This is a genomic window from Pseudomonas sp. GW821-FHT07F05 (assembly GCF_059418765.1).
The window spans coordinates 1-55,521 of record NZ_JBWKQL010000008.1 but is presented as its reverse complement, the minus strand read 5'-3'; the positions used below and the strand labels follow the sequence as shown (position 1 = coordinate 55,521).

The following is a 55,521-nucleotide window of genomic DNA, read 5'->3' as shown; positions in this document are numbered from 1 at the left end:
TGAACCGCCGTTCGCCGTCCGCCAGTTTCGCGCGCACCACTTCATCCATGTCCAGCCCGAGTTCGCTGCACAACAGCAGCAGGTAAAGCACGATATCCCCGACTTCCTGCCCGGCGTGGGCCAGCTCATCAGCGGGCAGCTGACGGGATTGATCCTCGGTCTTCCACTGAAAGATCTCCACCAGCTCGGCCATTTCGACGCTGGCGGCCATGGCCAGGTTTTTCGGGCTGTGAAATTGCCGCCAGTCGTTGTTATCGCGGATGCGATGCAGGCGTTGGGTGAGTTCGTCGAGGTTCATGGGGGTCTCCTGAAGGTGCGTAGCTTCAGGGGGATAGGCGATTGACGCAAGGGGGGCGCGATGCTCCGGGACGCAGGTTTTATACCCGCTACGGCGGTGCGCCGATTCCCGGCTGAAGCCGGTCCTACAGTCTGCGTACTTAGTGGGACCGGCTTTAGCCGGGAAGGCGTCAGATGTCACACCGCAAAACCACTGGCGCACGATAGGCGCAGCCATCACTCCGACGCCGGTCGCCAGCTCCCCAGCATATGCACGATCCCTTCCGCCCCTTCCAGCTTGAACTGCCCATGGGACCCGGCCGCGCTGGCCGACAACGTCACCCCGCTGGGCAGCCGCACCGGTTTGTGAAACTCCACCGATATCTCCACGTTCGACGCCGGCAGGTGATCCTCAAGCGCCGCCAGCGCACGGCTTTTTATCCACAGCCCGTGGGCGATTGCCTTGGGGAAACCAAACAGCTTTGCGCTGCTGTCGCTGAGGTGAATCGGGTTGTAATCACCACTGACCTTCGCGTACTGACGACCAATGTCCGACGGCGCCGACCACGTCGCCAGCTCCGTCATCGGCAGCGGTGCCGGCTCGTAATCGCCGTCGATTTCGCCGTCCACCTGAACACCTCGGCACAGCATCGTGCTCTCTTCCTCCCACAGCAAGCCCAGCGCGTCCTCGATTTGGGTGATCAGACTGAACGTCGCACCTTTGGCGTGGGGCTTGAGGTGGCCGACACGCACGCTGACCTGAACCTTGATCACGCTGCCAAGGGGCCGACGAATGCTGATCCGGTTATGCAGGTGGACCAATCCGAGGAGCGGGAAGGGAAAGTCCTTGTCGGTGAGCAGCTTCATCTGCAGCGGGAAAGCCAGCACATGGGGATAGGTTGGCGGCAGCAGACTGCCGGGCACGAATCCGCAGACGTGGGCAAACGCTTTCACCCTGTCCGGGTCCACCGACATCCAGCACCGCAGCCCCTGATCCGGCAATTGCGTGCCGCTGACCTTGCGCCGCAGCGCCGCTTGCATGAACAGGCCGGGAAGGGCCGGGGGCGTGTCCAGATACCGCCAGTGCACACTCATCGAGCTACTCCTGTGGTCATGCTACAGATCAGGCAGGCCTCGGATCGACGGGGCGCCTATTCAGACACTTTTTTTCTTAATGCCAGCTCAGGCGCCGAGCACGCTTTGGCCGCACACCCGCAGCACCTGGCCGCTCATTGCGCCGGAACCCGGTTGACCCAGCCACGCCACCGCTTCCGCCACGTCTTGCGGCTGGCCGCCCTGGCCCAGCGAACTCATGCGTCTGCCCGCTTCGCGCAGGGCAAAAGGCATGTGCGCCGTCATGCTGGTTTCGATAAAGCCCGGGGCCACGGCGTTGATGCTGATGCCGCGGGCTTTGAGGGTCGGCGCCATCGCCCGGGCATAACCGATCAGGCCGGCCTTGCTGGTGGTGTAATTGGTTTGCCCACGATTGCCCGCCAGCCCGCTGATCGACGCCAGCAGAATCACGCTGCCGTTCTCGTGCAGCGCGCCGCTGTCGATCAGCGCCTGGGTCAGGATCTGAGGCGCGTTGAGATTGACGTCGAGCACCGAGTCCCAGAAGTCCGCCGGCATATTGGCCAGCGTTTTGTCCCGGGTGATGCCGGCGTTGTGCACGACGATATCGAGCCCGCCGGGGAGGTGGTCGATCAACTGAGCGGCAGCGTCCGGTGCGCAGATGTCCAGGACTAGCGCCTGCCCACCCAGACGCGCCGCCAAGGCATCCAGATCCGATTTGGCCTGGGGCACGTCCAACAGAATTACTTCGGCGCCATCACGGGCGAGGGTTTCCGCGATGGCCGCGCCGATGCCTCGGGCGGCGCCGGTCACCAGCGCTTTGCGTCCGGCCAGTGGGCGGGTCCAGTCCTGAACCTGCTGATCGCAAGCACTCAGGCGAATGACTTGACCGGAAATAAACGCGCTCTTCGGCGACAGGAAAAACCGCAGCGCGCCTTCCAGTTGACCTTCGGCGCCGTCCTCTACTTGCAGCAGCTGAACCGTGCCGCCGTTACGCATTTCCTTGGCCAGTGAGCGGCTGAAACCTTCGATGGCTTGCTGCGCGCTGGTGGCCAACGGATCGGATTGAGCATCCGGCGCGCGCGCAAGCATCACGATGTGAGCGCTGTTGTCCAGATGACGCAGGATCGGCTGGAAGAACTCGCGCAACTGACTCAGCTGAGAGGTGTGCAGCAGCGTGCTGGCGTCGAACACCACGGCCTTGATCTTCGCGCTCTGCTCGGCATTCCAGGGGTGGGCGCCGGTGACTTCGCCGCCATGACTGAACAGCACATCAGTCAGACGCTGCGCAAAGGCGCTCACCCGCTCGGCCAATGGACCTGTGCTCAGCAACAGCGCGCCCTCGACCGGACGCAGACGCCCCGCCTGCCAGCGCTCCAGACGTGCGGGGGCTGGCAAACCGACGGCGCCGACCAGCTTGCGGCCGAGGTCGGAGTTGACGAAGTCAATGTAGCGATCGGATGCCATGGAACACTCTCCTTGAGTCTGGGTTCAAATCAGTTGACCGCACCGGTGGGTAATAGGTCCTACGCTGTCAGTTGCCGAACTCTGTAGGAGTGAGCGTGCTTGCGATCGCTTTTCGTCAGGCGGCACAAGAACGCCTGGCCTGCTGCGGTCGTGCTTCCGCAACCGATGCCCGCATCCAAAAAAGAGAAAGGAGATTTCGATGACTCAGACACGACGCGTGGCCATTGTCGGCGGCAATCGCATTCCGTTCGCACGCTCGAACGGCGCGTATGCCACCGCCAGCAATCAGGACATGCTGACCGCTGCGCTGGAGGGTCTGATCGAGCGCTTCAACCTGCATGGCCTGCGCATGGGCGAAGTCGCTGCCGGCGCGGTCCTCAAGCATTCCCGTGATTTCAACCTCACCCGCGAATGCGTGCTCGGCTCAAGGCTGTCGCCACAAACGCCGGCCTACGACATTCAACAGGCTTGCGGCACCGGGCTCGAAGCGGCGCTGCTGGTGGCAAACAAAATCGCCCTCGGCCAGATCGAGTGCGGCATTGCCGGCGGCGTCGACACCACCTCAGACGCGCCCATCGGCGTCAACGAAGACCTGCGGCAGATCCTGTTGCAGGTCAATCGCAGCAAAACCACGGCTGACAAACTCAAGGCGCTGACGCAATTGCGCCTGCACAACCTCAAGCCGGAGCTGCCGCGCAACGGCGAACCCCGCACCGGTTTGTCGATGGGCCAGCACTGCGAACTGATGGCGCAGACCTGGAACATCCCCCGCGACGCGCAGGACCAACTGACGCTGGAAAGTCACCAGAAAATGGCCGCTGCTTACGCGGAGGGCTGGCAGGACGACCTGCTCACGCCGTTCCTCGGCCTGACCCGCGACAACAACCTGCGCACCGACGCGAGCCTGGAAAAACTCGCCTCGCTCAAGCCCGCGTACGAGCGCAGCGCCAAAGGCACACTGACGGCGGGCAACTCGACGCCATTGACTGACGGCGCCTCGCTGGTGCTGCTCGCCAGCGAAGAGTGGGCGCATGAGCGGGGCTTGCCGATTCTGGCCTATTGGCGCGATGGCGAGGCTGCCGCCGTGGATTTTGTGCGTGGCAACGAAGGCCTGCTGATGGCCCCGGTCTACGCCGTCCCCCGCCTGCTGGCGCGCAACGGCTTGACGCTGCAAGACTTCGATTACTACGAAATCCACGAAGCGTTTGCCGCGCAGGTGTTGTGTACGTTGAAGGCGTGGGAAGACCCGGAATACTGCAAAACGCGGTTGGGTTTGGATGCGCCGCTGGGGTCGATTGATCGCAGCAAGCTGAATGTGAAAGGCAGCTCGTTGGCGGCGGGGCATCCGTTTGCTGCGACGGGTGGGCGGATTGTGGCGAACTTGGCGAAGTTATTGAGCAAGAAAGGGGGAGGGCGCGGATTGATATCGATCTGCGCCGCAGGGGGGCAGGGCGTGACGGCCATTATCGAAGGCTGATGATGATTAATATTTAAAGAATGTTTTTTTGAAGGGGGCTGATTTATTTGCAACGCTTCTCCGTAGATTAATCTGTCCGTGGTAGTGAATAAATCAGATCCCTTTATCTAATCATTTTTTATATAGGCGGATGCTATCGATATTAATCCACCCGATACCAGTCTCTCGCTTAGCCGTAAAGCTTATAATTTTATCGTGTTTGAATTTGTATGTCCCCCATGGGCCAACCCCTATCAGCTTGTTGTCAGTTTGACCCTCTCCATATCTGCAGGTTAATCGCACCTGATTTCCAGATACCCCGTTTGCATATGCAACGAACCAGACTTCTGAACAATCAGATTTTAGCTGCATATTTATGTTTGCCCCGGATGATTCGTTGTTTAGAACGCTGGTTTTCCCCGCTGAATGGTCAATACTCATTCCTGAACCTGTGAAGATGATATGTGTAGTGTCCAAAGGTGAATCGACAGGGCCGGGTCCGTAATCTGAAAAGGTTTCAACAACATATTGTGGTGCCTTCTTGATTTGATAATTTTGCGCTGGGAATTCCTTACGTGTCAGCCCGCCATCAAAAGACACTTCGAGTACCAGTCTTAATGTTGAGGCGTCGTCTAACCCCTCTAGATCGGTGCGAGGAACTTTAGTGCTTTGGGTTCCCGGGCTGGTAATTTCATACTCTTGCCAAGCAGGTAGATCCGGGTTTTTTAATCCCTCCAGCCGCATCCATATTTTTTGCCCGACAGCTATAAACGGCCATGGCTGCACCGTGAGATCGGCATCGCCTGCAAATGTGTTCAAATCCAGAACGTCCCCCGACGCCTGGGGGATTTGCGGTTTGGGCAACGATTCTTGCGGTATCGGCCCAACCGTCAAGTTGAAAGTGTCTGAGAAGTACGTCCGGCCATCACGTTCAACTTGGTAGCTGATGTCAATCGTTTTGCCAATAACCGCTCCAATCATCGTCGCCGGAACAGGGGATTCAATCGTTCCACCGGCTTCTCCATCTCGCCACTGGATGATGCTTGCGATGTTGTTCCAGATGGGCTTGATGATGTCGGAGGTTTGCATGTCGGGGTAGGTCACCCGAAACTTAGCGCCTTCCAGCGCCTTGAGCGGGTCCAGCGTGTTGTCTGAAGCTTCCACGATCACCGGCGCCGGAAATATCAATGCGACAGCGGTCACGCTATACGAAGTCACCGGCGAATTCTGGATACCCCCACCCACCTTGATTATCTGATAACTCAACTGCAGCGTCCCACCGCCCAGCGACTCCAGATTGGCGCGAGGAACCTCGAAGCGCACCTCGCCGGCCTCGCCACCCGCCAGCACGGTGTATTCGCGGCTATAGGTGAGCGGCGTGCCGTCGGCAGCGACTCCCGCCCAGGACAGCAAAAGCCGGTCTCCGGCCGTTTGCCCTACGTACGCGTGGGTGTGGACGGTCACCGGATCGCCGCTGACAACGCCCAGGTCAATGACATCTCCGGTGGCGCCAACCAGTTCCAGAGCCCCGAGAGCGTATTCCGGCGCGGTCTTGATCTGGTAAGTCCGCATTGGAAACGGCTGACGCGGCAGCCCGTCATCGAACAACACTTCCAGCACCAGGTTTAGTTGTGAACCGTCGGTAAGGTTTTGCAGGTCTTTCCGCTGAATCGTGGCGACTTGCGCGCCAGTACTGCCAATTTCATACCCTTGCCAAACGGGCAGTTTCAGATTGCCGGAGCCTTCAAGCCGCATCCACATCTTCTGTTTAAGCGCGATAAGTGGCCAGGCGTTTACGAGGATAACAGCTTCAGTTTGCAGCCCCCCGAGGTCCAGAACGCCCCCTGCCGCCTGAACGATCTGCGGCGCGGTTAATTGACCGACGGGAATCAGGAGCACGACCAGATTGAGCGTTTGTGAGCGAACCGCGCCAGTATTCCCTGCTACTGAATAGGAAACCTGCACGGTTTTGCCCACAGTCTTCGCAACATATTCTTTAGGCACGAGGAAGGTTACTTTCAGCTCGACGTTGCCCTTCTGCGGCACAAGAGTGTCCTCGCCGTTGAAGATCAGGGCAATCGTGTCTTCAGCCGACATGGAGGGGTACGTCACTTCCACAAGGAGGCCGTCGGGGTCTGTACGATTGGGTTCGAGCAGCACGCCGTCTGGCGCTAGAGGGACGTTGGGTGCAGGAAGGTTCGGGTCTTCTAGGGCGGTCGCATTCAACGCCGAGTTGCTAGAACTCGCTGAAGCCAGTTCATTGGCGGGTAGTTTGTCTTGCTCGTCGTTTGTCTGGGTCATTTCAGCGGTCCTTGGCTAGTTGGCGTGAAGGCGCGTCATCCATGGAGACAGAGTGCCGCTCGATACGCCGTGTTGGCTACTGTCAGAAATGACAGTACGGCGGCTTTCTATTAATCAGTCAACCGGTAAAGCAACGGCTGGGCGGCGTATATCGCGGGTGGAAATTAGCGCTATGAGGAAATGGTCTGAGGCTCAAGGTGAGGGGGCTGATGTATTTGAGGATTTAAATAAATCAGACCCCTTTATCACTTTATTAGACCCCCTTTATCAGGTGTAGGGATGATCAAGTTTCCGAATTTCCTAGAGATAATTTTAAGTTGTCGATCATGAAAGTTCTTGGGGTTGTTATCATGAAGGCAACCACTTCGAATGAACTGATGTCGTCGTGGATGAATTCAAAGTTAGTCCATCCCGTTTCGGAGACTACCCGCTCGTCAACCAGGTCGCCTTTATACAAGCATCGAAGATATGCCCTGCCACCCGTAGATATCGCAACGTCAACCGTGGCACGCTTGTAACGTCCTTCGAGCGTCAAAGTCAGGTTTGTAGTTTGTGTTTGAATCTCTGCAGTGAAATGTCTGCTGCCGCCCGCGGTTCCACTGACCTGCATATTTTTTCCTACGTACGTAATGTTCGGCGTATCCCAAGGCGATGGCTTTACCCCGGTTTCGTAAGTTTCAAAGTCCTCAATTATATCTTTGGCGCCGTTTTGCAGCAGTAGTGTTAAAAGGGGGAAGGGGTGTGCGCCATCGGCAGATCCATGGTCTTTAAGCTGAACTTTTGCAGCGAACTCCAGAAGGGTGCCTTCTGGCTTGGTCACTAATATATTCTCTAATACAGTTCTACTAATCGACCCAGTTACACCTGCCGTCACATCATCCGATGTCACTGAGTACTCCTTTAAAAGATGTTGCGTACTGCTCTCGCTATCCATGTCCATCCAAACCAGTTGTTTTTCAGCAATTAGTGGCCACGGGGGGATAATGAACTCAGCATCGCCAGTAAATGTCGACAGATCGAGTTTGCCTGGCGTGCTCTCTGTCGCTTGTGGGATCTTAATCATTGTCATATCTTCCTCCATGAGGGGTAGTATTGTAAGCGCTAGCGATTCCGAGATTATCCCGCTATCCACACCGTTAATCACATACTTCACCAGAATGTCTTCACCAAGCGCTTTTGCCACATGGGAAGAGCCAACGGTGAAGATTACGGCTTTCGTGTCGTTGCCGTATTGCGGCACGAATGTGTCGTCACCGTTGAAAATCAGAGCAATCACGTCATTGGGTGACATCGATTCATAAGTCACCTTCACGTGAATGCCTCCGGGGGGTACATCCAGAGGGGAAAGAACGTTGTTCGAGGCCTCCGACACTGTTGGGGCGGGGTATTCCGGATCTTGCGGGGCTGCTGCGCGTGGAGGCGAGGTGTCGGAGCTCGCTGAAGCCAGTTCATTTGCAGGTAGTTTGTCTTGCTCTTCGTTTTTCCGGGTCATTTTTGCGGTCCTTTGCTAGCTGGCGTGAAGGTGCGTCATCCTTGGAGACAGAGTGCTCCGCGATATGCCGTGGTGACTACTGTCAGAAATGACAGTGATCGCTTGTAACTCCTCAAATTCTGCTCAGTGAAACAAGGCGTTATCAGGCGTTATCGCGTTGGGTTGTTAATGTTATGAGGAATGCGTTTATAACTACCGCTTCCTCAACACAGGCCAGCCCATGCCCACCACCGGACACATCTCCCCGCGAAACCCCGAGACCGAGCGACAAGTCCCTTCGCTCGAAGGCCTTTCGCGCCCGCTCTACGCCCGCGCCGAAAGCCTTGGCGCAGGTTCCTGGACACCGACTCACCACCACGACTGGGTGCAGTTTTCCTACGCCATCAGCGGCGTCCTCGGCGTGCACACACCCCACGGCAGTTTCTTCGCGCCGCCGCAGTGGGGCGTGTGGATTCCGGCCGGGCTCGATCATGAAGTTGTCACGTCGACCCGGGCCGAGATGCGCAGCCTGTACGTGCGCAAAGAGGATTGCGAGTGGGCGCCAGATCGTTGCCGGGTGCTCGAAGTCACGCCACTCGCCAGGGAGTTGATAAAGACGTTTTGTCAGTTGTCAGCGGATTATCCGGAGGTTAATTGCGCCGAGTCTCGTCTCGTTCAGGTACTGCTCGACCAATTGGCGAATTTGCCCGAGGTGGGTTTTTCGCTCCCGCTGCCTCGCCATTCACGCTTGTTGGGACTGTGTGGTGAACTGATCGAAACGCCGGATCAAGCGGTCACCCTGAATGACTGGGCGGCGCGTTTGAACATGTCGGAAAAGACGCTCACACGATTGTTTCAGCGCGAAACGGGCTTGAGCTTTCGGGGCTGGCGGCAGAGGGCACGCTTGCTGTCGTCACTCAATGCGTTGGAGGAAGGGGTGAGCGTTACGGGCACGGCGCTCAACTGCGGTTACGATTCGACGTCGGCTTTCATTGCTGCTTTCAAAGGGCTGTTCGGGAGGACACCTGGCGAACTGTTTCGCGGATGATGAGCGAAGCTTGCGTGGTTGCGCTGTGGCGCTCGTCGACAAGCGCAGTGGTAGAGGCTATCGAGCGGTGTAGATATGCGTCGGCACGAATGCTGCTTGGCGAAGTGTCAGGGATGTCGTGAGACAGCTGGCATACAGTCAATCGACCTGACCCCCTACTCGCTGGCAGAGGATTGCCGTATAACGAGCAACAATCGCGTGTTTGGCAACGAAGGACCCCCAATAAAAGCTGATGAAGACTCCTAAACGCATTGAACCCCTGATCGAAGACGGTCTTGTGGACGAGGTGCTGCGCCCGCTTATGAGCGGTAAAGAGGCAGCTGTTTATGTGGTGCGCTGTGGCAATGAGCTGCGGTGTGCCAAGGTTTACAAGGAGGCCAACAAACGTAGTTTCCGTCAGGCAGCGGAATATCAGGAAGGCCGTAAGGTCCGCAACAGCCGCCAGGCCCGCGCCATGGCCAAGGGTTCGAAGTTCGGCCGCAAGGAAACCGAAGACGCGTGGCAGAACGCCGAAGTCGCGGCTCTGTTCCGTCTGGCAGGCGCCGGCGTGCGAGTGCCCAAGCCGTACGACTTCCTTGAGGGCGTACTGCTCATGGAGCTGATCGCCGATGAATACGGTGATGCCGCGCCGCGTCTGAATGACGTGACGCTTGAGCCGGATCAGGCGCGCGAATACCACGCGTTCCTGATTCAGCAGATCGTGCTGATGTTGTGTACCGGTCTGGTGCATGGTGACCTGTCCGAGTTCAATGTGCTGCTCACGCCCACCGGCCCGGTCATTATTGACTTGCCGCAAGCGGTAGATGCGGCGGGCAACAACCATGCGTTTACCATGCTGGAGCGCGATGTCGGCAACATGGCGTCCTACTTCGGCCGCTTCGCGCCGGAGCTGAAGCAGACGCGCTACGCACGGGAGATGTGGTCCCACTTCGAAGCGGGCACGTTGTCCCCAGCGACCGTGCTGACGGGCGAGTTCGCTGATCCGGACGAGATTGCCGACGTCGGCAGTGTGTTGCGCGAGATTGAAGCGGCGCGACTGGACGATGCAAGGCGTCAGGCTGCGAGAACGGCGGACGATGCGCCGCCGAACAAAACCGAAGAACCGCCTCCGCCCTGGATGCAGTGATCGACCCAGAAAAAGCCCGGCTCAGGCCGGGTTTTTGCGTTCACACCGATGCTACTCTGAGCAGTTGCGAGAACAGGTAGTGAGGGTCTCCCGGATTGACCCTTACGCTGCAATTGAAAACTGCCGGCTTTCCCCTGTTTCGAGCTAGCCAAGATTGATCAATCTTGAAGTTTAGATGAGGGTCGCTACCAAACGCAGGCGTTATGTCTGCGGACCATTGATCACCATCAGCGCCGATGGCGCGAACGCCAGCGGTACTGTCTTTATTGAACTCGGGCTGCTTTTTTACCCGCAGATTATCGTGTCCATCGTTGATGGTCGGGGCATCCACCTGGAATGAATGCCCTTCTACGGTGAGGAGGAGTGTCAACGAGGTAAAAGTCTCTGTGTCGGGGGGGCGTTTTACGGTGTAGTAGAGAGATGCGTTGTGGCCTATGACATCAATGACTTCATATTTCGATATCGGAAACGGTTGCAGCGACGGTGGGCTTCCCACCGTTTGGATGGGTGAACCAATAGTGATGTTCCGACCCACCCAATACGCTTTCACGGTATCGCCAGACTTCATATTGTAGTTAGGAACGATACAGTGAATAACATCGTTTACCTGGTAATAATCCAGGCGCTCCCTGTTATCCGCAACCAAGGTTGCCTCCCTCACATGAGGTGCCACCAGATTCATCGCTGCCTCGGTCACCGTAATACGCCACTCATTGGAGCGACCTGTGATGGTGCGCGCGGTAAAAGTGTGCAAGCCCGGTGGAAGATTCCGGGCGTTGAATGACCAAGTTGCACCGTTACTTGTAGCTGTGCCCAGCAGGGCTTCGCCATCGTAAATATTAATCAGGTCCACGTTTTGTGACGATTGGTCATTAGAAGGTGTGGGCAAATTCATGAACAGCTCCTTGCCGGTTTGCAAACTATAAGGTGAGAAGTGAAGGCTAGTAAGAGGGGTTTAAATCGTCAAGTTTACGCATTGTTTTTATTTTTTTCTTGAGTGGTTGGTCGCCTGTCTCTCATAGGTTAATAATTTTGTCTTGCCCATGTGCGGTTGCCAAGTGGCTAGAGCTATTTGCGATAAGCGCTGCATGGATTATTTCGAAGCGGTATCGATCACTGTCATATGTGTCAGTTGGCAAAGCCCGTCCAGTGAATGATGCTTGAACGGCCGAATATCATTTTTTGACATGGATTGCCATTGATTATCATCAGGAGATCAGCATGAATAGATTCGGATCTGTCGCGCTTGCACTTATCTATATCGGACTTGTTGCATGTGTAGGCGAGCAGCCTTCATTAAACGGGCCCCACGGTAATGATCCTCGATTTACGCAGAGTCCTGCTATTCAGCAAGATACCGGCGATGATGTTGCGCGACATCTAGAAGACCGGTACAGCAAGACAGCTGCAGATTGCGGAACGCCTTCACAGCCGTCCTTTCTGTGCAATGGAGTGATGATTAGGGGCACCAGCAGTGAACCGACTTACCACGTATGGGAGAACAGTGCTGCTTCTATTGAAAAGGGTGGCGTCTCTATTTCCTACTTAAGGTCGGATGTTAATTACAATAAGCTCGCCTACGGGTACAACAACGGCTATATCTTGACCGCTTATTTTTATGCGGCTGAGAAACTGCACCCCGAGGTGCTGTGCCTCTTTCCGATCGATGCGGGTACCTCGGCCCGTACAAACAAGGGATGTGGTGATTACCCTGGTTATGCAGGTAGCGGCCCCTGCCATCTACAGGGCATTACCACCGCAACGGAGTGGTGGACGCATTACAACTCACACGCCAGCAGTCGCCATAGCTACCAATGCGGATTTGATGTTACCGATGCCAGAAACTCGGCGGCAGGACCTGCCTTCGCTGCGGGATTGGCGGCAATGGGTTTGATGGGGTCTGAGTCGTTTAGAGAGCAGAACGAGCTCATCCTTGCAGTCTGGGGAAATGGATTGGGCAAGACCCTCCCGCTGGAAGCTTTTTTCTACCTGGCTGGCCTGCCTGGATTGACTGTCGCACAACGTAATCAGCTGGATCTCAATAGTACTGATGGGGTATGGATACCTGTGATAAAGCTCACACTTCCGGCGAGTGAGGGGGGCAAGGCGACGTTTACTTACAGTGCAGGAGATCAGGCTATTACGAAGTCATAGTTATCATCCATTACTCCTGATGTTAACTCACAGATTTTTGGATGAATATTTGACGGAGTGTCCAGTTTTAAGTTGTTTCATAGCAGCTTGTGGTGTAACGAAGCCGAGAAGGTGCAATGGTCTTTTTGGATTATTCTAGAAGTGTTCGTGTTTTGGCTTCGGAGGCCATTATGAGAAAGATTAATAAGGTGGTGTTTTTACTTGTATATGTCGTCCTTGTTGCTTGTGTCAGTGAGCAAAGATCGGGCTTCGATACAACTCAGCGTCCCATTCCGCATGTCGCGCACCGCGCTACGATACAGCAAGACTCTGGGGAGGACGTGGTCAGGCATCTCACCAACCGTTACGCCGACACAGCTGCAAATTGCGGAACGCCGTCGCAACCAGCGTTTTTGTGTAATGGGGTAATGATCCGCGGTACGAGCAATAGTCCCGGTGCGTATCACGTCTGGGACAACAGTCCAGCAAGTATTACACGAGGCGGCGTGTCCGCGTCTTACTTAAGGTCTGACGCTAACTTCAGAAAGTTGGCCTGGGGGTATAACAACGGATACATCTTGACAGCTTATTTCTTTGCGGAGGGGAAGCTGCATCCTGAGGTGCTTTGCTTATTTCCGGTTGACGCGGGCACGGGGAGCAGGACTGACAGGGGGTGTGGTGAGCATCCAGGAACAGTAGGCAGTCGTCCCTGCCATTTACAGGACGTTACAACTGCAGCGCAATGGTGGACTCATTACACATCGCAGCCTGGCAATTTACACTATGCGCAGTGCGGATTCGACGTCAGCAACGATCGAAACAATAATGCAGGTCCCGCGTTTGTTGCTGGATTAGAAGCGATGTCCTTAATGGGATCTCAGGCTTTTGTAGAGAACAATGAGCTTGTCCTCGCCGTCTGGGATAGCGGCTTGGGAACAACGTTACCGCTCGAAGCTTTTTTCTACTTGGCAGGCTCAGCCGGATTGCCTGTCGCTCAGCACAACCAAAGCGATCTCATAAATACTGATGGAGTCTGGATACCCGTTATCAAAATTACCCTCCCCACTACCGCGGCCGGCAAAGTGACGTTTAGTTATAGCGCCGATGAGCAGACGCCTGTCCGTCCCCCTGTCCAGGGATGAAGGCTACATAACGTAGTTTTCAGACCATGTCCCCGCTGACCCATTCGCTTTGCGTGAGCTTACGCGTTGGGTCAGTTGTTATTGGGACATTGATGTCACCAGGAGGCGATTCAATAATTCAAATCCGCCTTCTTCAAGTACATCCCGTTCGGACCCGAAGCAATGCGGTATTTCAAAACGTCACCCGCATTGATGTGCAGACGCGTGTTGTTCTGCGCTTCGATGCCTGGCGAGCAGCCCGGCGTCTGACCCGGGAGCACACGCAAGCGCACCGACACATCGCCTGCAGGCAGATTAAATGAGCGCGACTCCTCCTGGTACAGACGGCCGACCAGTTGGTCCTGCATGAAAATTCCGATTTCGCAGGAAGTGGAAACCTCCAGGCGCTCGCGGGAAATGATCAGCACGCCGTAGTCCTGATCGGCATGAGCCCAGGATGCGCACGCCAACAGGCCGGCGAAACCTGCAATACGAAAGGCTGACCAGCGCATGGCTGATTCTCCTGATATGACGGTTGTAGGCGCACTCTGGCGCAGAGTGCAGATGAATGCCAGCCCGGCAGATCCCCCGGAAACTTGACCTTGCCCCGACGGGAAGGTCTTAGATGGCGCCATCACGTGTTTTCGATGAGAAGAGGAGTCAGCACATGCAGGTATTCAACGTTCAAGGCATGACCTGCGCGCATTGCGTGCGTGCCGTTACTGGCGCCATTCAGGGGCGAGACCCCACGGCGCACGTGCAGGTTGATCTGGCGAAAGGCGAGGTGAAAGTCCAGAGCCAGCTTGGCGCCGAGCAGATTGTGGAATTGATCGAAGAAGAGGGTTACGCCACGACGCGCACATAGCAGGGCTGGCCTCTTCCCGGCTAAAGCCAGTCCTACAGAACCGTCGCGCGCATCGTAGGACCGGCTTCAGCCGGGAAGGCGTCAGGCATCACAGTGAATAATTCAGGCGCCTGCCACTCAATAGTGATACCACTTCAGCTCCAGCATCACTTCATTCACCGGCGAGGTCAGCTGGCTAAAATCCCGCTGCGCACTCAGCCGTAGGCCAAGGTTGCGCGACAGCTCCCACTGCTGGTTCAGGCTGATGTTGCGCCGCACTTCGCCGTTGGTGAAGTAATCGCCTTTGGTTTCCAGGCTGAAGTTACCCAGCGGATTACGCCACAGCACGCCGGTGTTGAAGCCCGCCGCCGGCGAAATCAGCGCGGAGAAATCGTTGTTGTGCTCGACTCGCACCGTTCCCATGGCGAAGCCCAGCACGTCATCTCCCAGCTTCCAGGTACCACCCGCGCCGCCGTTGACGTGACTGACCAGGTTTTCGTCGCCATGCTTGCCCAACACCCGCTCAAGGCCGCCCGCCACTTGCCACGACCATGGCTGCAGCAGCTCGTTGCGCGGTGTCAGCGAGCGGATGGTGGCCAGATCGAGCCGCTGCACCTGCCAGTGGCTGTCTTCGTACTGGCGCAGCTTGAGCTGCAGAATCTCGATCTGCGCGCCCAGCGGGAAGCCGTACGCGTTGTCGTTCAAATCGTGATACGCCATGCGCAGGCCGTATTCGGCAAATGCCTTGTCATCCCGCGTGCCCGCACCCAGTTGCCACGTGCGCGACTCATGCCCGTCTTCCGGCAGACCCGGGCGCTCAATCTCCAGCGCAGGCGGTGGATTGGTGCTGATTGCGCGCAGCAAGTCATAGCTGCGTTGCGCGCTGGTAGGGTCACGCTCCTGGCCGTTGGCGCGATACCGCTCCAGCCTGTAGGCCGCGTCCTGAATCAACGCGCGACGTTCCTTCGGCAGCGCGATGTATTCGGGGCTCTGCATTTGCTTCTGGTCCGCGCTGACTTTCAACACCCATTGTTGCTCGTCGTGGTTCAACGGCTCGGCGCGGCTCAGCAGTTCGCGCTCCCTGGACGGGCGATAGTCGATCTTCTCGACCAGACCCGCTTCCTTAACCGCGCGCACGGTGTCCGTGGGAATCGCCGTCAGACGAAACTGCGGCGTCAGGTCCAGGCTCGGGCGAGCCACCTGAAGCAGCTCAAGCAGGCGATACGAGCAGTTCTCGTCGAAGAAGAAATACCCGAAGCGGATCTGTTTGAGTTCCCACACGTGCTCGACCATGCGCCGGGTTTCTTCCGGCGTCAGATTGAGGCGGTATTCCCACAGATCTCGGTTCTCCAAGCTACGGTACTCGGAGAGTTTTTCCTGGTACGGAACCAACGCGAACAGCCCGGGGTAGCCGCCCGCCAAACCTTTCCATGCGTACAAAATGCTGTTGTCGGAGCCCTCGATGTAGGCGCCGAAATTGATCGCATAGCTGAGCAAAGCGGTCTTGTTCGCCTGCACGTCGGCCTGATCGATGCGCAGCAGGGTATGCCCGAACATGGAGGACGGGCTGTTCAGGTACGCCGCCGGGAAAATCAGCACAGTGCTGTCCGGGGCCACATCGGAAAACCACTTGTTGAATTCTTTGCAGTCGACCGCAGGCAAATCGGTCAGCTTCAATTCGTCACGCAAAAAGCGCGTGCGGGAGGGGTAGACGCATTGCGGGTGGGCGTTTTCCTGGCCTTGAGTGACAGGACGGTAGATCGCCTCAAGCGTCGCGGCCAGCTCGGCTTTAGGATCATGGGCGCCGTTCTGGGCGAGGAAAAACTTCGGGTCATCGACATAACTGCGCCAGCCACCCAGTTTGCCGGCTTCGTAGTGACCGATGGAGATCCAGAACCTGGAATTGGCCAGTTGCTGCAAACGATCATTGTCGACGTGAGGCGCGGCGTACAGCGGGGCGCAGACACAGAGCACCAGCCAGGCAAGGCGTTTGAGCATAGATTGGCAACTAGTCAGAAGTGGGCAGGGCGGAGAACCTGCCTTCCGGGGAGGAAGGCAGGCGGCACGACTTTAAGCTTGGGTCGCGTATTTAGCCAGAGTCGGATCGTTCTTCAGGACGTCGATGGTGTTGGTGTGAACATCCTCAGCAGTGGCGTCGGCCTTGGTGAAGATCTGCTGATAGTGCTCGTGGGTGACTGCGGCGAAATGCGCACGGTCTTCCGGTGCAACGCCCAACACGACCGCGTACGTGGTCAGTGCTTCGCCTTGGCCCATGGCCATATCTTTGGAGAGCTCGTCCATCATGCCGTTCATGGCAATCCAGGATTTGCCGCCGTAGGTCAGCGCGCTGTTGGTGGAGCAACCGTTGGTGCCCGAGGTCATGCCGAAGGTGGCGTTGCCCGAAGTACCGTTGGTGGTGGAAGCGAGGAAGTGAGCGGGAGTGCCGCGTTGACCTTCGAACAGCATGTTGCCCCAGCCGCAGTCCGGACCGCCAGGAGCTTGAGCCATGGCGTTGATGGACACAGCGGCGAAGAGAGTACCAAGAAGAATCCGTTTCATAGCTTTAGTCTCTGTTGTTTCAACCAAGGGTCGGATTCCTGGCCGGTAGGGCGCCAGGGCGGACCGGTTATTTAAATTGTTACCGGTCGCGCAAGTTGGAGTTTAGGCACGATATGAACGTTCCGTGAGTAATTGCAGATTGTTGTGCGTAATCCGCCTCCGCCGGGTGTGTAGGCCGGTTCCTCATACGGAAAAGCGATCACGCGGTTCTTGCCTTGCCAGTGCGGTGCGGCGAGCGCCAGAATGCGCCCATCTGCCCCGCCTGATGTAAGGATGTCCGATGCCCGATTCTGTTGCTGCCAGCTTGCGACTTGCGCCCGAAGCGCTGACCCGTCCCTTTTCCGCTGAACAGTTCAGCTTCACGACAACCAACGATCTGGAACCCTTTCGCGGCGTACTCGGCCAGGAGCGCGCTGTCGAAGCCCTGCAATTCGGCGTCGCCATGCCGCGCCCTGGTTACAACGTGTTCGTCATGGGCGAGCCCGGCACCGGCCGCTTTTCCTTCGTCAAGCGCTACCTCAAGGCCGAAGCCAAGCGCATGCAGACGCCGTCGGACTGGGTGTACGTCAACAATTTCGATGACGCCCGCGAGCCGCGCGCCCTTGAACTGCCGCCCGGCAGCGCCAGTGCGTTCATTGCCGACATCAACGGACTGATCGACAACCTGCTGTCGACATTTCCTGCGGTGTTCGAACATCCGTCCTACCAGCAGAAGAAGAGTGCGATTGACCGCGCCTTCAATCAGCGCTACGACCGCGCCCTCGATGTCATCGAACGTCTTGCGCTGGAAAAAGACATCGCGCTGTACCGCGACAACACCAACATTGCGTTCACCCCGATGCTCGAAGGCAAGGCGCTGGACGAGGCCGAGTTTTCGCAATTGCCGGAAGCCGAGCGCGAGCGTTTTCACACCGATATTTCGACGCTGGAAGAGCGGTTGAATGAAGAACTCGCCAGCCTGCCGCAGTGGAAGCGCGAGTCCAACAACCAGATGCGTGAGCTCAATGAAGAGACCATCATCCTTGCGCTTCAGCCGCTGCTGGCACCGTTGTCCGAGCAGTACGCCGAGAACGCCGCGGTGTGCGCCTACCTTCAGGCAGTGCAGGTCAACCTGCTCAGGACCGTGGTCGAGCAACTCGTCGACGACAGCAAAACCGATGCCCAGGCGCGCAAGCTGCTCGAAGAGCAATACTGCCCGAGCCTGATGGTCGGGCATTCCGTCAGCGGCGGCGCGCCGGTGGTATTCGAGCCGCACCCGACCTACGACAACCTTTTCGGTCGCATCGAATACAGCACCGACCAGGGCGCGCTTTACACCACCTATCGTCAGCTGCGCCCCGGAGCATTTCACCGGGCCAACGGCGGTTTTCTGGTGCTGGAAGCCGAGAAAATGCTCAGCGAGCCGTTCGTGTGGGACGCCCTCAAGCGCTCCCTGCAATCGCGCAAACTGAAGATGGAAGCGCCGCTGGGTGAACTGGGTCGTCTGGCCACCGTTACGCTGACCCCGCAGACCATCCCGCTGCAGGTCAAAGTCATCATCATTGGCGCGCGGTCGCTGTATTACACGCTGCAGGACCTCGATCCGGACTTCCAGGAAATGTTCCGGGTGCTGGTGGATTTCGACGAAGACATCCCGATGGTCGACGAGAGCCTGGAGCAGTTCGCCCAGTTGCTCAAAACCCGGACCTCGGAGGAGGGCATGGCGCCGCTGACGGCGGATGCAGTCGCGCGCCTTGCCACGTACAGCGCGCGCCTCGCCGAGCACCAGGGGCGCTTGTCGGCGCGCATCGGCGATCTGTTCCAACTGGTCAGCGAAGCGGACTTCATTCGCAGTGTGGCCGGTGACGAGCGCACTGACGCCGGGCACATCGAGCGCGCGTTGAAGGCCAAGGCCACCCGCACCGGTCGTGTGTCGGCCCGAATTCTCGATGACATGCTCGCTGGCATCATCCTGATCGACACTCAGGGCGCGGCGGTCGGCAAGTGCAACGGCCTGACGGTGCTGGAAGTGGGGGATTCCGCGTTCGGTGTGCCGGCGCGCATCTCGGCGACGGTTTACCCGGGCGGTAGCGGCATCGTCGACATCGAGCGTGAAGTCAACCTGGGCCAGCCGATTCACTCCAAAGGGGTAATGATCCTCACCGGTTATCTGGGCAGCCGTTACGCCCAGGAATTCCCGCTGGCCATTTCCGCGAGCATCGCGCTGGAACAGTCCTACGGCTACGTCGATGGCGACAGCGCTTCCCTCGGCGAGGTCTGCACGCTGATTTCCGCCTTGTCGAAAACCCCGCTCAAACAGTGTTTCGCTATCACCGGATCGATCAACCAGTTCGGCGAAGTCCAGGCGGTCGGCGGCGTCAACGAGAAGATCGAAGGCTTCTTCCGACTCTGCGAAGCCCGAGGTCTTACGGGCGATCAAGGCGCGATCATTCCCCACGCCAACGTCGCCACGCTGATGCTGGACGAGCGCGTGCTGCAAGCCGTGCGCGCGGGGCAGTTCCACGTGTACGCCGTGCGTCAGGTGGATGAGGCGCTGAGTCTGTTGGTCGGCATGCCGGTGGGTGAAGCGGACGAGGACGGTCAATTCCCCGATGATTCGGTGAACGGCAGGGTGGTGGACCGCCTGCGCGACATCGCTGAAATGCTCAGCGACGACGACCTCAAAGAGCTCGAAAAGGAGGCGCCACAATTACAGCCCGAGCTGAAAAGCTAGGCCTTTGACGTCAATGAAACGGGGCGTTTGATGGCCAAATGACCATTCGGCGCCCTTTTCGTTTTCGCGCTTTTCCAACGGGGTAGTTGTTCGATATTGTCGGGTTGCAGCAGTTGTCAAAGGGACTGACGCGTTTCCTTCGTTATGCGAAGGATATGAATACTGCAATCAATAAGGAGCTCGCCATGCCGCGCAGCCTCTGTCTCACTCGCCAATGCCTGGGTCTGGTGACCCGAATCGAATGTGTTGTTCGCCCGCTGTCAGGCGATAAAGGAATGTGGACCTTGCTGTTCGCCGCCGGGATGTCTGGCGAACAGCCCTCCGCACTCAAGGCTCAGGGACCTTTTCATGGACCGGTTGCTGCCGAATCGGTCCTTGATGCCATTGCCGAAAGCCTCCTGCTGCATGGCTATCAAACGGCGGAGGAGATCCCGATCTGGGGCCTTCACCTTCAGGGGGAGCTGCGAAGAATCAACAGCGACGCCGCCGTGGGTCAGCGGACGTCTCCCGCCAACTGACCCCTTCGTTTCGAGGCGTTCCGCGTCTGCCTTCTACGGTCTGCAGACGCGGATTTGCCGAGCTTCCCCCCATGCCCGATCGGGCGTTATTGTTTCAACTCTTTTCGCAGTGGGTTGTGCTAATCGGCCCTCGCCCTATACTCGCGAGCTTTTAAATTATCAGTGAGCTTCAATGGAACGTTTTATCGAAAATGCCATGTACGCATCCCGCTGGCTGCTGGCGCCGATCTACTTTGGTTTGTCTCTGGGGCTTCTGGCGCTGGCGCTGAAGTTTTTCCAGGAAATCTTCCACATCATCCCCAACGTATTCGCGCTGGCCGAATCTGACCTGATCCTTGTGCTGCTGTCGTTGATCGACATGGCGCTGGTCGGTGGTTTGCTGGTCATGGTGATGATCTCCGGCTACGAGAACTTCGTGTCGCAGCTGGACATCGACGAAGGCAAGGAAAAGCTCAACTGGCTGGGCAAGATGGATTCTTCGTCGCTGAAGATGAAAGTCGCTGCGTCCATCGTCGCGATTTCGTCCATTCACCTGTTGCGGGTGTTCATGGACGCCAAGAACATCGAGCCGCAGTACCTGATGTGGTACGTGATCATCCACATGACCTTTGTTGTGTCGGCCTGCGCCATGGGCTTTCTGGACAAAGTCACCAAGCACTGATCGACTTCCTGCGACCCGCGAGGATTTGCCATGAACCTTCAGGAACTCATTTCCCACGCCAGCACCAGAGGTGTTGAAGAGCTCAATCTGATCTCCATCGAAGGCGGCATTTACTTGCTGGAAGCCAGGATGCAGGGCGTCGCGCATCGTTTGGTCGATGCGCAGAACAAGGCATTGCACCTGCGCTCAGTCGAGCACGCACGCGAACTGCTGCAGCCGGTTGCGCCGATGCCGTTCAATCTGGTCCACGCCGTGGTTCACGACGAGATGTGCGGCGTGAACGACGACCTGAATCAAGACGTCAAAATCCCCCTGGCTTTTCGATCCGCCTGGTAGAGGTTACGGGTATTACGCTTTGTGCTAGGCTGCCCGGCCTTTAAATACGGGCGCCTGAGGGCGCTCTTCAGCGGAGCAGTCTCATGTCCGAAGTCAATCTGTCCACCGACGAAACCCGCGTCAGCTACGGTATTGGCCGTCAACTGGGCGACCAACTGCGTGACAACCCGCCACCGGGCGTCGACCTGGACGCTATTCTGGCTGGCCTGACCGACGCTTTCGCCGGCAAGCCGAGCCGTGTTGGCCAGGAAGAAATGGGCGCGAGCTTCAAAGTCATCCGCGAAATCATGCAAGCCGAAGCAGCAGCCAAAGCTGAAGCAGCGGCTGGCGCAGGCAAGGAATACCTGACTGAAAACGCCAAGCGTGATGGCGTGACCACTCTGGCCTCCGGTCTGCAATATGAAGTGATCACTGCGGGCGAGGGCGCTCAGCCGACCCGCGAAAGCAACGTGCGCACCCATTACCACGGCATGCTGATCGACGGCACTGTGTTTGACAGCTCCTACGATCGTGGCGAGCCGGCTGAATTCCCGGTGGGCGGCGTGATTCCAGGCTGGACCGAAGCTCTTCAACTGATGAAGGCCGGCAGCAAATGGCGCCTGTACGTTCCTAGCGAACTGGCCTACGGCGCTCAAGGCGTTGGCAGCATTCCGCCACACAGCGTCCTGGTCTTCGACGTCGAGCTGCTCGACGTTCTGTAAGGTTCACGATTCACGCTCGACAGATGCCGAGTCAGCCCCGCGCTGGCTCGGCATCGTCGTTTTATCTGTTCTCATCAATGCAGTTCAATGGCCGGGCGCAATGCCCGCGCATAGCAGAACAGAAACAGACTTCGCACCATCTCCTTCTGAACACCGGGTTCGCTTGAGCTCAAGCTGCTGACATCCAGATCCCCCTGATCACGCAACTCGTCGAGCGCCTCTTCCTCCAGCACTGCACACACTTTGCCCGTCTCGCGATCCAGAATGCGAAGGTAGGGCTGTGGGCGATCAAGCCAGGCATCAATCAGATACGTCATGTGATTCTCCTTGAGTGTTTCAATGAGAATAATTCTTATCTGAGGAATAGCAAGGATCTATTTGAGATTAATTCGCATTAGAGCGTTAGGTCTATCAAACGGTCCTGAATCGCAGGCAACAAAAAGCCCGTCACGTGGACGGGCGTTCGGTGGAGCAGGGCAGCGGTCAGTGCGTGCGCGCGACCGCAAATTCACTCAGCTCGACGAGGGCGTCGCGGTAGATGCTCGGGGGCAGCACATCCAGGCAGGCAATGGCGCGAGCAATGTAGTCGCGTGCAAGCTGGGCTGTGTATTCGAGGGCGCCTGACTTTTCCACAGCATCGCGGATGCTTTCGAGATCTTCCAGGCCGCCCTTCTGAATGGCCTGACGAACCAGCGCGGCTTGTTCAGGGGTGCCTTCACGCATGGTGTAGATCAGCGGCAGGGTAGGCTTGCCTTCGGCGAGGTCGTCGCCGACGTTCTTGCCGAGGGTTTCGGCGTCGCCGCGATAGTCCAGCAGGTCGTCGACCAACTGGAAAGCGACCCCCAGATGATCACCAAAGGTGCGCAGTGCTTCGCTTTGCTCGGGACCGGCATTGGCCAGTGCGGCGGCGCTGTGGGTCGATGCTTCGAAGAGCATCGCGGTTTTGCCGCGGATGACCTCCATGTAGGTTTCTTCGGTGGTGCTGGCGTCGCGCACTTTCGACAGCTGCAACACTTCGCCTTCCGCGATAACCCGGGTAGCCTTCGACAGGATCTGCATCACCTGCATCGAGCCCAGTTCGACCATCATCTCAAACGAGCGCGAATACAGAAAATCCCCTACCAGCACGCTCGGTGCGTTGCCCCACATCGCGTTGGCGGTCGAGCGGCCACGGCGCATGCCGGACATGTCGACGACGTCATCGTGCAGCAGGGTCGCGGTGTGCAGGAATTCGATGGTTGCGGCCAACAGGCGCAGGTCATCACCGCCAGAGCCCAGCGCTTTGCCGCACAACAGAACGAGCAACGGGCGCAGGCGTTTACCGCCAGCGGAAGTGATGTAGTCGCCGATTTTGGAGACCAGCGGCACGCGCGATGTCAGCTGCTTCTTGATAATGTGGTCGACGGCGGTAAAGTCGTCTGCCACAGCGGTGTAGAAGGCTTGGGGTTGCATCAGCGAGACGTGCTCCAGAAGGGTTGCGCGGCATGCTAGGTTGCAGGCCCCACCCTGTCAAGGCGTGACATAACGCAGCTTGCAAGGCGTTGATCGCTTGCGTACAATCGCGCACCCTAACTTCCTGGGCAGCACCTGCCTTACGCAATTGCATGTCGGCCTTCCAGCCTTGTGCAGCCATGCCAGCCAATACCTCTTCCTATAAAGAGCTGGGTGAGCAGGATTATCGGAGATACACCATGTCTTATGCAGTAATCGTTACTGGCGGCAAGCAATACAAGGTCGCCCCAGGTGAATACCTGAAGATTGAGAAACTGGAAATCGCTACCGGCGAATCCGTTACCTTTGATCGCGTTCTGTTGGTTGCCAATGGCGACGACGTGAACATCGGCGCTCCAGTTGTTGCAGGCGCTACCGTTGTGGCTGAAGTGATCTCCCAAGGTCGTCACGATAAAGTCCGCATCATCAAGTTCCGTCGTCGTAAGCACCACATGAAGCGTATGGGCCACCGCCAGTGGTACACCGAGATCAAAATCACCGGTATTCAGGCTTAATTTCAGCCTAATCCTCACTAGGAGAATTGACTCATGGCACACAAAAAAGCTGGTGGTAGTACCCGTAACGGTCGCGACTCAGAAGCCAAACGCCTTGGCGTGAAGATGTATGGCGGCCAGGTTATCGTTCCGGGCAACATCATCGTGCGTCAGCGCGGCACCCAATTCCACGCTGGCTACGGCGTTGGTATGGGCAAGGATCACACCCTGTTCGCTAAAGTCGAAGGCGTGATCAAGTTCCAGGTTAAGGGCGCCTTCGGTCGTCGCTATGTAAGCATCGTGCCAAAGACTGAAGTCGCGGCATAATCTTGCGTTCAGGGGGTTGAGGGCCTGACCTTCACGCCTCCTGAGCTGAAAAGCCCTGTCGATGACAGGGCTTTTTCGTTTGTAGAAGGTCCTGTTTCTGGTGAGTCTCTTGCAAAGCTGTTTGTGTGGGCCGTTGTGGTGTGAAGTCGCTGGTTTTTGATCGGTATCGCAACGCTCATCTTTGCAAGAGCCTTATGAATCAATGTTGTTTGCTCGTCTTTGTGACGGGAGGCGTGCGCTATGAAATTTGTTGATGAAGTATCCATTCGAGTAAAGGCCGGTGATGGCGGTAACGGTTGCATGAGCTTCCGCCGCGAAAAATTCATCGAGAACGGTGGTCCCAACGGCGGTGATGGTGGTGACGGCGGCTCGATCTACATGATCGCTGACGAAAACCTCAACACCCTGGTCGACTACCGCTACACCCGCCACTTCGACGCCGAGCGCGGTTCGAACGGCGGCAGCACCGACTGCACAGGTCGCAAGGGTGAAGAGCTGGTGTTGCGCGTGCCGGTCGGCACCACCGTGATCGACGCCGGTACCCAAGAGGTCATCGGTGACCTGACCAAGGCCGGTCAGCGTCTGCTGGTGGCCCATGGTGGCTGGCACGGTCTGGGTAACACGCGTTTCAAATCCAGTACCAACCGTGCGCCGCGTCAGACCACTCCGGGCAAGCCGGGTGAGCAGCGTGACCTCAAGCTGGAGCTGAAAGTACTGGCTGACGTCGGTCTGCTCGGTTTGCCGAATGCCGGCAAGAGCACGTTCATTCGTTCGGTATCGGCTGCCAAGCCAAAGGTCGCCGATTACCCGTTCACTACGCTGGTGCCGAACCTGGGCGTTGTCAGTGTCGATCGCTGGAAAAGCTTTGTCATCGCCGATATTCCCGGCTTGATCGAAGGCGCTTCCCACGGTGCCGGTCTGGGGATTCGCTTCCTCAAGCACCTGGCGCGTACGCGTCTGCTCCTGCACCTCGTCGACATGGCGCCGCTGGATGAAAGCAGCGCGCCGGATGCCGCCGAAGTCATCGTCAACGAGCTGGTCAAGTTCAGTCCTGCGCTGGCCGACCGTGATCGCTGGCTGGTGCTGAACAAGTGCGACCAGATCCTCGAAGAAGAGCATGAAGCCCGCAAGCAGGAGATCATTGATCGCCTGGAGTGGACCGGCCCTGTCTACGTGATCTCGGCCATCGCCAAAGAAGGCACCGATCGCCTGACACACGACATCATGCGCTATCTCGAAGATCGCGCTGACCGTCTGGCCAATGACCCGGCCTACGCTGCCGAGCTGGCTGAGCTGGATCAACGCATCGAAGACGAAGCCCGTGCCCAGCTGCAGGCGCTGGATGATCAGCGTGCTCTGCGCCGTAGCGGCGTGAAGAGCGTGCATGACATCGGCGATGACGATTGGGATGAGGAAGACGTGGAAGACGAAGATGGTCCGGAAATCATTTACGTCCGCGACTGATCGACTGCAGTAAACTACGACGCCGCTCTTGAAGCGGCGTTTTAGTATCTAGAATTCGGACTCTCTGGCTTAAGGTTGAAAGATCATGCGGAGCAAGGTGACAGGTGCCCAGCGTTGGGTGGTGAAGATCGGAAGTGCGCTGCTGACGGCGGACGGCAAGGGTCTGGATCGCAACGCGATGGGTGTTTGGGTCGAGCAGATGGTGGCGCTGCATGAGGCAGGTGTCGAACTGGTCCTGGTGTCGTCCGGCGCGGTAGCGGCCGGCATGAGTCGTCTGGGCTGGACTGCGCGACCGAGTGCCATGCATGAGCTTCAGGCTGCTGCAGCGATTGGTCAGATGGGTCTGGTGCAGGCGTGGGAGTCCAGCTTTGCCGAGCATCAGCGGCACACCGCGCAGATTCTGCTCACCCACGACGATCTGTCTGATCGCAAGCGCTACCTGAACGCCCGAAGCACGTTGCGCACCCTGGTTGAGCTGGGCGTCGTCCCTGTCATCAATGAAAACGACACGGTCGTCACCGACGAGATTCGTTTTGGCGACAACGACACTCTGGCGGCGCTGGTGGCCAACTTGGTTGAAGCCGACCTATTGGTCATCCTGACCGACCGTGACGGCATGTTCGACGCCGACCCTCGCAACAATCCTGAAGCGCAGCTCATTTATGAAGCTCGCGCCGATGATCCCGCCCTTGATGCAGTGGCCGGCGGCACCGGCGGTGCACTGGGTCGTGGTGGCATGCAGACCAAATTGCGTGCTGCACGACTCGCCGCTCGTTCCGGCGCGCACACCGTGATTGTGGGTGGTCGCATCGAGCGTGTCCTTGCGCGTTTGAAGGCCGGTGAGCGATTGGGCACGTTGCTGTCCCCGGAGCGCGAGATGCTCGCGGCTCGCAAGCAGTGGCTGGCCGGGCATCTGCAAACCCGTGGCACGCTGGTGCTGGACGAGGGCGCGGTGAAGGCATTGACCGAAAGCCACAAGAGCCTGTTGCCAGTCGGCGTCAAGCTGGTGCAGGGCAGCTTTCGTCGCGGCGAGATGGTCGTGTGCGTGGCGGCTGACGGTCGCGAGATCGCCCGCGGTCTCAGCAATTACAGTGCGCTCGAGGCGCAGAAGATCATCGGCCTGCCCTCTGACGCCATTGTCAAAGAGTTGGGTTACATGGCTGAGCCTGAGCTCGTGCACCGTGACAACCTGATTCTGGTCTGAAGTGCATTATCAAAAGAAGGAAGCATACATGCGAGTCATGAAAGGGCTGGTAGGCGCGTTACTGATGTTGCCAGTGCTGGCGTCGGCTGAAGAGATCGGCCAGGTGTCCACCGTGTTCAAGATGGTCGGTCCGAACGATCGGATCGTGGTCGAAGCTTTCGACGACCCCAAAGTCGACGGCGTGACGTGCTATCTGTCCCGCGCGAAAACCGGTGGGGTAAAGGGCGGTCTAGGCCTGGCTGAAGATCGTGCCGAAGCGTCCATCGCTTGCCGGCAGGTCGGTCCCATTCACTTCAAGGAGCAATTGAAGGATGGTGACGAGGTGTTCAAGGAGCGGACTTCGCTGGTGTTCAAGACCATGCAGGTCGTGCGATTCCTCGACAAGAAGCGCAACACGCTGGTGTATCTCGTCTACAGCGACAAGGTGATCGAGGGCAGTCCGCAGAACGCCGTGACCGCGATCCCGATTCTGCCGTGGGCGCCTGCTCCCGCGCCTTGATGCTGAAGCGTCAAATCAAAGGCAATAAAAAACCGACCCTGAGGTCGGTTTTTTAACAAGCGGATCGCTTAGGCTGCAGCAGCAAGGTTCAGAGCCTTGATGTGGCCATTCAAGCGACCTTTATGGCGAGCAGCTTTGTTCTTGTGGATGATGCCTTTATCGGCCATACGGTCGATAACTGGCACGGCCAGAACATAAGCAGCTTGCGCTTTTTCAGCGTCTTTAGCGTCGATGGCTTTAACTACATTCTTGATGTAGGTACGAACCATGGAACGCATGCTGGCGTTGTGGCTGCGACGCTTCTCAGCCTGTTTTGCACGTTTTTTGGCGGAAGGTGTGTTGGCCACCGTCGAGCTCCTCGAAAGACTTGGGAAATAGCTAACAAAATAGGCCGCGAATCATGCCGATGAGATTGACGCTTGTCAAGGGCAGTTGATGCGTTCCGCTGAGTGGTCGCGGTGTGGTGCCGAGGTGATTTCTTTCCGGCGTGCGACCTGTAAACTCGCGGGCTTTGGCTCTGAGCTGTTTTGCGGCGCGGAGTATCGCATATATGGAACGCGCTTTGGCGCTTCCTTTGGTCAGGCGTACAACCTTTCGATGAATCTACTCAAATCGCTTGCCGCCGTTAGCTCTATTACGATGCTTTCGCGGGTGCTGGGCTTTGTCCGCGATACCATCATCGCGCGCGCATTCGGCGCCGGAATGGCCACTGATGCCTTCTTTATCGCCTTCAAACTGCCTAACCTGCTGCGCCGGATCTTTGCCGAGGGCGCCTTTTCCCAGGCATTCGTGCCGATCCTGGCGGAATACAAAAGCCAGCAGGGCGAGGAGGCAACCCGCACATTTGTTGCGTATGTCACCGGCTTGCTGACGTTGGCGCTGGCGATCGTCACTGTGCTGGGCGTCGTGTTCGCCCCTTGGGTCATCTGGGCGACTGCGCCGGGATTTGCCGACACGCCGGAGAAATTCCAGCTCACCTCGGACCTGTTGCGGGTGACCTTTCCTTATATATTGCTCATCTCGCTGTCTTCGCTGGCCGGCGCGATCCTCAATACGTGGAATCGCTTCTCCGTTCCGGCGTTCGTGCCGACGCTGCTCAATTTGGCGATGATCTTCTTCGCCCTGTTTCTCACGCCGTATTTCCACCCGCCCGTCATGGCGCTGGGCTGGGCGGTGCTGGCGGGTGGGCTGCTGCAGCTTCTCTATCAGCTGCCGCATCTGAAAAAGATCGGCATGTTGGTGCTGCCGCGCCTCAACCTGCGCGACACCGGGGTCTGGCGGGTGATGAAGCAAATGCTGCCGGCCATGCTCGGGGTCTCTGTCAGTCAGATATCGCTGATCATCAACACGATCTTCGCCTCGTTCCTTGTCGCCGGCTCGGTGTCCTGGATGTACTACGCCGACCGTCTGATGGAGCTGCCTTCTGGTGTGCTGGGCGTGGCGTTGGGGACGATTCTTCTGCCGATTCTCTCGAAAACCTACGCCAGCCGGGATCGCCACGAATATTCGCGCATCCTCGACTGGGGCCTGCGCCTGTGCTTCCTGCTGGTGCTCCCGTGCACCTTGGCGCTCGGATTGCTCGCCGAGCCGCTGACGGTTTCGCTGTTCCAGTACGGCAAGTTCGACGGCGAAGATGCCGCGATGACTCAGCGTGCGCTGGTCGCGTATTCGGTCGGACTGCTCGGGATTATCGTGATCAAGGTGCTGGCCCCCGGCTTTTATGCCCAACAAAATATCCGCACTCCGGTGAAAATCGCGATCTTCACCCTCATAGTGACTCAGCTGTTCAACCTGCTTTTCGTCTACGTCATCCACTTGGCTCATGCGGGTCTGGCGCTGGCGATCAGCGCGGGCGCATGCCTGAACGCCTTGCTGCTGTTCTGGCAGTTGCGCAAGCAGGACCTGTTTCAGCCGCAGCCAGGGTGGCCGGTGTTTTTGGGCAAGCTGATTGTCGCCGTGGCGGTGATGTCCGCCGTGCTGCTGGGCCTGATGCATGTGATGCCCGTCTGGTCGGACGGTGAGATGCTGCAGCGATTCCTGCGCCTGGGCGGGCTGGTGCTGGCAGGTGTCCTGGCGTATTTCGGCACCTTGTTGGTGTTGGGTTTCCGTGTCAGGCATTTCGCCCGCAAGGCGATCCTGTAGGATCAGTCGTCGTTTTCTGCCGGTTAACGTCGATTGTTGCGGTTTGCTCGGATGTGTCGCCTGTCGTTGACGGCGGTGTGTGGTTATAATCGGCCACTTTATGAGCAAGAAGCGCGTTATGCAGCTGGTTCGAGGCCTTCACAATCTGCGCCCGCAGCACCGGGGCTGCGTCGCCACCATTGGCAATTTCGACGGTGTTCACCGGGGTCACCAGGCTATCCTGGCGCGCCTGCGTGAGCGTGCCGTCGAGCTGGGTTTGCCCAGTTGTGTGGTGATCTTCGAACCGCAACCGCGCGAGTTCTTCGCTCCCGAGACGGCGCCGGCCCGCCTGGCCCGACTGCGTGACAAGCTTGATCTGCTTGCTGGCGAGGGCGTTGATCTGGTGTTGTGTCTGGCATTCAACCAGCGTTTCAGCAGGCTCAGCGCATCCGAGTTTGTCGACACTGTGCTGATAGATGGCCTGGGCGTGAAGCATCTGGAGGTCGGCGACGACTTCCGCTTTGGCTGCGACCGGATCGGTGATTTTGATTTCCTGCAAAACGTAGGCGCCGAGAAGGGCTTTACCGTCGAAGCGGCACAGACTGTCGAGATCGACGGCTTCCGCGTCAGCAGCACCAAGGTGCGCACCGCGCTGGCCGCCGCAGACTTCAAACTGGCGGAGCATTTGCTGGGCCGCCCGTTCGAGATTTCCGGCCGCGTGCTGCATGGCCAGAAACTGGCGCGTCAGCTGGGTACGCCCACCGCCAACGTGCAACTCAAACGTCGTCGCGTGCCATTGACCGGTGTCTATCTGGTCAGCGCGCAGATTGACGGCAAGGTGTGGCCGGGCGTCGCCAACATTGGCGTGCGTCCCAGCGTGGCGGGCGATGGACGTCCCCACCTGGAGATTCACCTTCTGGATTTTACCGGCGATATCTATGGCCGGCGTTTGACGGTGGTATTCCACCAGAAGCTGCGTGATGAGCAGCGCTTTGCCTCCCTTGAGGCGCTCAAGACGGCGATCGATGCGGATGTCGCTGCCGCTCGTGCCCACTGGCACGACCAACCGCTAAACTTTAGAGCCTGAAATGACCGACTACAAAGCCACGCTTAATCTTCCGGACACCGCCTTCCCGATGAAGGCCGGCCTGCCCCAGCGCGAGCCGCAAACTCTGCAGCGCTGGGACAGCATTGGCCTGTACCAGAAGCTGCGCGAAATTGGCAAGGATCGGCCCAAGTTCGTGCTGCACGACGGGCCTCCGTACGCCAACGGCAATATCCACATCGGTCATGCGGTCAACAAGATTCTCAAGGACATGATCGTTCGCTCGAAGACCCTTTCGGGCTTCGACGCGCCTTATGTTCCGGGCTGGGATTGCCACGGTCTGCCGATCGAGCACAAGGTCGAGGTCACCCACGGCAAAAACCTGCCTGCGGACAAGACCCGCGAACTGTGCCGTGCCTACGCGGCCGAGCAGATCGAAGGCCAGAAAGCCGAGTTCATTCGTCTGGGCGTGCTCGGCGACTGGGACAACCCGTACCGCACCATGGACTTCGCCAACGAAGCCGGGGAAATCCGCGCGCTGGCCGAAATGGTCAAGAACGGCTTCGTCTTCAAGGGCCTGAAGCCGGTCAACTGGTGTTTCGACTGCGCCTCGGCATTGGCTGAAGCAGAAGTCGAATATCAGGACAAGAAATCGTCCACCATCGACGTGGCCTTCCCGGTTGCCGATGCCGACAAGCTCGCTGCAGCCTTCGGTCTGCCGAGCCTGAGCAAACCTGCTGCCATCGTGATCTGGACCACCACCCCGTGGACCATCCCGGCGAACCAGGCGCTCAACGTTCACCCGGAATTCACCTACGCGCTGGTCGATACCGGCGAGCGTCTGCTGGTGCTGGCCGAGGAATTGGTTGAGTCCTGCCTGAAGCGCTGGAACCTCGAAGGTTCGGTGTTGGCGACGGCCGAGGGTTCGGCGCTTGAGCTGATCAATTTCCGTCATCCGTTCTACGATCGTCTGTCGCCCATCTATCTGGCCGACTACGTCGAGCTGGGCGCCGGTACCGGTGTGGTTCACTGCTCGCCGGCCTATGGCGTCGATGACTTCGTGATCTGCAAAGCCTACGGCCTGACCAATGACGACATCATCAGCCCGGTGCAGAGCAACGGCGTGTACAGCCCGTCGCTGGAGTTCTTTGGCGGCCAGTTCATCTTCAAGGCCAACCAGCCCATCATCGACAAGCTGACCGAAGTCGGCGCGTTGCTGCACACCGAAACCATCACCCACAGCTACATGCACTGCTGGCGCCACAAGACGCCGCTGATCTACCGCGCCACCGCGCAGTGGTTCGTCGGCATGGACAAGCAGCCAGCGTCGGGCGACACCCTGCGCAACCGCGCCGTGAAAGCCATCGAAGAAACCAAGTTCGTCCCGGCATGGGGGCAGGCGCGCCTGCACTCGATGATCGCCAACCGCCCTGACTGGTGCATCTCCCGTCAGCGCAACTGGGGTGTGCCGATCCCGTTTTTTCTGAACAAGGAAAGCGGCGAGCTGCACCCGCGCACCGTTGAGCTGATGGAAGAAGTCGCCCAGCGCGTCGAGCAGGAAGGCATCGAAGCCTGGTTCAAGATGGACGCGGCCGAGCTGTTGGGTGACGAAGCGCCGCAGTACGACAAGATCTCCGACACCCTGGACGTCTGGTTCGATTCCGGCACCACGCACTGGCATGTGCTGCGCGGCTCGCACCCGATGGGCCACGAAACCGGTCCACGCGCCGACCTGTACCTGGAAGGCTCCGACCAGCACCGTGGCTGGTTCCACTCGTCGCTGCTGACCGGTTGCGCCATCGACAATCACGCGCCGTACCGTGAATTGCTCACCCATGGTTTTACCGTGGACGAGAACGGCCGCAAGATGTCCAAGTCGCTGGGCAACGTCATCGCACCGCAGAAAGTCAACGACACGCTGGGCGCCGACATTATGCGTCTGTGGGTTTCGGCGACCGATTACTCCGGCGAAATGGCCGTCTCGGACACCATCTTGCAGCGCAGCGCCGATGCGTACCGTCGCATCCGCAACACCGCGCGTTTCCTGCTCTCGAACCTGACCGGCTTCAACCCGGCCACCGACCTGCTGCCCGCCGAAGACATGCTCGCGCTGGATCGCTGGGCCGTGGATCGCGCGCTGCTGCTGCAACGTGAGCTGGAAGAGCATTACGGCGAATACCGTTTCTGGAACGTCTACTCGAAGGTGCACAATTTCTGCGTGCAGGAATTGGGCGGCTTCTACCTCGACATCATCAAGGATCGCCAGTACACCACCGGCGCCAACAGCAAGGCGCGTCGCTCTTGCCAGACCGCGCTATTCCACATCTCCGAAGCGCTGGTTCGCTGGATCGCACCGATCCTGGCGTTTACCGCCGACGAGCTGTGGCAGTACCTGCCGGGCGAGCGTAACGAGTCGGTCATGCTCAACACCTGGTACCAGAACCTGAGCGAGCTGCCAGAAGGCTTCGAGCTGGACCGTGCCTACTGGGAGCGGATCATGGCGGTGAAGGTCGCGGTCAACAAGGAGATGGAGAACCTGCGCGCGGCCAAGGCCATCGGCGGCAACTTGCAGGCCGAAGTCACGCTGTACGCTGAAGACGCGCTGGTAGCGGATCTGTCCAAACTGAGCAACGAGCTGCGTTTCGTGCTCATCACCTCGACGGCCAGTGTCGCGCCTTTCGTCAGCGCGCCTGCCGATGCTGTGGTTACCGAAGTGGCCGGTTTGAAGCTCAAGGTCGTCAAATCCGGCCACGCCAAGTGCGCGCGCTGCTGGCATCACCGCGAGGACGTCGGGGTCAATCCTGAGCATCCGGAAATCTGCGGTCGTTGCGTCGACAACATCAGCGGTGCAGGCGAGGTTCGTCACTATGCCTAATGCATCGGCTGGCCGTATGGGCCGACTGGGTTGGTTGTGGCTGAGCGTGCTGGTGGTGGTCATTGACCAGGCGAGCAAGTTCTACTTCGAAAACCGTCTGGAGTTGTACGAGCAGATCGTCATCCTTCCTGACTACTTCAGCTGGATGCTGGCCTACAACACTGGCGCTGCGTTCAGCTTCCTGGCCGACAGTTCCGGCTGGCAGCGCTGGTTGTTTGCGCTGATTGCGGTCGTGGTGAGTGGGGTGCTGGTGGTCTGGCTCAAGCGCCTGGGGCGTGACGAAACCTGGCTGGCGATTGCCCTTGCCCTGATATTGGGTGGGGCGCTCGGCAATCTGTATGACCGAATCTTCATCGGCCATGTCATAGACTTTATCTTCGTGCATTGGAAAGAACACGGCTTCCCGGCCTTCAATGTCGCGGACAGCGCCATTACCGTTGGCGCGATCATGCTGGCTCTGGACATGTTCAAGAGCAAGAAAACCGGAGAAACCGTCAATGACTGATCAGTTGATGACCGAACAGGCTGCACAGGAAACACGCATCGGTCAGAACACGGAAGTCACCCTGCATTTCGCCCTGCACCTGGAAAACGGTGACACCGTCGACAGCACGTTCGACAAGGCCCCAGCGACCTTTAAGGTTGGCGATGGCAGCCTGCTTCCTGGCTTCGAAGCGCTGATTTTCGGTTTCAAAGCCGGCGACAAACGTACGCTCCAGGTGCCGCCGGAAAACGCTTTCGGTCAGCCGAACCCGCAGAATGTGCAGATCATGCCGCGCTCGCAATTCCAGAACATGGAGCTGTCCGAAGGGCTGCTGGTGATCTTCAATGATGCGGCGAATACCGAGCTGCCGGGCGTGGTAAAAGCGATGGACGATGATCAGGTCACCGTCGATTTCAATCATCCGCTGGCAGGCAAGACGTTGACCTTCGAAGTGGAAATTTTCGAGGTGAAGGCACTCTGAGCATCGCCAGAGCGCTTGGCCCCGGCACTGTTCGGGGCCTTTTCGTTTTTATGTTTCATTGCGCGTAGACACGAGGCACATCATGCAAATCAAACTCGCCAACCCACGAGGCTTCTGCGCCGGGGTGGACCGTGCGATCGAAATCGTCAATCGCGCGCTGGAAGTGTTTGGCCCGCCGATTTACGTGCGCCATGAAGTGGTTCATAACAAATTCGTCGTCGAAGACCTGCGCAGCCGTGGCGCGATCTTCGTCGAAGAGCTCGAGCAGGTGCCGGACGACGTCATCGTGATTTTCAGTGCCCACGGCGTGTCACAGGCGGTGCGCACCGAGGCGGCAGGTCGCGGTTTGAAGGTGTTCGACGCCACGTGTCCGCTGGTGACCAAAGTGCATATCGAGGTGGCGCGCTACAGCCGCGATGGCCGCGAGTGCATCCTCATCGGTCACGCCGGCCACCCGGAAGTCGAAGGCACGATGGGCCAGTACGACGCCAGCAATGGCGGCGCGATCTATCTGGTCGAAGACGAAGCGGACGTCGCCAAGCTGCAGGTCGGCAACCCCGAGAACCTGGCTTTCGTGACCCAGACGACGTTGTCGATGGACGACACCAGCCGTGTGATCGACGCCTTGCGCTCGCGATTCCCGGCCATTGGCGGTCCGCGTAAAGACGACATCTGCTACGCCACGCAAAACCGGCAGGATGCGGTCAAGGTTCTGGCCGACGAGTGTGATGTAGTGCTGGTGGTCGGCAGCCCGAACAGCTCCAACTCCAATCGCCTGCGCGAACTGGCTGAGCGCATGTCGACTCCGGCCTATCTGATTGATGGTGCCGAAGACATGCAGCGCAGCTGGTTCGACGGCGTTGGACGCATCGGCATTACCGCCGGTGCTTCGGCGCCCGAGGTGCTGGTGCGTGGCGTGATTGAGCGGTTGCACGCCTGGGGCGCGACCGGCGCGGACGAACTGGCCGGGCGCGAGGAAAACATCACCTTCTCGATGCCGAAGGAATTGCGCGTCAAGTCACTGCTGTAATCCGGTCATCCTGTCACCGCATCATGCGCAGGGCTCGCTGCCGAATCCCTCGGATCGCAGCGTGACCCTGCCAGTCACCGCGATCGCCAACTGATAGCGGCTGGCGGGTGCGTCTTTGAGGCACACCGCCAGGGTGCCGTTGGCGTTGTTCAGCAGCCGCCCCGTGTTATCAAAACCAATCCGCGCAGCTACTTTGCTGTTGCCGACGACCCTGACATTTCGGTGGCTGGCGAACTCGGCCAGAGAAAGCTCGCCCTCGTCCCTGGACTGGTTGCGGTTGCTGTCAACGAACACATTCCAGCCTCGGCTCCAGTCATTGTCCAGCGCCTGCATCACCACCGGCTGACTGCGCAGAATCGCCTCCGTGCGAGCCATTCGCAGCCCACTGGCCAGTTGCTGAGCCGTGTCCTGACGGCGTTGAGAATCGATCAGTTGCCCGAAGGCGGGGATCGCCAGCGTGGCGACGATGCCGACAATTACCAACCCTGCCAGCAGTTCAATCAGCGTCAATCCTTGCTGTTTCACGAGCGTCTTCCGTTGAATGCGGCGCTCAAGCAAACACCCGCTTGGCCGCGCTGACAACCGGTTCGATTGTCAGCCGGTATGTCCGCAAGCCGCCGTTACACATCCTCCGGGCAAACCGCCGCGCATCGGCTTCACTGGTGGCTGCACAGCGGATGGCAGAGGTGGACGATGCGAGGGAAGACGATGCAATCAGGGATGACATTGATCGAAGTGCTGGTCGCATTGCTGATCTTCAGCGTTGGTCTATTGGGCGTGGCGATGTTGCAGCTCAACGCCCTGAAATACACCGACAGCTCGATGCGCAGCATGCACGTCAGCTTCATCGCCCATGACCTGTTCGAGCGCATCCGCGCCAATCCGGGGACCAGTTACGCGCTGGCTTCGCTGAGTCAGGCGCCTACTTCCGGCAGTCTCGCCGTGCCCCGCCAGCAAGACCTGTACGACTTCGCGACGCAGTTGAAACGCGCAGTCGGTGACGATGCCGAGGCATCGATTGCGGTGGCAGGATCGAGCGTGAACCTTACATTGAAGTGGGACGATTCCCGTGCCAGCCAGGAGCTTGCGGACAAGCAAACACTTACGCTGACCGCCGATGTCGCTGCCGAGCGGGGCGCACGGCCATGAAGACTCTGGAGAGGGGCTTTGGCCTCGTCGAAGTCATGTTGGCGTTGGTTCTGGGGTTGGTGATGTCGCTGGCCTTGGCGCAGATATTTGTCAGTTCAAAGAGCAGTTATGCGAGTCAGACATCGTCCGCCAGCCTGCAGGAAGACGCACGATTCGTGCTCAGCAAAATGGTCCAGGAAGTGCAGCTGGTAGGGATGTTCGGCTGTTTGGGGAAGGTCGAAGACGCCAGCGTCAGTAATGGTTTCTCCAGGGCGTTTGAAGACCCCATCACGTGGGACGCCAATTCGCACACTCTGACCCTCGCCACGGCCGGAACCGGGGAGGGCGGCGGCTGGTCGACCTGGGTCATTCACACCGACTGCATTTCATCCGCCACCGCGTACTCCAACGGCCGGGCGCCTCGACTTGCCGTGGGTGAGACCGCTATGCCGATTCACCGGCAGGTCTATCGCTTCAACAAGGCGCGCAATGAGCTGTCGCTGAACGGCCAGCCTCTGGTCAGCAACGTGCGTGCGTTCAGCGTGTTGTTTGGCGTCGCCGGATCCATCAACGACCGCCCCATCTCGCGGTACGCCGCCACTGCCGACCCCTCCCTCATCCGCAGCGTGCGATTGACCCTGACCCTGTTCGACCCCGCAGGCCGGGCGCAGGAACAAACCGTCGACGTTGTCGCCGCCATCCGTAACCGGCTGGGGTGAGCGCATGAACATGAACGCACAACGTGGGGCGGTGTTGATCGTCAGTCTGGTGTTCCTGCTGTTGTTGACCCTGCTGGCAACATCGTCGATGCAAAACGCCACGCTCCAGGAAAAAGTGGCCGGCACGCTAAAGCTGCGCGATGCGTCGTTTCAGTCCGCCGAGACAGCGCTGCGCATTGCGGAAGCGAAAATCGTGGCACCGGGTTTTTCCCTGCCAGCTTGTTCGTCGCCAGCCAAATGTGTGCCACCGCCTGAAGCGTTGACCCTTTCCAGCAGCGGAACGGGCGCGGCGTCGGGCGTGGATTGGGTCGCGACGCGAGGTGGTTTTTACGGCATTCAGCATGTTGGCCAAACCGACCAGCCGGCCGGAGGCGCAGACGGTCAGTTTTGGAACTTGTATCGCGTGACGGCTGTTGGCATCGAGGGCGACTCACGCACCGTGCTCGAAAGCATCCACACCCAAGAGCGTCGCGTGATGTGGCGGCAGCGGCAATGAACAGAGCAACCGCAGGCTTCACCCTGATTGAACTGCTGATTGCCATCGCCATCGTCGCGATTCTCGCCGCCGTCGCGTACCCGCAGTACAGCGAATACACCCGTAAAACTCGCCGCTCCGAGATCGCCGGGGTGCTGGTTGAAGAGGCGCAGAAGCTGGAGCGGTTTCATTCGCGGGCAGGGCAGTACTCGGACGTCAGCGGGCCGCCGGCGTTCAGTCATGAGGTGTCGGTGGGGAATGCGTTTTATCGGATAGGGGCTGAGCGCAAGGAGCGGACATTTACGCTGACCGCGTCGCCGATTGGCGGCGGGGTGATGGGAGGGGATGCCTGCGGCAGCTTTGTGCTGGAACACACCGGCAGGCGCGACAATCTTGGAATGTCCGGGGCTGCCAGTGTGGCGGGGTGTTGGGGGCGGTGAGATGACCTAGATCGGCTACGGCGCCGCGCGTCAGGGCGTTCGTCCGCCGAAAACAGCCACACATCCCCCCGGCAAATATTGAAACAACCGGTTGCTATATAGTTTCTCCATTAAGGAGAGATTAAATGGCTAAAGGGTGTCGGGGTTTTACGCTGGTCGAGTTGCTGGTGACCATCACGTTGGTCGGCATTCTTGCTGCGATCGCCATTCCCAGTTTCAGTACTGCCATCCAGAATTCCAAGGCCGACACCGAGGTAAGCGACTTCCAGCGTTTCCTTAATTACGCCCGGCAACAGGCTATAAACAGCGGCACTGTCATCCGTGTAACACCATCGGTGGCGGGCACTGCCTGGAATACTCAGCTGAGTGCCATTGATCCTGCGGCAACGGCGCCGATTCCCATTCTGCGAGTTTTGCCAGCGATGGACTCTGCATCAGTGCTGGCAGTGAGCGGAAATCCTACTGCGATCGACTTCAACAACCTGGGGGGGTTGGCCGCACCGGTGCCGACGGCGGCCGCTGCCGTAAGCATCACCTACACACGCGGCACCATCACCCGAGTGATCAACATATGCCTGAGCGGCCGTATCGTATTGGGTGGATGCTGATGAGCGAACGGATGGATTATAAGCAACAAGGCACGACGCTTATTGAAGTGCTGGTCTCCCTGCTTGTTCTGGCCATTGGGCTGTTAGGTGCGGCAGCGCTCCAGTTGAATGCGCTGAAATACACTGACAGTTCAAGGACGAGCAGCCAGGCCAGCTTTATTGCGTACGACATGATGGATCGCATACGCGCCAATCCGGATGCTGACTACAAGTTGGCTTCTCTGGCGGCAGTCACCTGGGGGCCCGACCTGAATACTCCGCGCACGCAGGACCTCTACGACTTCAAGAGCAATATCCAAAGTCTCGACCCCGTCACCGGGGATGGGACGATTACGATTGACCCGATTGATAAGAGGCTGGTCACCATTACCGTGACCTGGATTGATGCCCGGGCCGCCAACACGGCAAATACGTTGCAGACCTTTACTGTGAAGAGTCGTGTGGCGATAGACGCGAAGGTGACTCAATGAAGCACCGCGCCAAAGGCTTCGGTCTGATCGAGATCATGATCTCGCTACTATTGGGTCTGCTCATTGTGGCGGGCGTTATTCAGATTTTCATTTCAGCCAAAAATACTTATCTTTCGCAGAACGCCTCGGCCGTTATGCAGGAGGATGCGCGTTTCATCCTCACCAAGATGGCCCAGGAGATACGCATGGTGGGGATGTTCGGCTGCCTGGCGACGGTCACTGATGCCAGTGCCAAGGCTGACTTCAAGGCCGCGCAGGCAACTCCAATCCAGTGGGACAACGCTACGACGAAGCTCACGCTGGTGACAGCGGATGTGGGAAACAACGGCGGTGCTCCAACCTGGACCATTGTCTCTGACTGCAAATCTGGAGCGACTGCTACCACCGGGGCGGCAACGCCCACCGCCAATCAGCTAGCGTTTCCGATACGTCAGCTTGTTTACCAGTTTGCGAATAAGCAAATACTTCTGGGGGGGGCTGTCATCGTCAATAACGTGAACAATTTCTCGGTCATGTTCGGCACTGCCAATACGGCTTCGGACACAACCGTTACGGGATACACAGCGACGCCTGCCAACACGAATCTAATACGCAGCGTGCGGCTGACCCTGGAGATGACAGACGCAACCGGTCGGGTTAAGAACCAGACGTTCAGCGTTCTCACCGCTTTACGTAACCGTCTCTATTAGGTGTGGCCATCGTGAACGCAGCTAAATTTAAAACAGCTCAACGTACCGGGCCCCGCGAGCGCGGAATGGCGCTTATCGTCAGTCTAGTGTTTCTGCTCCTACTGACGTTGATCGGAATTTCGTCAATGCAGAACGCGACGCTTCAGGAAAAGATGTCGGGTAGCGTCAAGTTTCGTAACGAGTCCTTTCAGATCGCAGAGGCGGCTGTACGTATTGGGGAGTCTGCGGTTCAAGCGAATAATTACAAACTGGCGACCTGTACTAAATGTGCTCCACCTGCGGATGCAACGATCGTGTCCGTAGCGGGTACCAACGCTGCAACTGGAGTGACTTGGTCTGCGATGACAGGAGGCTTTTGGGCTGTGCAGAAGATCGCGACAACGAAAGACCCGGTCAACATCAATTCTGTCGGTTGGGATGAGAGCAGATCGTGGACGCTTTATCGCATCACAGGCGTTGGCATCTCTGGTAACTCGCGAACTGTAGTGGAAAGCATCTATGCCAAACGTTGAGTGGTATCGCAGAGCAAGGCTTTATCTGGGCAGGTTTTTGATAGGCGTATTGCTAGGGCTTTACGGCTCGGCCACGGCCTACGCTGCGTTCGTACCCTCTGACTCTCCATTGTTGACCGCTGGGTCGGTGACGCCCAACGTTATGCTGTTGGTAGATGACTCCGGCAGTATGAACAGCATCATCTGGGCCTCGGGGTTTGATCCCAATGCGGACCAGTTACAGGTGTACAACTGTAGTTCGGATTTCAGCTGCGGCAACGTCAACGCCTTGGACATGACTGACACGAACTTTTTTGTAGGGAATCTGCGGGCAGGGGGATGCTCCTCCGGTTACGACGGTTTTTATAAAGTCTCGACTCGTAGCGTCGTTTGTCTCAAATTGCCCGACCCCGTGGGAAACGGGAATACTCGGTATACCACCGCTTATATCAGCTACTTGATTTCTGCGACGTCTGCATCCAGAAAAGACTACACAGATGGAACGGTCCCCAACGATTACCGAATCAACGTCGCTCGGACGGTGTCCGCCGCGCTAGTCGCCAGCAACCGAAATCTGCGAATAGGCTTGGCTACCTTCAATCCACCGACGTCCGGAAACCCTGGGCCCGGGGGCAATATCGCCAGAGCGATTAGCGACTTATCACAGACCACTTCCACAACGTCCAGCCAAGCCACCACCAACTACAACGCACTGATTTCTTCTATCAACGGCCTCGCAGCAATTGCCAACACGCCGTTGGCTGAAACGTACTATGAGGTGACTCGCTACTTTCGTGGGATGGCGCCGTACTACAACTCAACGCCTGCCACCTACACCAGCCCTATTCAGTACCGTTGCCAGCGCAACTATGGGGTTGTGATCACCGACGGTCTGCCGACTTACGACCGGACTTTTCCAACCAATGATCCATTAGGCGGTGCCAACCTGCCCAACTGGGATGGCAAGAATAATGACGGTGACAACCTCAATGGCGATGGTGAGGGTGACACGCTCTACCTGGACGATATCGCAAAATTCGCCTACGACATCGACATGCGAACGGGCGGGACCGATGCCGCAGGCAAGAGCTGGGACGCTGCAGACTTCACCAAACAGAACATGTTTACGTACACAGTCGGATTTACAGCAGCCAATGCAATGCTCTCCGACGCTGCCGCGTACGGGAAAGGAATTTACTATCAAGCTACGGACAGCGCCGGTCTCAACACTGCATTATCCGCTGCTCTGAACGACATCACCTCCCGCGCAGGAACCGGGGGAGGGGCGGCTTCAAACTCGGCCTCATTGTCGAGTACATCTGTATTTTTCCAGACCCAATACGACCCTACTGACTGGCGCGGGACGATCAAGGCTTTGGCCATTGGAACTGACGGAACCGTCAACACCGCGGTGCCTAACTGGTCCACCGACAAACAGATCGTCCCAGGCATCACCGCTACTTATGAGTCCTGGAACTCGCTGACCAGCAGCGTCATCGCGCTGTCTTATTCGAGCTTCGCACCCCTGCAGCAGGTCGCTCTCAGCGCAAACCTGCCCAGCGGGGTCTCAGGTGCAGACTTGGTGGAATGGAGTAAAGGGACGAACAAGACAGGTTTGAAAACAAGAACTGTATTGCTCGGTGATGTGATCAATTCAACCCTGGCTTATGCGTCACCCACGGATACTCCCGCGTCAGACCCTGCCTCTGATAACAGCTACTCCACGTATGTCGATATCAAATCAAACTCAATGAACCCCAATCTCGTGGTGAATGCCAACGATGGATTGGTAAACGTGATCGATCCATCAACGGGTAACAGACGCTATGGGTATATGCCATCAACCGTTCTGACGAACCTGCATTACGTTGCTGATCCAAACTACATCAATGGCGTATCTCACAAATTTTTGATGGATGGTCAAATCTCGATCGTAGATGTCCAGTTTGCTTCTTCCTGGAAAACTCTGGCTCTTGGGGGGGCGGGCTCGGGTGGTAAGGGGTTTTACGCACTTCAGCTATTCAACGCCGGTGCCTCGAATACGGTAAAAGCACTCTGGGACATCAGCAGTCTTACCACAGGGTTTGCCAATTTGGGCTATGCCTACGCCAAGCCGGAGGTCGCTCAGTTGCCAGATGGTCGATGGGCGGCGTTCATTTCCAACGGCTACGGCAGCACCAACGGCGTGGCGTCACTCTTTGTCGTCGATGTCAGCAACGGGGCGCTGATAAGAGAGATCACCGTCGATACCTCAGGCAACAACGGATTGTCCTCAGTCAAGTTACGTGTCAATGCCCAGAGTGTCGTTCAGTACGCCTACGGCGGCGATTTGAAAGGGCAGATGTGGAAGTTTGACTTCACAGGGCAGACCGCATCCAGCTGGAAGGTAGGATTGGGGGGAACGCCTCTGTTCACTGCATCAGGCGGGGCGAATCAGCCGATCACGGCTCAGCCGGTCGTAGGTAATAACCCGAACGGCGGCAAGATGGTTTATTTTGGGACAGGAAAATTGCTCGAGGCGGCGGATAAAACCACGACCGCGACCCAGGCATTTTATGCGGTGTGGGACAACGACGGCACGAGTGCCAACTACCACGAAAGCGATCTCGTGGCGCAATCCATCAATGGGGTTTCCAGCGTAGCGTCGGGGCAGGCATTTACCACCACCCAGAATGACGTCAACTACGCAGCCAAGAAGGGGTTTTATCTTCCGCTCATCTATAACAGCGTCGCGACGGGTGAGCGAGTTATCTATGCTGCCGTACTCGCGTTCGGTCGCGTTCAGTTCACCACTGCGATTGTGGACACTACGGATCCTTGCTCAAGTTCAGGCTCCGGCAGGTTCGCGGACCTGGATGCGTTGAGCGGGAGGATGCTCAGCTATCCGGTTCTGGATACAAACGGTGATGGGCAGGTCAACAGTGCTGACGCTAATTCAAGCGGCTTCCTGATAAGTGGCGGCGTGCCTACGGCTGTTGGGCTTGATAAAGATAACGGTAACCAAGCCATTGTTCTGGGCGGTCTGGCTACTCCTCCGACATTGAACGAACTGGGCGGGGTCTCAAACCGGCGCATCATGTGGAGACAGACGAGATGAGGAAGGCAGAATGACTGGCAGTAAAACGAAGGGATTCACGCTTATAGAGCTGATGATCGTGGTGGCGATTGTGGGGATTCTCGCGGCGATTGCGTATCCCAGTTATACCGAATACGTACGGCGCACTCATCGTACCGAGATTGCCGGGTTGCTCATGGAGCAGAGCCAGATTCTGGAACGCGCTTTCACCAAAACCGGTAGTTATCTGAACGTGCCAGTCGCTGGCAATGCTTGGTACAACGTTGCCTATGTATCTTCGACGCCTGCTGGTATGGATTTCACGCTGACAGCAACACCCGTCCCCACCGCTATGATGAATGGCGACAAGTGCGGCAGCTTCCAGATCACCAACACCGGCCTCAGAACCAACCCCGGTCTTGCTGCGGGCACCACCACCACAAGCTGTTGGGGCCGTTGAATCCATGCACCTGAGCAAGTCGTGGCCGCTGTGCTAAATCAAAACATAGTCATCATCGGAGGCGGCGTCATCGGCCTCCTGACCGCCTTCAACCTCGCCTCCAAAGTCCGAAGCGTAACGCTGCTCGACCGCTCGGAAGTCGGCCAGGAATCCTCCTGGGCCGGCGGCGGCATCGTGTCGCCGCTCTACCCGTGGCGCTACAGCCCGGCCGTAACGGCACTCTCGCACTGGTCGCAGGATTTTTATCCGCAGCTCGCCGAGCGCTTGCTGGCAATGACTGGCATAGACCCGCAAGTGCACAAAACCGGCCTGTATTGGCTGGACCTGGACGACGAAGCCGAAGCGCTCGAGTGGGCGGCGCTTATGAATCGTCCGCTGACGTCGGTGGATATTTCCGCGGTATACGATGCCGTCCCCGTCATGGGTGGCGGCTATGCACGTGCAGTGCACATGGCCGACGTCGCCAACGTGCGCAACCCGCGTCTGGTCAAGTCGCTCAAGGCGGCACTGCTGGCGTTGCCCAACGTGGTGATTCGTGAGCACTGCCAGGTCATCGACTTCGTGCGCGAAGGTGATCGCGTGCTGGGCGTCACGACGGAAGAGGGCGATGTGCTCGGGGACAGCGTGGTGCTGGCGGCGGGCGCATGGAGCGGTGAGCTGCTGGGCAAACTGGGGCTGGCGCTGCCCGTCGAACCGGTTAAAGGGCAGATGATCCTCTACAAGTGCGCCGCCGACTTTCTGCCGAGCATGATCCTCGCCAAAGGCCGTTACGCCATCCCCCGGCGTGACGGACATATCCTCATCGGCAGCACGCTCGAATACGAAGGTTTTGATAAGACACCCACTGAAAATGCTCTGGAAAGCCTGAAAGCTTCGGCGATCGAACTGATTCCAGCGTTGGCGGATGCGCATGTGGTCGGGCACTGGGCAGGGCTGCGGCCGGGATCGCCTGACGGCATTCCTTTCATCGGCCCTGTGCCGAATCATCAAGGCTTGTGGCTCAACTGCGGCCACTACCGCAACGGCTTGGTGCTGGCGCCGGCGTCGTGTCAGTTACTGACGGATTTGCTGGTGGGGGAAAGGCCGATTATTGATGCGGCGCCTTATGCGCCAGAGGGGAGACTGAAACCATGAGCGGCCATCTCCGACGCCAGTAGGCCTCGAAGTGCTTCGGTACTCGTGAGTAGCTCCGCGAGCAGCGCATCATCGATATCCATGTAGCCTTCGTATTCAGCGAGGTTTCTGCGCTCGTGGCAAAGCGCAAAGAGCCTTACCCGCACTTTATCCAGATTCAGCGTGTGTGGAAGGCACTGAAACACGAGATAGCGGCGGTCTGACCGGTATCCTTTCAGGCGCATTGCCGCCAGCGCCAGTGCGTGTGCAGCGTTATAGGCCAGATCAAAACGGCTGGCGTATGAAAGCGCGGAATTATGAGCGTCCAACAGCCTATCAAGCGCCGAGCGGACCAGTCCGATACATTCGTTCTTGTCAGCAGGCTCGGCTTTCAATCCGCCGGTACGTACCAAGTTCGCCAAAGGCTCGTTGCCCATTCCATAGGTTCTCCCTAATCGCTTCCGATGATGTCGATCTTTTCCTGCTCTGCCACTCGGGTCACAAAGCTGTTGCCGGTGGCGAGCTTCGCTTTCCAGTCCGACGGCGTGTAGAGCGTCGGGTTGATGGGTCTGCCCAGCATCTCTTCGAGCGGGATCATACGCTCCATCACTTCGCTGTAGCTGACGCCTTCACCGATCAGCATCAGATCTATGTCGCTGGATGTGTTTGCGGTCCCTTTCGCAACCGAGCCGTAAATAAACGCTCGCTGAATCTGGTCTGCGAAAGGCAACAACTCCACTCGGAGGTGATCGGCGATGCCGAATGTTTTGCGCACAAGGCCAACCAGTTCGGGGTACACCGGACTTTCAGAATTCGCCTGATAATGGATTTGGTTGCCTTGGCGGGTTGCGGTCAGCAAACCTGCTGAGTGCAATTTCTCCAGCTCACGAGTTGTGCTGCCTTTGCCGACCTGGGCCCAGCGACTGATTTCGTTGGTATAGAAACTCCGCTCCGGAGTGCCGAAGAGCAGGCCCAGCACTCGTTGCTGAGTCGTGGTGAAGAGCGCATCGCCGATGTTCATAGGGATTTGTCTGGATAAGTCCCAAAAAGGGAACGATAGGTCCCTTTTTGGGACTTATCAAGCGTACGTCGTCGAATCCATCACTCCAACCCCAACTTCTTCAACCGATAGCGCATCGACCTGAAGGTCAAATTCAAACGCTGCGCGGCCGCCGTGCGATTCCAGCGGGTTTCTTCCAGCGCTTGCAGGATGAGCTTGCGTTCGATGCTTTCCAGATAGTCTTCCAGATTATCGATGTCGGCCAGGCTCGGGCCGTCTTGCTCGGTGGGGCGTGACGGCTCGGCCAGGCGCAGGTCTGCGGTGTTGATCTGATCGTCTTCGCACAGCGTGTACGCCCGTTCGAGCATGTTTTCCAGCTCGCGCACATTGCCAGGAAAACGATAGCCCTTGAGCGCCGCCAGCGCATGGGGCGGGAGGAGGGTGGCAGGCTCGCCGGCGGATTCAGTCAGGCGACGCAGCACGCTGTTGGCGATCTCTTCGATGTCTTCGCGGCGCTCGCGCAAGGGCGGTACGCGGAGCTCGATGACGTTCAGCCGGTAGTACAAATCCTGACGGAAACGCCCGGCCGCCACTTCCTGATTGAGGTCCTTGTGGGTGGCACACAGCACGCGAACGTCAACCACTTGCTCCTGCTGGCCGCCGATGGCGCGAACGGATTTTTCCTGGATCGCGCGGAGCAGTTTCACTTGCATCGCCAGCGGCAGGTCAGCGACTTCATCGAGAAACAGCGTCCCACCATTGGCGACCTGAAACAGCCCGGGTTTGTCTTCGTGGGCGCCGGTGAAGCTGCCTTTGCGGTGCCCGAAGAATTCGCTTTCCATAAGCTCTGACGGGATTGCGCCACAGTTGACCGGCACGAACGGCTGCTCGGCGCGCGGGCCTTGCTCATGAATCAACCGGGCTACCAGTTCTTTGCCGCTGCCCGATTCGCCGCTGATGTAAATCGGCGCCTGGCTGCGGGCCAGTTTGGCGATTTGCTTGCGCAGCGCCTGCATCGGTGGCGAGCTGCCGAGCAGGCGGTTATCGATGCGGTTGTCTTCAGCAGGCGCAATACGCAGGCGCAGAGCGCTCGTCACTAGCTCACGCAATCTCGTCAGGTCGACGGGCTTGGTCAGAAAATCGAACGCGCCGGCTTTCAGGGCATGGATCGCTGTGTCGAGGCTGCCGTGGGCGGTGATCATCGCCACCGGCACCTGGTTGTGGCGCTTTTGAATGTGCTGCACCAGCTCCAGGCCATTCCCATCGGGCAGGCGCATGTCGGTCAGGCACAGGTCGAACGCTTCGCGGGCCAGCCACTCTTGGGCTTCCTTGACGTTTCGCGCGCTGCGGGTGTCTAGCTTCATTCGTCCGAGCGTGATTTCCAGCAACTCACGAATGTCCGGCTCATCGTCGACGATCAGAATTTTTTGCCGTGGGCTCATGTTCAGCTCAGCTTGAACGGATGGGCGAAGGTAATTCGCATGCAGCTTCCGCCACCTTCCCGTGGTGTGTAATTGAGGCTCGCCTGATTGCTTTCGCACAGTTCGCGCGACAGGTACAGGCCCAGGCCGGTTCCTTTGCTTTCGGTGGTGAAGAAGGGCTCGAAGATTTTCGCGAGATGCTCTTCGGCAACGCCCGGCCCGTCGTCAAGAACTTCCAGCGTCGGCAGTTCGCTGAACGGGGCTTGAAACAACCTTAGCCAAACTTGCGCGTGTGCGTGCAGTTGGCCGCTGTAGCGCAAACCGTTTTGCACCAGATTGCTCATCACTTGCTGCAACTGTTCCGCGTCCATCTGCGTACTGAGCACGCCTGCGCCGATGTCCAGATGCACGCTTTGCCCCGCCGTCAGCTCATCGCGAAGGTTGCGGACGAACGCCTCGAGCCACTGCTTGAGGTCGAGCAGGTGGGGCTCGGTCTGACGTCGACGAGACAACTGCAGAACGTTCTCGATCACCAGATTCATCCGCCGCGATTGATCGTGAATGATCTGACTGAGACGCCGGTCCGGAACGGTCAGTTCCTCGGATTCCAGCTGCAGTTGGGCGGCATGACTGATGGCGCCCAGCGGGTTGCGGATCTCGTGGGCGATACCGGCGGTCAGTCTGCCCAGCGCGGCCAGTTTGAGCTGCTGGGCCTGTTGGGAAATCTGCGACAGGTCATCGAGAAATACCAACGTATGGCGATGACTGCCGCGCGCCAGGGCGATGAACCCCGGACGCAGCACCGGGCCAATGGCCGAGGTGGTGATGCTGCGCGGTGCCATGGACGGGTTGGCCATCCACTGACCCAGGCGCTCGACCAACTGCGGCGAGTAAACATCGATGATTTCGCCCAGCAGGCGCTCGTGGCCCAGCAGATTCAGCGCGCTCTGGTTGGCCAGCAGCACCTTGTGATCTTCGTCGAGCACCAAAATGCCGGTCCGCATGCGCTGCAGGATCAATGCGTTGAGCTCTTCAAGGTTGTCGACGTCAGCGGCGCGACGTTCGGCGATGTCTTCGCTGAGCTGCAGCCGGCGTGAGAGGGCCTGGACCAGCAGGGCCGCCGCAAAGCACAGCGCACCCAGCGAGCCGGCCTGCACGAAATGATTGGCCGCTGAAGGCTTGTGATAGCTGATGTAGAAGGTCAGGTAAATGATGCCGATGGCTGACAGCGCGGCAATCAGCAGCCCGGTTCGTTTGCGCAGCAGCACATTGCTGATCGCCACCGACGCAATGATCAGGTTGCCAATGCCGCTCGGCGCCCCGCCCCCGGCATAGAACAGCGCCGCCAGCATCAGCGTGTCAGCCATGGCCAGGGAGAACAGTTGCCCTTGGCGGCTTGGGCGTTCGAGCAGCACCACGACGAGGATGTTGAACACCAGATACAGCCAGCAGCCGATCCGGAACAGCTCGATATCGGCCAGCTCCAGCAGTTCGGCATCCAGGCTGCTGGAGATCAGCAGCACAAGCAGCACGCCGATGCTCAGACGATAGAGGTGATACAGCCGCAGGATGCGTTGTGCCTGAGGCGTGGTCAGCGAAAGGCTGTCAGCGGTCACGTGCAGCGGGACCCTGCAAACGGTGCGCTTCGGTGCAATACCATTGCTGATTCTGGCTCAGCGCGCGATCGCGAGGGACGTGCACGCCACATTGCGCGCAACGCACCATGGGCGCAGCGTCGACTTCCGGCGTTGCGGGTTTCGGGCGTGGGGCAGGGCCTTTGGTCAGGCGTTTGAAAAACCAGATGGCCGCCACGATCAGGGCGATCCACATAATCAAGCGAATCATGTCTGTCAGCTTATGAAGTGAAGAGCGCGCAGTGTAGCCAAGCGGGTGTCGGGCGCACAGTCATCTCCATCGCCGGATGCTGTCGGAAAACGGTCAGGCATGAAAAAAGGCCCCGAAGGGCCTTTTTCAGCTGACGCTTGGCAGGGACTGAATCAGTCGAACAGGCCAAAGGTCATGTAGCTGAAGATCGAGCGGCTTTTCGGCGTGCCGTCGTCGTCATTGTTTTTCTTCTCTTCGTCAGCCGACTGGTTCTCAGGCAACAGGTCTGCAGGGATGGCTTCCTTGGCGTCCTGGTACTGCTTGATCACGTCCTGGTTGGCGCGGGTTTGTCCTGGCGGCAGCGGCGGACGGCTTTCGATCAGGCCCAGAGTGGCCTTGGACAGCCACGAGCGGTTGTCGGCTTCTGCCGTGCGCGCTTCGAACTTCCCGTCCACCAGTTGCGGGTGATCCGGGTAGTTGGTTTTCAGGACTTGCAGGCTGGTGTCAGCCAGGTCGTCCAGGTGCAGACGCTGATAGGCCTCGACCATGACCGCCAGGCCGTCACCGACCGATGGGGTTTCCTGGAAGTTTTCAACCACATAACGGCCGCGGTTGGCGGCTGCGACGTAGGCCTGACGGGTCAGGTAGTAGTCGGCAACGTGGATCTCGTAGGCCGCCAGCAGGTTGCGCAGGTAAATCATGCGCTGCTTGGCGTCAGGAGCGTAGCGGCTGTTCGGGTAACGGCTGGTCAGCTGAGCAAACTCGTTGTACGAATCGCGAGCGGCGCCCGGGTCACGCTTGGTCTGATCCAGCGGCAGGAAGCGGGCGATGATGCCGACGTCCTGGTCGAACGAGGTCAGGCCCTTGAGGTAATAGGCGTAGTCAACGTTCGGGTGTTGCGGGTGCAGACGAATGAAACGCTCTGCCGCCGACTTGGCAGCTTCGGGCTCGCCATTCTTGTAGTTGGCGTAGATCAGCTCGAGTTGCGCCTGGTCAGCGTAGCGACCGAACGGATAACGCGACTCCAGCGCCTTGAGCTTCTCGGTGGCGCTGTTATAGCTGTTGTTGTCCAGATCGGCCTGCGCCTGCTGGTACAGCTCGACTTCACTGAGGTTTTCGTCGATGACTTCTTTCTTCGAAGAACAGGCAACAGTAAGTCCGAGGATGGCTATCAGCAGCAGGTGTTTCACTTGCATGGCGGCTTGCGTCCCTATAACGGCCTGCTGTCTTGCGCAGGACCGTCCTGTTATGATGGGCGCCCCGTGGAACCCCCGGGACAAAAGACGCCGTATTTAACCACAAGCGCACAGCCGAAACCAAAGGCCAGTGCCACCTCCTAGTTTGAGCATGTCTGAGATCATAGAACTCCGCGCAGAGGTGCCGTCCGAATTGGGCGGTCAACGCCTCGACCAAGTCGCCGCCCAACTATTCGCAGAGCACTCGCGCTCGCGCCTTTCCGCCTGGATCAAAGACGGTCGCCTGACTGTGGACGGAGGCGCGTTGCGCCCGCGTGACATCGTGCATGGCGGCGCCGTTCTGCTCCTCAAAGCCGAGCAGGAAGCCCAGGGCGAGTGGATCGCGCAGGACATCGAGCTCGACATCGTCTACGAAGACGACCAGATCTTGGTGATCAACAAGCCGTCCGGTCTGGTTGTGCATCCGGCAGCGGGTCACGCCGACGGCACCCTGCTCAATGCCTTGCTGCACCATGTGCCGGACATCATCAATGTCCCGCGTGCCGGCATCGTGCACCGCCTGGACAAGGACACCACCGGCCTGATGGTGGTCGCCAAGACCATTCAGGCGCAGACGCAACTGGTCACCCAACTTCAGAATCGCAGCGTCAGCCGCATTTATGAGTGCATCGTCATCGGCGTGGTGACCTCTGGCGGCAAGATCAACGCACCGATCGGTCGTCATGGTCAGCAGCGTCAGCGCATGGCGGTCATGGAAGGCGGCAAGCCTGCCGTCAGTCATTACCGGGTTCTGGAGCGTTTCCGTTCGCACACCCACGTGCGGGTCAAGCTGGAAACCGGGCGTACCCACCAGATCCGTGTGCACATGGCCCACATCAACTTCCCGCTGGTCGGCGACCCTGCCTACGGCGGTCGTTTCCGGATCCCGCCTGCGGCCAGTGTCACCATGGTCGAATCGCTGAAACATTTCCCGCGTCAGGCGCTGCATGCGCGTTTCCTCGAACTGGATCATCCGACGACCGGTAAGCGCATGAGCTGGGAATCGCCGCTGCCAGACGACTTTGTCTGGTTGCTGACGCTGCTCAAGCAAGACCGCGAAGCGTTCATCGGATGACTGAGGGTTTGACGGACTGGCTGATTCCCGACTGGCCTGCGCCGGCGGGTGTCAAAGCGTGCGTCACGACGCGATCGGGCGGAGTCAGTGCGGCGCCGTTCGACAGCTTCAATCTGGGCGATCACGTTGACGACGATCCAGCGGCCGTTGCGCACAACCGTTCCTCACTGACCTCGCGCCTGAATATCCAGCCTGCATGGTTGAAGCAGGTTCATGGCGTCAACGTGGTCGAGGCCGCGCCGGCAGAAGTGCTTGAGGCTGATGCCAGTTGGAGCAAAACCCCGGGCGTGGCCTGCACCATCATGACGGCCGATTGCTTGCCGGCACTGTTCTGCAATAAAGCGGGCACTCAGGTTGCCGCCGCACATGCGGGCTGGCGCGGTCTTGCGGCGGGTGTGCTTGAGGCGACGGTGCACAGTTTTGCCGATGCGCCCTCCGACATCCTGGTCTGGCTCGGTCCTGCCATCGGGCCGCAGGCATTCGAAGTCGGTCCCGAAGTGCGCGAAGCCTTCATGGCGACGCACCCCCAGACGGCCGATGCGTTCGTGCCGAGCGCCAACGCTGGCAAGTTCATGGCCGATATCTACCAGTTGGCTCGCCTGCGTCTGGCCGCCCACGGCGTGACAGCGGTGTATGGCGGCGGCCTCTCAACCTACAACGATGAGCGATTCTTCTCCTATCGCCGTGGCGCACGCACCGGACGGTTCGCCTCGCTTGTCTGGCTCGAAGCCCGGTAGCCTCCGCGCTCCCGCACTAATTCCTTCTGAATTCCTTCCTTCAAGCTAATGTTGATCCATGTCAACCCGTCAGCGCTTGAATCCTGCCTAATCGGCCGCATGTAAAGAACCATCTGGCAGGTTTTCTTTATTAGGTGTGTTCATTACTCCGGCCTGCCCATTTAGGAAGGTGACCCATGCGTATTGACCGTTTAACCAGCAAATTGCAACTCGCTCTTTCAGATTCTCAATCACTGGCGGTGGGCCTGGACCATCCGGCCATCGAGCCTGCGCACTTGATGCAGGCGCTGCTTGAACAGCAGGGCGGTTCGATCAAGCCTTTGTTGCTGCAAGTGGGCTTCGACATCAATAGCCTGCGCACCGCGCTGACCAAAGAGCTTGACCAACTGCCGAAGATCCAGAACCCGACTGGCGACGTGAACATGTCGCAGGATCTGGCGCGCCTGTTGAATCAGGCCGATCGTCTGGCTCAGCAAAAAGGCGATCAGTTCATCTCCAGCGAGCTGGTGTTGCTCGCCGCCATGGACGAGAACAGCAAGCTCGGCAAGCTGCTGCTCGGCCAGGGTGTCAGCAAGAAAGCCCTGGAAAACGCCATCAGCAACCTGCGTGGCGGCGATGCTGTCAACGACCCGAACGCGGAAGAATCCCGTCAGGCGCTGGACAAGTACACCGTCGACCTGACCAAGCGCGCCGAGGAAGGCAAGCTTGACCCGGTGATTGGCCGAGACGATGAGATCCGTCGGACCATCCAGGTGCTGCAACGCCGGACCAAGAACAACCCGGTATTGATCGGTGAGCCCGGCGTGGGTAAAACCGCCATCGCCGAAGGCCTTGCTCAGCGCATCATCAACGGCGAAGTGCCGGACGGCTTGCGTGGCAAGCGTCTGCTGTCCCTGGACATGGGCGCGCTGATCGCGGGCGCCAAGTTCCGTGGCGAGTTTGAAGAGCGCCTGAAAGGCCTGCTCAATGAACTATCGAAGCAGGAAGGGCAGATCATTCTGTTCATCGACGAACTGCACACCATGGTCGGTGCCGGCAAGGCCGAAGGCTCGATGGACGCCGGCAACATGCTCAAGCCGGCGCTGGCCCGTGGCGAGCTGCATTGCGTGGGCGCCACGACGCTCAATGAGTACCGCCAATATATAGAGAAGGACGCCGCTCTCGAACGTCGCTTCCAGAAAGTGCTGGTGGATGAACCGAGTGAAGAAGACACCATCGCCATCCTGCGCGGCTTGAAAGAGCGCTATGAGGTTCACCACAAGGTGGCGATCACCGACGGCGCGATCATTGCGGCGGCCAAACTCAGCCATCGCTACATCACCGATCGGCAGCTGCCGGACAAGGCTATCGACCTGATCGACGAAGCGGCCAGCCGCATTCGTATGGAGATCGACTCCAAGCCGGAAGTGCTCGACCGTCTTGAGCGTCGCCTGATCCAGTTGAAGGTAGAAGCGCAGGCGCTGAAGAAGGAAGACGACGAGGCCGCGATCAAGCGCCTGGAAAAACTCCAGGAAGAGATCCAGCGCCTTGAGCGGGAGTACGCCGACCTCGAAGAAATCTGGACTTCCGAAAAAGCTGAAGTGACCGGCTCTGCGCAGATTCAGCAGAAGATCGAGCAGTCTCGCCAGGAACTGGAAGCGGCGCGGCGTAAGGGTGACCTCAACCGCATGGCTGAATTGCAGTACGGCGTGATTCCCGATCTGGAGCGCAGCCTGCAGATGGTCGACCAGCACGGCAAGCCGGAGAACCAGCTGCTGCGCAGCAAGGTGACCGAGGAAGAGATTGCCGAAGTCGTGTCCAAGTGGACGGGCATTCCGGTGTCGAAGATGCTCGAAGGCGAGCGTGACAAGCTGCTGAAAATGGAAGAGCTGCTGCACCAGCGCGTGATCGGGCAGAACGAAGCGGTCGTCGCGGTGGCCAACGCTGTGCGCCGGTCGCGTGCCGGGCTGTCGGACCCTAACCGCCCGAGCGGCTCGTTCATGTTCCTCGGCCCAACCGGTGTGGGTAAGACCGAGCTGTGCAAGGCGCTGGCGGAGTTCCTGTTCGACACCGAAGAGGCGATGGTGCGGATCGATATGTCCGAGTTCATGGAGAAGCATTCCGTGGCTCGTCTGATCGGCGCGCCCCCTGGCTATGTCGGTTACGAAGAGGGTGGCTATCTGACCGAAGCGGTACGCCGCAAGCCTTACTCGGTCATCCTGCTGGACGAAGTCGAGAAAGCGCACCCGGACGTCTTCAACGTCCTGCTGCAAGTGCTCGAAGACGGGCGTTTGACCGACAGTCACGGGCGTACGGTGGATTTCCGTAATACCGTGATCGTCATGACCTCCAACCTGGGCTCGGCTCGCATTCAGGAGCTGGTGGGCGATCGGGAAGGGCAGCGCGCAGCGGTCATGGATGCGCTCACCACGCACTTCCGTCCGGAGTTCATCAACCGGGTCGACGAAGTGGTGATCTTCGAACCGCTGGCTCGCGACCAGATCGCCGGCATCACCGAGATCCAGTTGGGCCGTCTGCGTCAGCGTCTGGCGGAGCGCGATCTGCGCCTGGAACTGTCCACCGAGGCGATGGACAAGCTGATCGCCGTCGGCTACGACCCTGTGTACGGCGCGCGTCCGCTCAAACGAGCGATCCAGCGCTGGATCGAAAACCCGCTGGCTCAGTTGATCCTGTCGGGTGGCTTCATGCCCGGCACCAGCATCAGAGGCACGGTGCAGGACGACGAGATCGTCTTCGGCTGATCTCCGCTTCTATATAGAGGCGCAGAAGGGCTCTCCTGGTGGGAGCCCTTTTTTATGCGCCGTGATTTATTCACTGAACCGCAGGATTTTCGGGGGCTTGAGGACGATCCACAAAAAAATCGCAAATCATTGTCTTGAAAGCAATTTAGAGGGTTGACAGGTGTTTCTGGAAATGTAGAATAGCGCGCCTCAGAGACGTGAACGCAGCGATGCAAACAGGTCGAAGAGGCTGAAAATGCAGTAGGTTCAGTGAGGTAAGTGCCAGATTCGTCTGGTGAAGATTTACTGAATTTGTTGTGTTGAAGCGCGTCAAACGCTGCATCTGAAATTGATAGATTTGAAAAGATCGTTCCGTGATAGCTCAGTCGGTAGAGCAAATGACTGTTAATCATTGGGTCCCAGGTTCGAGTCCTGGTCACGGAGCCAATTTCAAGAAGTAGTACCGTCGGGGTATAGCGCAGTCCGGTAGCGCGCCTGCTTTGGGAGCAGGATGTCAGGAGTTCGAATCCCCTTACCCCGACCA

The 55,521-nt window shown here is 58.5% G+C and carries 55 protein-coding genes and 2 tRNA genes (1 of these 57 only partly in view); 38 read left to right on the top strand and 19 right to left on the bottom strand.

All coding sequences use genetic code 11. From position 1 onward, the window contains the following. The 3 genes from AC07RO_RS17200 to AC07RO_RS17190 all read right to left on the bottom strand — a co-directional run. On the bottom strand, positions 1-298 hold the 5' portion of the coding sequence (locus AC07RO_RS17200; RefSeq protein WP_192173421.1) for a MazG-like family protein. It extends 8 nt beyond the left edge of the window; the window shows 298 of its 306 coding nt (coding positions 1-298); it begins with the start codon at positions 296-298; the stop codon falls past the left edge of the window. Positions 299-513: 215 nt separating this feature from the next. Then, complete coding sequence (locus AC07RO_RS17195) at positions 514-1,371, bottom strand: MaoC/PaaZ C-terminal domain-containing protein (RefSeq protein WP_495086647.1); 858 nt, start codon at positions 1,369-1,371, stop codon at positions 514-516. Between the two features lie 87 nt (positions 1,372-1,458). Next, positions 1,459-2,814: a 3-oxoacyl-ACP reductase gene (locus tag AC07RO_RS17190; RefSeq protein WP_495086646.1), complete on the bottom strand. Its 1,356-nt coding sequence runs from the start codon at positions 2,812-2,814 to the stop codon at positions 1,459-1,461. 199 nt (positions 2,815-3,013) lie between these two features. Here AC07RO_RS17190 and AC07RO_RS17185 point away from each other — a divergent pair, with 199 nt between their 5' ends. After that, positions 3,014-4,291, top strand: a complete 1,278-nt coding sequence (locus tag AC07RO_RS17185) for an acetyl-CoA C-acetyltransferase (RefSeq protein WP_495086645.1) — start codon at positions 3,014-3,016, stop codon at positions 4,289-4,291. A gap of 111 nt (positions 4,292-4,402) precedes the next feature. Here the strand turns inward: AC07RO_RS17185 and AC07RO_RS17180 are convergent, their stop codons facing one another. Together AC07RO_RS17180 and AC07RO_RS17175 are read right to left on the bottom strand one after the other, a co-directional pair. After that, on the bottom strand, positions 4,403-6,571 hold the full coding sequence (locus AC07RO_RS17180; protein ID WP_495086644.1) for a hypothetical protein: 2,169 nt from the start codon (positions 6,569-6,571) through the stop codon (positions 4,403-4,405). Positions 6,572-6,854: 283 nt separating this feature from the next. Then, positions 6,855-8,063 carry a hypothetical protein gene (locus AC07RO_RS17175; RefSeq protein WP_495086643.1) on the bottom strand — a complete coding sequence of 403 codons (1,209 nt, stop codon included), beginning with the start codon at positions 8,061-8,063 and terminating at the stop codon, positions 6,855-6,857. Positions 8,064-8,283: 220 nt separating this feature from the next. On the opposite strand from AC07RO_RS17175, the gene AC07RO_RS17170 reads away from it, so the two are divergent. Both AC07RO_RS17170 and AC07RO_RS17165 read left to right on the top strand, forming a co-directional pair. After that, positions 8,284-9,090 (top strand): AraC family transcriptional regulator, encoded by an 807-nt coding sequence (locus tag AC07RO_RS17170; protein WP_495086642.1) that lies wholly within the window; start codon positions 8,284-8,286, stop codon positions 9,088-9,090. A 232-nt stretch (positions 9,091-9,322) separates the two neighbouring features. Then, entirely contained in the window at positions 9,323-10,216 is an 894-nt protein-coding gene (locus tag AC07RO_RS17165; protein WP_192173412.1) for a PA4780 family RIO1-like protein kinase, read from the top strand. 40 nt (positions 10,217-10,256) lie between these two features. Here AC07RO_RS17165 and AC07RO_RS17160 read toward each other — a convergent pair whose 3' ends face one another. Then, a complete protein-coding gene (locus AC07RO_RS17160; protein ID WP_495086641.1) occupies positions 10,257-11,111 on the bottom strand; it encodes a hypothetical protein in 855 nt (284 codons plus the stop codon). Between the two features lie 326 nt (positions 11,112-11,437). Between AC07RO_RS17160 and AC07RO_RS17155 the strand changes: the two genes are divergently transcribed. Both AC07RO_RS17155 and AC07RO_RS17150 read left to right on the top strand, forming a co-directional pair. After that, positions 11,438-12,370: a hypothetical protein gene (locus AC07RO_RS17155; protein WP_495086640.1), complete on the top strand. Its 933-nt coding sequence runs from the start codon at positions 11,438-11,440 to the stop codon at positions 12,368-12,370. A 170-nt stretch (positions 12,371-12,540) separates the two neighbouring features. After that, on the top strand, positions 12,541-13,491 hold the full coding sequence (locus AC07RO_RS17150; protein ID WP_495086639.1) for a hypothetical protein: 951 nt from the start codon (positions 12,541-12,543) through the stop codon (positions 13,489-13,491). A gap of 110 nt (positions 13,492-13,601) precedes the next feature. Here the strand turns inward: AC07RO_RS17150 and AC07RO_RS17145 are convergent, their stop codons facing one another. Further along, the gene (locus AC07RO_RS17145; RefSeq protein WP_192173408.1) at positions 13,602-13,982 is read right to left on the bottom strand and encodes a hypothetical protein; all 381 of its coding nucleotides are present in this window, start codon (positions 13,980-13,982) and stop codon (positions 13,602-13,604) included. A 155-nt stretch (positions 13,983-14,137) separates the two neighbouring features. On the opposite strand from AC07RO_RS17145, the gene AC07RO_RS17140 reads away from it, so the two are divergent. Continuing rightward, positions 14,138-14,335, top strand: a complete 198-nt coding sequence (locus AC07RO_RS17140; RefSeq protein WP_495086638.1) for a heavy-metal-associated domain-containing protein — start codon at positions 14,138-14,140, stop codon at positions 14,333-14,335. Between the two features lie 117 nt (positions 14,336-14,452). Here the strand turns inward: AC07RO_RS17140 and AC07RO_RS17135 are convergent, their stop codons facing one another. Next, a complete protein-coding gene (locus tag AC07RO_RS17135; RefSeq protein WP_495086637.1) occupies positions 14,453-16,312 on the bottom strand; it encodes an Lnb N-terminal periplasmic domain-containing protein in 1,860 nt (619 codons plus the stop codon). 72 nt (positions 16,313-16,384) lie between these two features. After that, complete coding sequence (locus tag AC07RO_RS17130; RefSeq protein ID WP_122535346.1) at positions 16,385-16,873, bottom strand: DUF3015 domain-containing protein; 489 nt, start codon at positions 16,871-16,873, stop codon at positions 16,385-16,387. 280 nt (positions 16,874-17,153) lie between these two features. On the opposite strand from AC07RO_RS17130, the gene AC07RO_RS17125 reads away from it, so the two are divergent. The 5 genes from AC07RO_RS17125 (at position 17,154) to bamJ (ending at position 21,802) form a co-directional block, all read left to right on the top strand. Continuing rightward, entirely contained in the window at positions 17,154-19,586 is a 2,433-nt protein-coding gene (locus tag AC07RO_RS17125) for a Lon protease family protein (RefSeq protein ID WP_495086636.1), read from the top strand. 185 nt (positions 19,587-19,771) lie between these two features. Continuing rightward, positions 19,772-20,104, top strand: a complete 333-nt coding sequence (locus AC07RO_RS17120) for a PA4575 family protein (protein WP_192173472.1) — start codon at positions 19,772-19,774, stop codon at positions 20,102-20,104. 172 nt (positions 20,105-20,276) lie between these two features. Then, positions 20,277-20,765, top strand: a complete 489-nt coding sequence (locus tag AC07RO_RS17115; RefSeq protein WP_122535348.1) for a TIGR00645 family protein — start codon at positions 20,277-20,279, stop codon at positions 20,763-20,765. 30 nt (positions 20,766-20,795) lie between these two features. Beyond that, the gene (locus tag AC07RO_RS17110) at positions 20,796-21,101 is read left to right on the top strand and encodes a DUF6482 family protein (protein WP_346629274.1); all 306 of its coding nucleotides are present in this window, start codon (positions 20,796-20,798) and stop codon (positions 21,099-21,101) included. 83 nt (positions 21,102-21,184) lie between these two features. After that, positions 21,185-21,802 carry a BamJ family beta-barrel-assembly machinery protein gene (gene bamJ / locus AC07RO_RS17105; protein WP_122535350.1) on the top strand — a complete coding sequence of 206 codons (618 nt, stop codon included), beginning with the start codon at positions 21,185-21,187 and terminating at the stop codon, positions 21,800-21,802. A gap of 74 nt (positions 21,803-21,876) precedes the next feature. Here bamJ and AC07RO_RS17100 read toward each other — a convergent pair whose 3' ends face one another. Together AC07RO_RS17100 and AC07RO_RS17095 are read right to left on the bottom strand one after the other, a co-directional pair. Beyond that, the gene (locus tag AC07RO_RS17100; RefSeq protein WP_192173403.1) at positions 21,877-22,119 is read right to left on the bottom strand and encodes a PA4570 family protein; all 243 of its coding nucleotides are present in this window, start codon (positions 22,117-22,119) and stop codon (positions 21,877-21,879) included. A 166-nt stretch (positions 22,120-22,285) separates the two neighbouring features. Continuing rightward, positions 22,286-23,254, bottom strand: a complete 969-nt coding sequence (locus AC07RO_RS17095; protein WP_192173402.1) for a polyprenyl synthetase family protein — start codon at positions 23,252-23,254, stop codon at positions 22,286-22,288. A gap of 239 nt (positions 23,255-23,493) precedes the next feature. Here AC07RO_RS17095 and rplU point away from each other — a divergent pair, with 239 nt between their 5' ends. From rplU to AC07RO_RS17070, 5 genes are all read left to right on the top strand, one after another. Next, on the top strand, positions 23,494-23,808 hold the full coding sequence (gene rplU, locus AC07RO_RS17090) for a 50S ribosomal protein L21 (RefSeq protein ID WP_003176051.1): 315 nt from the start codon (positions 23,494-23,496) through the stop codon (positions 23,806-23,808). A gap of 33 nt (positions 23,809-23,841) precedes the next feature. Beyond that, positions 23,842-24,114 carry a 50S ribosomal protein L27 gene (gene rpmA, locus AC07RO_RS17085; RefSeq protein ID WP_037015434.1) on the top strand — a complete coding sequence of 91 codons (273 nt, stop codon included), beginning with the start codon at positions 23,842-23,844 and terminating at the stop codon, positions 24,112-24,114. 240 nt (positions 24,115-24,354) lie between these two features. Then, positions 24,355-25,578 carry an Obg family GTPase CgtA gene (cgtA, locus tag AC07RO_RS17080; RefSeq protein ID WP_282367114.1) on the top strand — a complete coding sequence of 408 codons (1,224 nt, stop codon included), beginning with the start codon at positions 24,355-24,357 and terminating at the stop codon, positions 25,576-25,578. 85 nt (positions 25,579-25,663) lie between these two features. Further along, positions 25,664-26,782, top strand: a complete 1,119-nt coding sequence (proB, locus tag AC07RO_RS17075) for a glutamate 5-kinase (protein WP_282367112.1) — start codon at positions 25,664-25,666, stop codon at positions 26,780-26,782. Positions 26,783-26,810: 28 nt separating this feature from the next. Beyond that, on the top strand, positions 26,811-27,281 hold the full coding sequence (locus AC07RO_RS17070) for a CreA family protein (RefSeq protein ID WP_282367111.1): 471 nt from the start codon (positions 26,811-26,813) through the stop codon (positions 27,279-27,281). 68 nt (positions 27,282-27,349) lie between these two features. Here AC07RO_RS17070 and rpsT read toward each other — a convergent pair whose 3' ends face one another. Beyond that, entirely contained in the window at positions 27,350-27,628 is a 279-nt protein-coding gene (rpsT, locus tag AC07RO_RS17065; protein ID WP_037015424.1) for a 30S ribosomal protein S20, read from the bottom strand. Positions 27,629-27,878: 250 nt separating this feature from the next. On the opposite strand from rpsT, the gene murJ reads away from it, so the two are divergent. From murJ to ispH, 6 genes are all read left to right on the top strand, one after another. After that, complete coding sequence (gene murJ / locus AC07RO_RS17060) at positions 27,879-29,423, top strand: murein biosynthesis integral membrane protein MurJ (RefSeq protein WP_495086635.1); 1,545 nt, start codon at positions 27,879-27,881, stop codon at positions 29,421-29,423. Positions 29,424-29,541: 118 nt separating this feature from the next. Next, positions 29,542-30,489 (top strand): bifunctional riboflavin kinase/FAD synthetase, encoded by a 948-nt coding sequence (ribF, locus tag AC07RO_RS17055; protein ID WP_192173398.1) that lies wholly within the window; start codon positions 29,542-29,544, stop codon positions 30,487-30,489. Between the two features lies 1 nt (position 30,490). Continuing rightward, positions 30,491-33,322: an isoleucine--tRNA ligase gene (gene ileS / locus AC07RO_RS17050; RefSeq protein ID WP_282367101.1), complete on the top strand. Its 2,832-nt coding sequence runs from the start codon at positions 30,491-30,493 to the stop codon at positions 33,320-33,322. Continuing rightward, the gene (gene lspA / locus AC07RO_RS17045) at positions 33,315-33,827 is read left to right on the top strand and encodes a signal peptidase II (protein ID WP_065987672.1); all 513 of its coding nucleotides are present in this window, start codon (positions 33,315-33,317) and stop codon (positions 33,825-33,827) included. Before ileS ends, lspA begins: the two co-directional genes overlap by 8 nt. A gap of 7 nt (positions 33,828-33,834) precedes the next feature. After that, entirely contained in the window at positions 33,835-34,287 is a 453-nt protein-coding gene (gene fkpB / locus AC07RO_RS17040; RefSeq protein WP_495086732.1) for an FKBP-type peptidyl-prolyl cis-trans isomerase, read from the top strand. An 82-nt stretch (positions 34,288-34,369) separates the two neighbouring features. Next, on the top strand, positions 34,370-35,317 hold the full coding sequence (gene ispH, locus AC07RO_RS17035; RefSeq protein WP_495086634.1) for a 4-hydroxy-3-methylbut-2-enyl diphosphate reductase: 948 nt from the start codon (positions 34,370-34,372) through the stop codon (positions 35,315-35,317). 21 nt (positions 35,318-35,338) lie between these two features. Here the strand turns inward: ispH and AC07RO_RS17030 are convergent, their stop codons facing one another. Then, entirely contained in the window at positions 35,339-35,842 is a 504-nt protein-coding gene (locus AC07RO_RS17030) for a GspH/FimT family pseudopilin (RefSeq protein WP_495086633.1), read from the bottom strand. Positions 35,843-36,010: 168 nt separating this feature from the next. Here AC07RO_RS17030 and pilV (AC07RO_RS17025) point away from each other — a divergent pair, with 168 nt between their 5' ends. The 11 genes from pilV (AC07RO_RS17025) (at position 36,011) to thiO (ending at position 44,986) form a co-directional block, all read left to right on the top strand. Then, a complete protein-coding gene (gene pilV, locus AC07RO_RS17025) occupies positions 36,011-36,466 on the top strand; it encodes a type IV pilus modification protein PilV (RefSeq protein ID WP_495086632.1) in 456 nt (151 codons plus the stop codon). Continuing rightward, the gene (locus tag AC07RO_RS17020; RefSeq protein ID WP_495086631.1) at positions 36,463-37,164 is read left to right on the top strand and encodes a PilW family protein; all 702 of its coding nucleotides are present in this window, start codon (positions 36,463-36,465) and stop codon (positions 37,162-37,164) included. Before pilV (AC07RO_RS17025) ends, AC07RO_RS17020 begins: the two co-directional genes overlap by 4 nt. 10 nt (positions 37,165-37,174) lie before the next feature. Beyond that, positions 37,175-37,660, top strand: a complete 486-nt coding sequence (locus AC07RO_RS17015; protein WP_495086630.1) for a pilus assembly PilX family protein — start codon at positions 37,175-37,177, stop codon at positions 37,658-37,660. Next, positions 37,657-38,079: a type IV pilin protein gene (locus AC07RO_RS17010; protein ID WP_463582025.1), complete on the top strand. Its 423-nt coding sequence runs from the start codon at positions 37,657-37,659 to the stop codon at positions 38,077-38,079. Before AC07RO_RS17015 ends, AC07RO_RS17010 begins: the two co-directional genes overlap by 4 nt. Positions 38,080-38,204: 125 nt before the next feature. Next, positions 38,205-38,687 (top strand): GspH/FimT family pseudopilin, encoded by a 483-nt coding sequence (locus AC07RO_RS17005; RefSeq protein WP_346629266.1) that lies wholly within the window; start codon positions 38,205-38,207, stop codon positions 38,685-38,687. Further along, positions 38,687-39,157: a type IV pilus modification protein PilV gene (pilV, locus tag AC07RO_RS17000; RefSeq protein WP_495086629.1), complete on the top strand. Its 471-nt coding sequence runs from the start codon at positions 38,687-38,689 to the stop codon at positions 39,155-39,157. The genes AC07RO_RS17005 and pilV (AC07RO_RS17000) overlap by 1 nt, the downstream gene beginning before the upstream one ends. Further along, on the top strand, positions 39,154-39,846 hold the full coding sequence (locus tag AC07RO_RS16995; protein WP_495086628.1) for a PilW family protein: 693 nt from the start codon (positions 39,154-39,156) through the stop codon (positions 39,844-39,846). Before pilV (AC07RO_RS17000) ends, AC07RO_RS16995 begins: the two co-directional genes overlap by 4 nt. Before the next feature lie 65 nt (positions 39,847-39,911). Beyond that, the gene (locus AC07RO_RS16990; RefSeq protein ID WP_495086731.1) at positions 39,912-40,358 is read left to right on the top strand and encodes a pilus assembly PilX family protein; all 447 of its coding nucleotides are present in this window, start codon (positions 39,912-39,914) and stop codon (positions 40,356-40,358) included. After that, complete coding sequence (locus AC07RO_RS16985) at positions 40,345-43,434, top strand: pilus assembly protein (protein WP_495086627.1); 3,090 nt, start codon at positions 40,345-40,347, stop codon at positions 43,432-43,434. Before AC07RO_RS16990 ends, AC07RO_RS16985 begins: the two co-directional genes overlap by 14 nt. Positions 43,435-43,444: 10 nt before the next feature. Then, positions 43,445-43,852 (top strand): type IV pilin protein, encoded by a 408-nt coding sequence (locus AC07RO_RS16980; protein WP_495086626.1) that lies wholly within the window; start codon positions 43,445-43,447, stop codon positions 43,850-43,852. A gap of 30 nt (positions 43,853-43,882) precedes the next feature. Continuing rightward, positions 43,883-44,986 carry a glycine oxidase ThiO gene (thiO, locus tag AC07RO_RS16975; RefSeq protein WP_495086730.1) on the top strand — a complete coding sequence of 368 codons (1,104 nt, stop codon included), beginning with the start codon at positions 43,883-43,885 and terminating at the stop codon, positions 44,984-44,986. On the opposite strand, the gene AC07RO_RS16970 is transcribed toward thiO, so the two are convergent. From AC07RO_RS16970 to AC07RO_RS16945, 6 genes are all read right to left on the bottom strand, one after another. Continuing rightward, positions 44,956-45,402: a hypothetical protein gene (locus AC07RO_RS16970; RefSeq protein ID WP_192173382.1), complete on the bottom strand. Its 447-nt coding sequence runs from the start codon at positions 45,400-45,402 to the stop codon at positions 44,956-44,958. The genes thiO and AC07RO_RS16970 overlap by 31 nt on opposite strands. Positions 45,403-45,416: 14 nt before the next feature. Then, entirely contained in the window at positions 45,417-45,986 is a 570-nt protein-coding gene (locus AC07RO_RS16965; protein ID WP_346629263.1) for a nucleotidyltransferase domain-containing protein, read from the bottom strand. An 80-nt stretch (positions 45,987-46,066) separates the two neighbouring features. Next, on the bottom strand, positions 46,067-47,407 hold the full coding sequence (locus tag AC07RO_RS16960; RefSeq protein WP_192173380.1) for a sigma-54-dependent transcriptional regulator: 1,341 nt from the start codon (positions 47,405-47,407) through the stop codon (positions 46,067-46,069). 2 nt (positions 47,408-47,409) lie between these two features. After that, positions 47,410-49,002 carry a two-component system sensor histidine kinase NtrB gene (locus AC07RO_RS16955; RefSeq protein ID WP_346626757.1) on the bottom strand — a complete coding sequence of 531 codons (1,593 nt, stop codon included), beginning with the start codon at positions 49,000-49,002 and terminating at the stop codon, positions 47,410-47,412. Beyond that, complete coding sequence (locus AC07RO_RS16950) at positions 48,992-49,231, bottom strand: PP0621 family protein (protein ID WP_346626756.1); 240 nt, start codon at positions 49,229-49,231, stop codon at positions 48,992-48,994. Before AC07RO_RS16950 ends, AC07RO_RS16955 begins: the two co-directional genes overlap by 11 nt. Positions 49,232-49,383: 152 nt before the next feature. Then, the gene (locus AC07RO_RS16945; protein ID WP_192173378.1) at positions 49,384-50,406 is read right to left on the bottom strand and encodes an outer membrane protein assembly factor BamD; all 1,023 of its coding nucleotides are present in this window, start codon (positions 50,404-50,406) and stop codon (positions 49,384-49,386) included. Positions 50,407-50,557: 151 nt separating this feature from the next. Between AC07RO_RS16945 and rluD the strand changes: the two genes are divergently transcribed. The 5 genes from rluD to AC07RO_RS16920 all read left to right on the top strand — a co-directional run bounded on the left by rluD (position 50,558) and on the right by AC07RO_RS16920 (position 55,521). After that, positions 50,558-51,520, top strand: a complete 963-nt coding sequence (gene rluD, locus AC07RO_RS16940; protein WP_065987655.1) for a 23S rRNA pseudouridine(1911/1915/1917) synthase RluD — start codon at positions 50,558-50,560, stop codon at positions 51,518-51,520. Positions 51,521-51,528: 8 nt separating this feature from the next. Next, positions 51,529-52,257: a peptidoglycan editing factor PgeF gene (pgeF, locus tag AC07RO_RS16935; protein ID WP_495086729.1), complete on the top strand. Its 729-nt coding sequence runs from the start codon at positions 51,529-51,531 to the stop codon at positions 52,255-52,257. A 176-nt stretch (positions 52,258-52,433) separates the two neighbouring features. Continuing rightward, positions 52,434-54,998, top strand: a complete 2,565-nt coding sequence (gene clpB, locus AC07RO_RS16930; RefSeq protein ID WP_282367068.1) for an ATP-dependent chaperone ClpB — start codon at positions 52,434-52,436, stop codon at positions 54,996-54,998. Positions 54,999-55,348: 350 nt separating this feature from the next. After that, positions 55,349-55,424, top strand: a tRNA-Asn gene (locus tag AC07RO_RS16925). A 20-nt stretch (positions 55,425-55,444) separates the two neighbouring features. Beyond that, positions 55,445-55,521 (top strand) — tRNA-Pro (locus AC07RO_RS16920).

Excerpts from the sequence above, each read along its gene's own strand:
- AC07RO_RS16990 (WP_495086731.1), top strand. The coding sequence starts at position 39,912 with ATGGCGCTTATCGTCAGTCTAGTGTTTCTGCTCCTACTGACGTTGATC.
- pilV (WP_495086632.1), top strand. The coding sequence starts at position 36,011 with ATGCGAGGGAAGACGATGCAATCAGGGATGACATTGATCGAAGTGCTG.
- AC07RO_RS17180 (WP_495086644.1), bottom strand. The coding sequence starts at position 6,571 with ATGACCCAGACAAACGACGAGCAAGACAAACTACCCGCCAATGAACTG.
- rluD (WP_065987655.1), top strand. The coding sequence starts at position 50,558 with ATGTCTGAGATCATAGAACTCCGCGCAGAGGTGCCGTCCGAATTGGGC.
- AC07RO_RS16960 (WP_192173380.1), bottom strand. The coding sequence starts at position 47,407 with ATGAGCCCACGGCAAAAAATTCTGATCGTCGACGATGAGCCGGACATT.
- AC07RO_RS17100 (WP_192173403.1), bottom strand. The coding sequence starts at position 22,119 with ATGACGTATCTGATTGATGCCTGGCTTGATCGCCCACAGCCCTACCTT.
- rplU (WP_003176051.1), top strand. The coding sequence starts at position 23,494 with ATGTCTTATGCAGTAATCGTTACTGGCGGCAAGCAATACAAGGTCGCC.
- clpB (WP_282367068.1), top strand. The coding sequence starts at position 52,434 with ATGCGTATTGACCGTTTAACCAGCAAATTGCAACTCGCTCTTTCAGAT.
- AC07RO_RS17185 (WP_495086645.1), top strand. The coding sequence starts at position 3,014 with ATGACTCAGACACGACGCGTGGCCATTGTCGGCGGCAATCGCATTCCG.
- AC07RO_RS17190 (WP_495086646.1), bottom strand. The coding sequence starts at position 2,814 with ATGGCATCCGATCGCTACATTGACTTCGTCAACTCCGACCTCGGCCGC.
- lspA (WP_065987672.1), top strand. The coding sequence starts at position 33,315 with ATGCCTAATGCATCGGCTGGCCGTATGGGCCGACTGGGTTGGTTGTGG.
- AC07RO_RS17165 (WP_192173412.1), top strand. The coding sequence starts at position 9,323 with ATGAAGACTCCTAAACGCATTGAACCCCTGATCGAAGACGGTCTTGTG.
- AC07RO_RS17070 (WP_282367111.1), top strand. The coding sequence starts at position 26,811 with ATGCGAGTCATGAAAGGGCTGGTAGGCGCGTTACTGATGTTGCCAGTG.
- AC07RO_RS16985 (WP_495086627.1), top strand. The coding sequence starts at position 40,345 with ATGCCAAACGTTGAGTGGTATCGCAGAGCAAGGCTTTATCTGGGCAGG.
- AC07RO_RS16995 (WP_495086628.1), top strand. The coding sequence starts at position 39,154 with ATGAAGCACCGCGCCAAAGGCTTCGGTCTGATCGAGATCATGATCTCG.
- AC07RO_RS17195 (WP_495086647.1), bottom strand. The coding sequence starts at position 1,371 with ATGAGTGTGCACTGGCGGTATCTGGACACGCCCCCGGCCCTTCCCGGC.
- AC07RO_RS16980 (WP_495086626.1), top strand. The coding sequence starts at position 43,445 with ATGACTGGCAGTAAAACGAAGGGATTCACGCTTATAGAGCTGATGATC.
- AC07RO_RS17150 (WP_495086639.1), top strand. The coding sequence starts at position 12,541 with ATGAGAAAGATTAATAAGGTGGTGTTTTTACTTGTATATGTCGTCCTT.
- AC07RO_RS17170 (WP_495086642.1), top strand. The coding sequence starts at position 8,284 with ATGCCCACCACCGGACACATCTCCCCGCGAAACCCCGAGACCGAGCGA.
- rpmA (WP_037015434.1), top strand. The coding sequence starts at position 23,842 with ATGGCACACAAAAAAGCTGGTGGTAGTACCCGTAACGGTCGCGACTCA.
- pilV (WP_495086629.1), top strand. The coding sequence starts at position 38,687 with ATGAGCGAACGGATGGATTATAAGCAACAAGGCACGACGCTTATTGAA.
- AC07RO_RS17005 (WP_346629266.1), top strand. The coding sequence starts at position 38,205 with ATGGCTAAAGGGTGTCGGGGTTTTACGCTGGTCGAGTTGCTGGTGACC.
- fkpB (WP_495086732.1), top strand. The coding sequence starts at position 33,835 with ATGACCGAACAGGCTGCACAGGAAACACGCATCGGTCAGAACACGGAA.
- bamJ (WP_122535350.1), top strand. The coding sequence starts at position 21,185 with ATGTCCGAAGTCAATCTGTCCACCGACGAAACCCGCGTCAGCTACGGT.
- AC07RO_RS16950 (WP_346626756.1), bottom strand. The coding sequence starts at position 49,231 with ATGATTCGCTTGATTATGTGGATCGCCCTGATCGTGGCGGCCATCTGG.
- cgtA (WP_282367114.1), top strand. The coding sequence starts at position 24,355 with ATGAAATTTGTTGATGAAGTATCCATTCGAGTAAAGGCCGGTGATGGC.
- proB (WP_282367112.1), top strand. The coding sequence starts at position 25,664 with ATGCGGAGCAAGGTGACAGGTGCCCAGCGTTGGGTGGTGAAGATCGGA.
- AC07RO_RS17140 (WP_495086638.1), top strand. The coding sequence starts at position 14,138 with ATGCAGGTATTCAACGTTCAAGGCATGACCTGCGCGCATTGCGTGCGT.
- AC07RO_RS17020 (WP_495086631.1), top strand. The coding sequence starts at position 36,463 with ATGAAGACTCTGGAGAGGGGCTTTGGCCTCGTCGAAGTCATGTTGGCG.
- AC07RO_RS17110 (WP_346629274.1), top strand. The coding sequence starts at position 20,796 with ATGAACCTTCAGGAACTCATTTCCCACGCCAGCACCAGAGGTGTTGAA.
- AC07RO_RS16970 (WP_192173382.1), bottom strand. The coding sequence starts at position 45,402 with ATGGGCAACGAGCCTTTGGCGAACTTGGTACGTACCGGCGGATTGAAA.
- AC07RO_RS17015 (WP_495086630.1), top strand. The coding sequence starts at position 37,175 with ATGAACGCACAACGTGGGGCGGTGTTGATCGTCAGTCTGGTGTTCCTG.
- AC07RO_RS17095 (WP_192173402.1), bottom strand. The coding sequence starts at position 23,254 with ATGCAACCCCAAGCCTTCTACACCGCTGTGGCAGACGACTTTACCGCC.
- AC07RO_RS17125 (WP_495086636.1), top strand. The coding sequence starts at position 17,154 with ATGCCCGATTCTGTTGCTGCCAGCTTGCGACTTGCGCCCGAAGCGCTG.
- ispH (WP_495086634.1), top strand. The coding sequence starts at position 34,370 with ATGCAAATCAAACTCGCCAACCCACGAGGCTTCTGCGCCGGGGTGGAC.
- AC07RO_RS16945 (WP_192173378.1), bottom strand. The coding sequence starts at position 50,406 with ATGCAAGTGAAACACCTGCTGCTGATAGCCATCCTCGGACTTACTGTT.
- ribF (WP_192173398.1), top strand. The coding sequence starts at position 29,542 with ATGCAGCTGGTTCGAGGCCTTCACAATCTGCGCCCGCAGCACCGGGGC.
- AC07RO_RS17135 (WP_495086637.1), bottom strand. The coding sequence starts at position 16,312 with ATGCTCAAACGCCTTGCCTGGCTGGTGCTCTGTGTCTGCGCCCCGCTG.
- AC07RO_RS17155 (WP_495086640.1), top strand. The coding sequence starts at position 11,438 with ATGAATAGATTCGGATCTGTCGCGCTTGCACTTATCTATATCGGACTT.
- AC07RO_RS17175 (WP_495086643.1), bottom strand. The coding sequence starts at position 8,063 with ATGACCCGGAAAAACGAAGAGCAAGACAAACTACCTGCAAATGAACTG.
- ileS (WP_282367101.1), top strand. The coding sequence starts at position 30,491 with ATGACCGACTACAAAGCCACGCTTAATCTTCCGGACACCGCCTTCCCG.
- AC07RO_RS17145 (WP_192173408.1), bottom strand. The coding sequence starts at position 13,982 with ATGCGCTGGTCAGCCTTTCGTATTGCAGGTTTCGCCGGCCTGTTGGCG.
- murJ (WP_495086635.1), top strand. The coding sequence starts at position 27,879 with ATGAATCTACTCAAATCGCTTGCCGCCGTTAGCTCTATTACGATGCTT.
- AC07RO_RS17010 (WP_463582025.1), top strand. The coding sequence starts at position 37,657 with ATGAACAGAGCAACCGCAGGCTTCACCCTGATTGAACTGCTGATTGCC.
- AC07RO_RS17160 (WP_495086641.1), bottom strand. The coding sequence starts at position 11,111 with ATGAATTTGCCCACACCTTCTAATGACCAATCGTCACAAAACGTGGAC.
- AC07RO_RS17120 (WP_192173472.1), top strand. The coding sequence starts at position 19,772 with ATGCCGCGCAGCCTCTGTCTCACTCGCCAATGCCTGGGTCTGGTGACC.
- AC07RO_RS16965 (WP_346629263.1), bottom strand. The coding sequence starts at position 45,986 with ATGAACATCGGCGATGCGCTCTTCACCACGACTCAGCAACGAGTGCTG.
- AC07RO_RS17115 (WP_122535348.1), top strand. The coding sequence starts at position 20,277 with ATGGAACGTTTTATCGAAAATGCCATGTACGCATCCCGCTGGCTGCTG.
- AC07RO_RS17130 (WP_122535346.1), bottom strand. The coding sequence starts at position 16,873 with ATGAAACGGATTCTTCTTGGTACTCTCTTCGCCGCTGTGTCCATCAAC.